The sequence below is a fragment of the Maridesulfovibrio pacificus (SeqCode) genome, from assembly GCF_048612815.1.
GTDB lineage: Bacteria > Desulfobacterota > Desulfovibrionia > Desulfovibrionales > Desulfovibrionaceae > Maridesulfovibrio > Maridesulfovibrio pacificus.
The window spans coordinates 1317128-1374798 of the sequence record NZ_JBLZNE010000001.1; the positions used below are offsets into that span (position 1 = coordinate 1317128).

Sequence of the window (57671 nt, forward strand, 5' to 3'; positions counted from 1 at the left end):
GAACGAGGAAAGCATTTCGACCCACAACTGGTAGATGCATTCAAAGATAGTTTAGATGCCATCCTTATCGTCAAGGAACGCTATTCAGAAGAAGATTAGTCTTCGGAGAAAAATAGAAAGCCGGACAACAACAATCAGTTCGTTACCAACTAATCGCCGATCATTTCGATCTAATAATTACGGACACCGACTTTACAAAATATAATGGAGATCCAAGACATAATCACGCACACTAGATTTTATTCATAGTTTGCTGGCATCTATTCACTATTAGGCTTACTATGAAATAAACATGTAATTTCCCATTCATTGAACATAAAACTCATGGAGTGCGTATGTCTATCATCACTATTTCAAGAGGGTCTTACAGTCGAGGAAAGGAAATCGCTGAGAAAGTGGCTGAGAAAATGCAGTATAAATGCATATCACGAGACATTCTTTTAGAATCGTCAAAAGAATTTGATATTCCTGAAGTTAAACTTGTCCGGGCACTCCACGACTCACCTTCGGTGCTTGAACGTTTTATGCACGGTAAAGAGAGATATCTTGCCCATATCCGCAACTCACTCTTGCAGCACGCTCAGAAGGACAACCTTGTTTATCATGGTTTGGCCGGACAATATTTTTTATTGGATATCCCGCATGTATTTAAAGTAAGAATTACCGCTGACATGGAAGACAGGGTCCGCGAAGAATGCAAAAGAGAAAACATTTGCGACGACGAAGCAAGATATATCTTACAAAAGGACGATGAAGAACGCAGAAAATGGGGACTTCAGATATATGGAATAGATACTTGGGATAGCAGACTTTATGATATGGTTATTCATATTGGAGCTCTGTCAGTTGATGATGCTGTAGAATTTATCTGCAATGCTGTTCAAAAAGAAGCATTTAAGACAACAGCTGAATCACAACAGATAATTGATGACATAGCCACTGCTGCACACGTAAGAGTTGAGCTTATTGGAATTGCACCGCATGCTAATATCGTATGTGATGACGGTCATATAACAGTACAGTTTTCAAAGCCGATAAGCAGCCTCAAAACAAAACTCGTTGATCAGGTTAAAAGCATTGCAAAGAATGTAGACGGAGTTAAGGACGTAACCATTTTGGGTGTTGCTGAAAGCTCCTACGGCAAGGTCAACCCTTTTCATAATATTGAATAGCCAATGTCCATAAAAAACACCCTCAAGCCGTTAACAGCTTGAGGGTGTTTTACTGTTTTATATAAAAGACTAAACCAACTCAGACTTCCTGAACTTCAAAGCCAACCCGGCAATCACCAGCAGCACCACATCCCGGATGATAGTCATCTGCATATCAGAAGCTGTGGAGACATCGGTGGAAAAGCAGCCGCAGGCAACGTCTATACCACGATAGAGATTAGCTGAAAGAGCTGCGATAAAAACAAACAGCATGGCCACCAAAATAGCTACTGCAGTATCTATAAACACACCGCAGACCAACATGGCTCCGCAAACGAATTCCAGCCACGGCAAGAAGAAAGCCACCGGGCCGATCATTATTTCCGGCAGGATCTGATAATTTTTAATGATCTCAGCGAAAGCAAGCGGATCAACAATCTTATCCAGACTGGCGACGATAAAAACGATCCCGAGAATTATGCGGGGTAATGATCTGAATTCCATTAGTTTGCCTCCAAATCCATTCCGGCTCCGATCCAGCCGTCTATGCCTTCAGTGTATACGCTCACATCCTTAAAACCATGCTCCACCAGTTTCTTGGCTACAATGAGGCTCTTACCGCAGGAAAGACCGTCACAATAAACAATGACAGGACGATCTGGGTCAACCAAAGCTACGAGCCCCGCCAATTCATCCCCTACTGCCCATGAAGGGATATTAACCGCTCCGGGGATATGGGCCATGGCGTATTCCATGTCGCTACGAGCATCTACAAAAGAATATTCTCCGGAAGAAAAATCCTTCACCAACGCATCAGTAGTTATTTCCAGAATTTCGGGCGGCTGCGGATGGCTTAACTCCGCAAATGTATATGGTTTGGGGCGTGCAGTATTAAACGCTACTGCCAGTCCGCCGGAAAGGACACATATTAATATTACTTTAACTAGAAATGCGGCAACTTTACCAAACTTCATTAGATTCGCCTGATTTTGAATTAATGATTATCCCGCAGGATTTCGTAAAAACAACTTTAAAAGATTGCCCCGATTCATTCAGGAATGCAAGTGCACCTCAAGAATTGAGCAATAAAAAAGGGTGTGTTCATGATGAACACACCCTTCTTTCAGCGAGACCGGACACCCGGGATAAACCGTTACCGCTGCTTCCTTTCGGACCTGACGGGGTTCACAGCGCACCCGCCATCCGGCCTCTCTGTCAAAAAACTTTTTCGTCGTTGCGACGAGATGAAATACCTATTGATTCCGGCTGAAACTGTCAAGCCTTATTACTGAAAATTCTAATTTATTTTTAAAATTACTTAAAAAATAGTTCGTTATGGCTATTACGAATTTTTAAAATTGAGCAACAACACTTTATCTCAGCCCTTGTTTCTGCTTAAATATACCTACTCAACCGCAATGAACAAATCCTAATCCCGGAGAATAATATGGACGCGAAAAACGTTAAAGACGTTGAAGGTATCAAAGTTCAACAGATCGGCTACAAAGGCGAAAACCATGAAGTGAAAGGCGTAACCATCCGCTGGCTATCCAAGTCCGGTCAGGATGAAAACGGACAGCCAGAATACGGCCTGCGTCACTTCACAGTTGAACCGGGGGGAGAAATTCCGGCTCATAACCATTTCTATCTTCAGACTGTATATGTGGAAAAAGGCCAGTTCGAATGCTTCGCTTACGACCCGGAAACAGATGAAGTGGTTGATAGCAAAATCTGCGGCCCCGGAGACTTCGTTTTTTCCGACTGCATGGAACCGCACGGCATGCGCAACATCAGCGACACCGAAGAAGCAACCTTCCTCTGCTGCATCGGCTGTGTTTACCAGAAATAATCTATCTCCCTCAAAAAAGAACTGATAAGAAGATGTTACGTTAGATCAGTTTAAATAAGAAAAGGCCCGCTCAGTATCAGGACGGGCCTTTTCTATTAAATGTCGGTGTTGATCCAAATTGCCGGTTTGAATCAGGAGTTAGAGTGTCAATTCTGGAAAACTGCTTGCCTTAATTATACATTATGATGCTTTTTTAGCAAGCTGAATTCTATAATTAATTATGTCATCTACGGTCAGCACGGGCAGGTCATGTTTCTGTCCGAATTCAACAATCTCCGGCAGTCTAGCCATAGTCCCGTCAGGATTAGTCAGCTCACATAGAACTCCACAGGGATTGAGGCCCGCAAGGGTCATCATGTCCACAGTGGCTTCGGTGTGCCCTTCTCTTTCCAGAACACCACCCTCTCGCGCACGCAAGGGGAAAACATGTCCGGGTCTGTGCAGATCAGCAGGCTGAGCGCCATCGGCAATAGCAGCCTTGACAGTGGTTACACGGTCAGCGGCGGAAACACCGGTGGTTACGCCCTCAGCGGCTTCGATAGTTACGGTGAATCCAGTCTGATACCGACTGGAGTTAGACTCAACCATCATGGGCAGGCCAAGCTGCCGGGTCTTTTCATCGGTCAGGCACAGGCAGACGATACCGCTGCATTCGCGGATCATCATAGCCATCTGCTCATCACTGAGCTTTTCCGCAGAAAAGATAAGATCGCCTTCATTCTCGCGACTTTCATTATCAGTAACAAGAATTCCACGACCTTCACGCAATGCCTGAAGACCTTTCTCTACCCTCTCAACAGGGGAACCATACTGGGATAACAGATTCTGATTCATGGTAAAACTCCATATTTCAGTTACCAGAATCAGGGCGATAGAATAGACAGCTATTCACAAAGGAACAGCGCGCAAGTGTAGGGAAGAACACTTGCGGTAAGACTGTCTCACTCTCTTTCATCCGGACTTTAACCGTCGGCTCCGGAGTCTCACCGGATCTGCTGACCCTTTTCACCGATTGAAAAGGCGCTCGCGGGCTGTCTTTAAATCTTAAAGAATCACCGCCGGTGGGGAATTTCACCCCGCCCTGAGAATTAAGATGACTTTTTTCTACTGAGAAACCTACCCCTTAGTCAAGGGTAAAAATAAAACCCCGCTCCAATTGGAACGGGGTTTTAAATTCTCTATGTCTGAAAGCTATTCTATTTGAAGCTGTCTTCAAAAAGCTTTTCAATAGCTTTTCTACCGTTATCCTCAAGAAAGCGGGTACCGGTAGCGGTAAAGTGACGATGGGTGATTTTAGGATCAGCACACGCAACCCATTTTTCTTTTTCCCAGCAGAACCAGCAGTTCTTATCCTGAGAAAAGACAAACAGAGGCTTGTTGCAGATTTTTGCGAACTCAGCACCCCAGCCGGTTCCGCCTTTTACGGTACCGTCTTCAAGGATATTACCGATGATGAAAATCTCATGGCCGCTGTTAACCTGCCAGCAGATGGATTGCAGGACTTTGCGGAAAATTGGAGCGCGGGTAAAGCTGCGGTTCATCAGCTTGGAGACATAAGTCAGGCTGACATCCTTGCTTTCAAGCTCTTTCTCAGTGAGAACACGCAGACCACGCTGACGAGCGTTCTGGTGACCTTCAAAACTGTAGTTAACTTCCTGCAGGCCGTACTTTTCAGCATTCACTCCGAACTCGCTTTCTGTGCCGGAAGCACCGCCACTATATAAAATGAACTCTTTAGGATTACTCATTTCTTCCTCCAGTGTTGGCTTGTCTAGATTCGTGAAAACGACTGATACATAAAAATGTTCAAGTCCACAATCAGGATTTTCGGTTGAACTACAATTTGCACCTAACTCGTTGCATACGATAAAATTTAGAACTTATCTACATAAAACAATGATTTTCACGGATTAAGAATTTCTAATCTTACTTAAAAGCAATAATTTTACTTAAAATTGATGTAGAGAAAGAAATTTACTTTTAGGTCATGTTTAAACAATATAATTCTGCAATTTTCAATTTAGTATAGAAGTAAATGCATTAAATCTTAATGTATAAACATAAAACATAACCTTGTTACAAAAATCACAGACTCCAAACAAACTATTATACACCTACAAAAACAGTACAAAAATTACGGTCATCACATATGTCCTATCACGTGATTTTTTTTCTCAGCAATGTGGTCTGGACAAAGAGTAAAAATAGTGTATTATGCGCTTGTTGATTCGGGCTGGAAAATCTCAAGACGAACGTAGCTACGGCTAAACCGTATAGGAGGTTTTTATGAACAAACACAGCACTATAGAAGAGACTCCAGAAGCTTTGAAAAAATTGGAAAAGAACAACCCTCAAAAGTATCGTTCTGTAAGCAAGCACATTGCTGCCATGGTCAAATCGCTGGATGAACAGGAAAAAAGCAGCTCTTCCAACCCTAAAACGGAAGACGATCAGGACTAAGTCCTGCACCTCAATCTCTGACTCTATCTCTTAATTAAGTTGTCAACAAATCCGCAAACACACTAAAGCGTCTGACTAGTTTGAATCAAGCCAGGCGGAAATGCTGTTGACAAAATCGCCGGATAAGCAATCGATCCAATCTTGGTCTGTCCCCATTCCTTCCACACTGGAAGGGGTATCATCAATCATGATAATTTGATGGGGGGCAGACTGGAATCCGGTCAACATTACCGGCACCACCTTCTTCCAGTCTGCGCTGACTCCCCTGAAGCCGAAAAAAGTCGGCAGACCGTCAGCAAAAGCAGACGCAAGCCTTTCTGGGAATAGACATTCGTCAGGATGATCTATGGTCAGGATGACAAATTTAAAAAGCCCCGCAGACACATTCATGCGGGGCATTTTTTTTGCCCCGTATCCTCTGAACCAGACCCCTATGCGACCGGGATCAACTTTCGGGTGACTGCGCAACTCTGCGCAAGCCTTTCTCAAACTTACACCGTCAAGGCTGTCTAACCGCATCACGACCACATCACGCCCGCAAAGATGCCTAGCCACTTCATTAAATTGCTCACTAGGAATATCTATACCGAAGCTGCCGAGCACGACAGCAGGAAACTTACCTTCAGCAGCCGGGACAAAAAGACTTTGCATTCCTGCCTCATTACCGGATGAAACTGCATCTACGCGTCCTTTTACTGGATATTCAGCTGCCCCACCTTCCGGCAGCCACATGAACCTGTGAATCCAATGCTCATCTCCGGGCAAAAAAACCACTGAACCTTGAACAGGCTCATCCTCATTAAATGAAGGACCATAAGTGTATATAAAGTCTCCGCGCTCATATTTTTTGAGCTTTCGGATCAATCCACTCTTGCGATCATGCAAAATCAGCCGCCCATGCTCTGCGCGAGCATCAATAACAACAACCTGCCGTCCGGTAGAAGTTTCGTAGTGTCCGCGGAAATCATCCTCATTAAACGAATAAGCGGCTAAAGCCGAAAGAGACCGGGCCTCAGACCCACGTTTGAGCACCATGGTTGAGTTACCCACTGTAATCCCCTTACCCTGCCGCAAAATCACAGCATCAGGATTCTCAGAAGTTCCGGTTTCAATATGAGGATATGATTTTCGGGTACTAGGAACGGGTTCCGACACAGGCTTCGGTGCCGACTTTGGAGCGGGCTTATGATCTGAAGGAACAGTTTTGCGCTCTGCCCGCTCAACTTTTCTTTCTGAAGCATGCCCCTTAGACTGATCAGTGCGAATGTTTTCCTTAAATTGATCAGGCTTAGCTTTAACCTTTTTCTTAAGCACCGGCTCCACTCTCTGAACCGGCTCATGCACAGCAACCGCCTTCTTCTCAACAAGAGAAACAAGCTCAATACCAAAACCATTGCTAACCTGATCGTGAGTCAACTCTACAAAATCAAACACAAAAATCACGATAAGAATATGCATTGAAATAGAAAGCAAAGCGGCAAGGTATCGCAAATCTCCTCCAGAGGCTTAAAACAACTTTATTCCTGAATAATTATTTTTTCAACACCTTAAGCATTTTTTTATTTTATTCCAAGATGATACAAATTGATTCCTTCTATTACTGAATAGTCAACCAAAGGATATTAAAACAATAATTTAAATTTATGGTTGACACTTCCGGGGATTCCACATAGACCTCTCTTCACTTGAGTCGGGATGTAGCGCAGCCTGGGAGCGCACTTGAATGGGGTTCAAGGGGTCGGAGGTTCAAATCCTCTCATCCCGACCACAAGAAGGAACCCCGAAAGGCCACTGAGAAATCAGTGGCTTTTTTCTTTTGCATCAGCAAAACAAAAAGCCGTGGACGAATCCACGGCTTTTTTGCGTTTAAATATACCGCCCTAACTTATTCAGGCACAGCTACCTTACGCACGGTAATCTGGTAATTTTCGGGAATACCGTCCCCTGCATGGTTGAACATAGGATCAAGCACAAGATATGCTTCCTGCTCACCATCCGCACACTGCTTGATCATCATATCCTTCGGTTCAATCTCAACTTCAGTATGAAAAGTCACAATCCTGCGCATGGAGACAACCGCTTTCAATCCTTCGATACGTTTTCCGTCCGCCTTAACAAGAACCACATCATCTTTAGCCATTCCGGGTAAAATCACTATATTTTCCTCATTTTTGATAAGTATAAGAACCGCGCTATCATAGACTTGTGGGGTGGAATGTCAAATTGCTCTCACCACCAAGCAACGCCAATACAACAATCCTTTGCTCAAAAGACTTCTTCATAATATAATTAAGTATTGCCCTTTAATCAGGCACACCACAAACAAGGAGAAAGCCATGACCCCCAGAGCATTACTTCCCTTATTGATCCTGATCGCAACCATACTTAGTACAGGCTGCGGAACAGCCTACAAAGCAGCGCTGGACGAACGCAGCCTGAGCCAACAAACTGCCGATGCAAAAATTTCTGCCGCCATAATGAAAGCCTATCTGGATGACGACGATGTATCGGTAATGGGCATTGAGCCCTACACCTTCGTAGGGCGTGTGTATCTGGTCGGCGAATATGAGAACTACGCCCAAAGATCAAAGGCCATATCCATCGCCAGAAGCGTTGAAGGCGTTACAGATATCACCACCTACCTGCTGCCCAAAAAGGAAGACCCAACCTGCGACACAACTGAAAACCTTTCGATTTTAGCAGCAGTAAAATCAGCATTAATCGGAGACGGAGACATCTGGTCTACTAATATTGAAGTAAAAGTAGTGCAATGCCAGGTGGTATTACTGGGACTGGTAAAGACTCAAGCCGAAATCGACAAATCAATAGCTCATGCCAAGGCAGTGGAAGGAGTACGCAAGGTAAAATCATATCTGCGTATTTCGAATAAGCCCTAAAAAGCCTACCTACAGCTCTTTCAGACACAGAAAAAGCCCCTTGCAACATCGTTGCAAGGGGCTTTGTAAATTCAAGCTGGCGGAGAGGAGAGGATTTGAACCTCCGATAGCGTTAACTATACACGCTTTCCAGGCGTGCTCCTTAAGCCGGACTCGGACACCTCTCCGCTTGGGTGAAAAAGGATTTAGCTAAATCAGACTTGCTTGGCAAGCACTTTTTTCAGTTATTTTGAATTAAACTTAAATTTCGCTGATTTATTAATTATCAAACAAAAAACATATATCTGCACCACTTAAAAAAGCCCCTCGCAACATCGCTGCAAGGGGCTTTGTAAATTCAAGCTGGCGGAGAGGAGAGGATTTGAACCTCCGATAGCGTTAACTATACACGCTTTCCAGGCGTGCTCCTTAAGCCGGACTCGGACACCTCTCCGCTTGGGAGAGATGTGTTTAGCTAAATCAGAACTCCTTGGCAAGCACTTTTTTCAATTATTTGAAATTAAATCAAAATTTTAATTGGTTATAAATAATCCAGCTTATTTTCAGACTTTTTCACGAAGCAGAATCCCCTACTTCTCTCTACAACAACCCCGGCAATCAACAGAAAAACGCCGCACTGTGGAATTATCCTCCACAATAAGTTAACATACTCCTAAACTCATAGGAGTATGCAATGAAACATATCAGTAAAATATTATTCCTACTTATCGCCATTTTCTTATTTTCAGCATCCACCCTATTCGCAACAGACATGTCCCAAGGTCTTCAATGTCCACCAGGCTGGAATGACAACAGAGCCGCAAGAGGTAACGACCTTATAAAACAATGCATCTCCCCTGCTCAGGATGCTGCCATTGAGCTATACGCAGCCCCCGGACAAGAAGTCCCTCTTGGCGCTCTTCTTGATATGTGGGCTAAAGAAATGACCCAGAGCGGACTCCCCTTCCAGAACAGAGTCTCCGAGGTCCCCGGTCAGGTTTCCGGCTATCCTGCTGTAACCCGCACATATTCCGGCCAGACCCGTGACGGCAACCAATTCGATTCGCACCTAGTCGCTTCCAGATATAATGGAGTAAATTATGTTTTTCAGGGATTTGCACTAAAAGGCCACAGTCAGGCATGGCATCAGCTCAGGCATTCCATGAACACATGGTACTATCCCGGCACAGGTCAGCAAAGCTACAATTATCAGCAAGGCGGACTCCCGCTGGGAGCAGGAAATTCTGGCAATACTCCCTATGGAAACCAGCAGGCAAGCTCAAACAACGATCCTTACGCAAACACACCTTACAGCACTCAGCAGCATACAAGCGGAAAGTCTCTACCCACAATATCCGGGACATTCATAACAGACCAGAAAGATTACTGGAGTGGCCAGTACTACTACCGCATCTACCGTTTCAATGGTGATGGCACACTGACAACCGGAACCAAAAATGCAGCCAACGGCAACGTTCAGATGGACAAAAAAAATAAACGCTACAAAATTTCAAAATCAGGAAATAATATTGTTTTAAGCAGCGGTGGATCCTGCACAGACGACTATGTAACCGACACCGAGAACAATCAAATCAGAAGATTCAAAAGTGGATGTTACAGCCCCGGCGGGAAAGCAATGTACTTCAAAAAAATACCGGATAATTCTTTAAGCATGGGCCAATCCGGCACTTCTGCCAGACCGTATCCGAAAATAGCAGGAACCTTCATCGCCGACAAAAAAGATTACTGGGGCGGCAGCTATCATTACCGCATGTACCTGTTCAATGGAGATGGAACCTTCACTTCAGGCGAGAAGAACGCAGCTTCTGGGAAAGTTAAAATGAGCGGAGGACCAAGACGGTATAAAGTAAAAAAATCAGGAAAAAGCTATGTTGTTACCAGTGGCGGATCTTGTACGGAAGGATTCGTGACAGATCTTGATCGCAATATGATTATTCGATTTAAGAGTGGATGCTATACTTCAGGCGGAAAGGCCATGTATTTTGATCTGGTGCAGTAAGGGATTAGGTAAACACACGAAAAAAGTCCCTTGCAACATAGTTGCAAGGGACTTTCTTATATCCATAACTTTATAGCCCTCAATCCAAACCTACCTACCAAACACCTGATTTAATCCATATTAAATCTTTTATATTACAAACCATTATGTTTTCGCGAACAAACACTAGGAAACAATATTACGCATTGCCTATGGAGCAAACACCGAAAACATGTTATAGAAAAAATAATCATATTTATTAACTTAGTCCGGGAGGTCAAAATGGCTAAATTCATCGACACCCACTGTCATTTGTTTAATCTCGTGGATGTTCCGTTATACGAGACTCTTGACGGAAAAATTGAAATGAATACGGTGATCAAGCTTCTTGGAGCAATTTCCGCAAGCAGCGCTTTGCTTACAGGATTCTTGCAACACAAAATACAAGACTATAAAGAATTCATACAGTTCTTCGAACGACCACAGGAAGAGAATATTCGAGCTTTAGCCGATGAAATCCTCAAATCAACCAAGGCCGGACAGATAATCCTCACCCCGCTGGTCATGGACTTCGATTGCACAAGGCACCCTTGCGGAGAGAAAAATAATCTTTGCTTCCAACGCAGCTGTCCACTTGACCAGCCTCGCCAGACAAACGTCTCATACGACCCCACCGCAGCAGGCCAGTACTACAGACTTCAAAAATCGATTAAATCAGCTCACGCCAACAATCCAGGGTGGAATCAAAAAGTAAAAATCCTTCCATTCTTAGGTTTTGACCTGCGCAAACTGACTTCCCAATCAAATAAAGCATTCAGCCAATTGCAAGCCCTATGGAACTCTGTCGGAACCACAAAAGATGAAAGAGGAAACGGGTTCAACAGCATTACCAGTGGCAAGGCCTTGGGCATTAAGCTTTACCCACCTATAGGATTTAACCCGTATCCTGAGCAAAGGAGCGCCTTAACCCCTTACAAAGAATTTTATGAATGGTGTATTAAGGAACAAATCCCAATCACTGTACATTGCCAAACCGGATCATTCAGCACCACAAAGAAAAAAAGAACCATCAAGAAAAACACTCATGCTTCCAACTGGTACAGACTCTTTCAGGATTGGGATTCAGGAAGAATTAACTCCAGTTATGATATAAACGATTTGAGGATTAACTTTGCCCATTTCGGCGGCGAAAACGGCCTTGAAGATATGATTGACTACTGGCGTGCCAACAACATCGACCAAGACTCTTGGACCTACATTCTGGTCAAGCTTTTACAAAATTACGACAACACCTACGCAGATTTATCCGCTTTCGACTGGGCTGATTCCGGCGATTCCAAAAACTTTGCCACGCTATTAAAAATGGATCGCAACGGCAAACTTCCAGCCACAAAACCGGGCAAAACACCATACAAATTAACTGATAAACTTCTTTGGGGCTCTGACGTACCTATGGTTGTCAGCGATAAGTCATACAAAAAGGACAAAAGACATAACGGCAAAAGCGGATACGAGCACCTCTTGAACAACTTCCAGAACGCTGTTCAAGACGGTCAGTTAATTCAAAATATGACGGAATTTAATCCGGAGAAGTTTTTACTGTCCTGAGACATAACACACGCCCAACACAACACGAAAAAGCCCCCCTCACACATAGTTGCAGGGAAACAAGGAGATCGGAATGAAATTTAGCAAACAACTTATACTTGCAGCATGTATATGTGCTGCAATCATGTTACTATCTGCATGCCCCCGACAAGACACTGATATTCAGGTCAAACAATCAACATACAGATTCCCCATTCCAGCCAAAGGAATATGCTACGAAGCCTTTGGACCTGGCTACAATCCCTCAACAGCAAACCTTTCCGCCATATATTTTGGGAGTGATATTGCACGAAGCCAGACAGAGGCATTATGGGGTAACCAGACCCTTTTAACAAACGGCACCAATGACATGTGCCGTAATGACCTTCTAACAATACAAAATATACTTGAAGCAAACTTAGTACGCCTGTACGACTGGGACCCTAGAAATGACCACAGCCAATTTCTGAACTATTGCAACGCGTTGGGATTAAAAGCTGTTGTTCCTATATCCAACTGGCTGGCAACACAGAATGCAACTGTCTGGCAGGCACAACTTCCTAACTACTTCTCGTCTAAAAACTTCGGCAACGCGAATGGAACTAACTGGCATCCTGCCATCGCTGGCGTAGTCATCACAAATGAACCACTTATAAACAACGTTAACTATGACAATGTAATAGCTTTAGTTGGAGCATTTTTGAAAATGGCAAAACAAAAAGGCTTCTCCCAAGACGTTCTTGTCGGTGTCCCGGTTGCTTTCACCAAGGCAGGACCTCCATATGGTCCACAACAAACATTAATGCCGTGCTGGAATCAATTCGACAGACTTCTTAACAATCCACAGACAAAACCATTTAAAAATCAACTGATGCTTTGCGCGAACACATATAATGGAGCTGATTATCTGTACAAAAACGCTGAGGCGACACAGCAAGGCTGGGTCCCGCTGACTTATAATCAATTCAATACTCCAATTTTGTTTACTGAAATAGGTAGAAGTAGAATGAACGGCGGAAGCAACTTCATATATAATCAGCTTACTTCAACTATTAAATATCAAACAAAACATCCGGAGCAAATTCTCGGGCCATGCTTATTTATGTTTTCAGATAAAGTATGGAAAGAAGGTACTAGCGAAGGCAGCTTTGGGGTTTATTCTCACGGATCAATCAAATATCAAATACCAACCATCCAAAAAGATTACTCCTATTGGCCCGGACCTCCATGTAAAAAATATGGAACTCTAACAATCGACAAACTAATTAGAACCAGCATCTATAGTCAGGTTACCATGGCCTACACATATAATTAACTCCAATCTCTAGTCCACTACCCACTAGGGTATACATTTACAACATCCCAAACATACACAGAAAAAGCCCCTCGCAACATCGTTGCAAGGGGCTTTGTAAATTCAAGCTGGCGGAGAGGAGAGGATTTGAACCTCCGATAGCGTTAACTATACACGCTTTCCAGGCGTGCTCCTTAAGCCGGACTCGGACACCTCTCCGCTTGGGTGAAAAAGGGTTTAGCTAAATCAGACCTGCTTGGCAAGCACTTTTTTAAACTTTTCCCAATTATTCTAACTTAAATTAAAAATGAACCTATTTAGGCAGCTTCAGACTTCCGATAAACTCATCAAGAGACTCGGCTTTTACCCTTTCCAGAACTTTGGGCAGCTCTTCAGCAATCTTGAAGGCAGTATCCGGGCTGAGGAAGTTTCCGGTACCGATCTGTACAGCCTTGGCACCAACAAGCAGGAATTCCGCAGCATCTTCAGCGGTGGTAATGCCGCCAAGCCCCATTACCGGAATTTTTACCGCATTTACAGTCTGATAAACGCATCTAAGCGCAACAGGCTTAACTGCCGGACCGGACAAACCGCCGATTACGTTGGCAAGACGCGGAGTTCTGTGCTCAATATCAACGGCCATACCGGACAAGGTATTGATCAATGAAAGAGCATCCGCTCCACCATCTTCAGCTGCTTTTGCGCAGACGGTGATATCGGTAACATTGGGAGAAAGCTTGATGATAACCGGTTTGTTACCGGCGTTCTTCTTTACAGCCTCTGCAACCTTGGTGATCTGCTTGGGGTCCTGACCGAAGGCAATACCACCTTCTTTAACGTTAGGACAGGAAACATTGACCTCAAGGGCTGCAACGCCCTCTTCTCCGGCAAGAACGCCAGCCAGCTCACCGAACTCTTCAGCATCAGTCGCGTAAAGGTTTGCCAGAACGGGCAGGGTCTTCCAAGGAAGCTTGGGCAGCTTTTTATTGATGAATTCCTCTACACCGGGGTTCTGAATGCCGATGGCATTAAGCATACCGCAGGGAGTTTCCGCAATACGGGGCATTGGGTTCCCTTCCCTAGGCTTGAGAGAAAGTCCTTTAACCACGATGCCGCCAAGAGATTCCAGATCGCCGTAACGCTGAAACTCGAGGCCGAAACCGAAAGTACCGGAAGCGGTGAGGATGGGGTTTTTGAGCTTCAGTCCGGCAAAATCTATTGATACATCCATTTCCTAATCCTCCAGACTGAGATTATTGGCTTTGAAAACAGGACCGGTGGTACAGACCTGTGTATGATGGTCATCGCCGTCCTTACAGACACAGCCAAGACAGGCACCAACGCCGCAAGCCATGCGGTTTTCGAGGGAAAGTTCCGCATCAGCGCCGTATTTGTTGGCAGCATTCCAGATGGTTTTCAGGAACGGATGAGGTCCACAGGCCACGATAAGGCCGTCTTTCTCTGCGTATTCCTTTACCAGTTCCTCCACCCTTGCAATAATAGTGGGGATGTCTGAGGGCTTGGTTTCACGAATATCTTCTACATCGACTTTGCCCGCCATACCTTTATAAGGGTAATTTTCCAGCGGCGGACGATGTGCGAAAAACAGTTTCAGATTTTCAGGCTGCGGATGGGTATCGACATATCCGCAAAAGGGGGCTAAACCCATCCCTCCGGCGAGCATGAGTACGGGACGGTTCTGCGGTTTGCTGAAGAAGTTGCCCAGCGGTCCCCAGATATTCACTTCATCGCCCTCTTTCAGCTCCAGCAGACGCGCAGTACCACGACCGACAACCTGAAAAAGAATAGTCAGACTGGTCTCATCTGCGTTACAAATGGAGAAAGGACGACCCCAAACGAGGTCCAAAGGCCATGAAACCGGCCTGATCATGACGAACTGTCCGGCCCGCCAACCCGGCTTCCAGTCCGGATATTCGAGTTTGAGTTCGACTATTTCCTCACCGGGTGAGGATAATCCGAGGGGCTTGTTGCTGATGACTTTAACAGCCCTGCAATTGTTTGCACTCATGATTTAATCCTGTAGATTTTTGCTGACCGCACATTGCGGCGTAAGCGTGATACATTATGAATGAACATAAACCAGAAATTCTTGCTCCGGCAGGCGATAAAACCTCTTTTCTTGCAGCCATAGCCGCAGGTGCGGACGCCGTATATGCCGGACTTAAACATTTTTCCGCTCGCATGGAAGCTTATAATTTCGCTACTAGTGAGCTTGCAGCCCTTGCCGAACTGGGCCGGGAAAACGGGGTTCGCACCCACATCCCCATGAATACCCTCATCAAACCTGATGATATCAACTCCGCAGCCCGCCTTGTAGAGCGCATCTCCCGTTCGGTCAAACCGGATGCCCTGATCATTCAGGATATCGCCATGGTCGAGATAGCCCGTCAGGCCGGTTTTGAAGGAGAACTGCATCTTTCCACCCTCGCCAACGTCAGCCACCCTGCGGCACTCAAGACCGCGGAGGAACTGGGCGTGGATCGCGTTGTTGTTCCCCGTGAGCTGAACCTTGATGAAATCAGGATGATGGCCGAAGCCTGCCCTGATTCCATGACCCTTGAGATGTTCGTCCACGGAGCACTCTGCTATTCCGTTTCCGGCCGCTGCTACTGGAGCTCCTTTTTCGGTGGCAAGAGCAGCCTGCGCGGACGTTGCGTACAGCCCTGCCGCAGACTTTACGGCGGAGCAAAACGTAAGGATCAGCCCAAGCGCCTTTTCTCCTGTCTCGATCTCAGCCTCGATGTGCTGACCAAGCCGACACTAGCAATTCCCAAGGTAAGCTCATGGAAAATCGAAGGCCGCAAAAAAGGGCCCCACTACGTCTACTACACAGTAGCTGCTTACAAAATGCTGCGCGACAATCCCAATGACGCAAAGGTCAAAAAGGATGCCGTGGAGCTTCTCGAACTCGCACTGGGCAGACCGTCTTCACATTCCGTGTTCCTGCCGCAGCGCCCGTTCACCCCGCTTGATCCGTCCAACGAAACCGGTTCCGGTTTCCTCATCGGCATCACCAAGCAGGAGAAAGACGGCAAGCCCTACTTTAACTGTAGACAGGAACTCCTTGCCGGAGACTTCCTGCGCATCGGTTATCAGGACCAGCCCGGACACCAGACCATGAAGATCCGCAAGTTCATCCCCAAAAGGGGTAAGATCTCCATTCCGGTCAAAGGAAAGACGCGCCTTAAATCCGGCACCCGTGTTTTCCTTATTGACCGCCGCGAAGAAGGTCTGACTAAGGCTCTCAAAAGACTCGATTCAAAACTTTCAAAGATCAAAGTTGCGGACAACGTAGCCAGCGACATGATTATTGATCTGCCGCAGCCTTGTCCGCTTCCGGAACGTACTGCGCGCCATACTTTGCAGCGCAATCCGCCCAAGGGAAAAACCAAATTCGGTACCGATGTATGGCTTTCCATGAACGCCCTTAAACGCACCCCGCGTCCGGCAGTTTCCAAAATCTGGTGGCATCTGCCCCCGGTGGTCTGGCCTGACGAAGAAAAGGAAGTCCAGAAGCTCATCGACATCTGCCTCAGCGGCGGCGGACGCGATTTCGTGCTTAACGCGCCGTGGCAGAAGGCATTCTTCCCGAAAGATGCAAAAGTCCGCTTTCATGCCGGCCCCTTCTGCAACGTATCCAACCCGGTGACTATTGAGATGCTGGCCGACATGGGCTTTTCATCCGCATATGTCAGCCCGGAACTGGCCCGCGATGACTTCCTCGCCCTGCCGCAGAACAGCCCGCTTCCCCTTGGCTTTGTCCTTTCCGGCATGTGGCCGCTCGGACTTTCAAGGATCATGGCTGACGAGACCGAACTTATGAGTCCCATTTACAGCCAGAAAAAAGAAATCTGCTGGGCCCGCAAATACGGACAGACCTATTGGATCTATCCCGGCTGGCCGCTCGATTTCGGCGCAGAACGCAAGGTGCTGGAAAACTCCGGCTATACCATGTTCCTTAACATTGAGGAGCCATGGCCTCGCGCTGTGCCTGAACCGCACCGCACAAGTAATTTCAACTGGGATTTAAGTTTATTGTAAAAATCCCAAAACTTTTACTAGACTTCATTACGGGCTTCGCACATCAGTGCGGGGCCCTTTTTTATTTGCAGTCTTCGATCATCTTACGAAGATAATCAGCAGCTCTGCGCCCTTTGAGCGCAGGCCCCCAGAGTTCGGTGACCATCTTCTGATGCAGCTCAAGCGCTTCGGGTGCTGAAGTTAACATCCCCACCCCCAGACGGACATTGGGGAAATGACACAATTTGTAAGGACTCAGACATAAAGTTGAGCGTTCGGACTGACGGAAAATCTGAAAATGTGTGCTGGGGACAGAATCAATAAGTAAACCGATCTGTACGCCGATAGGCTGCTCTTCAAGCAGACTGATCACATTTTCCACTTCACGCCGCGCTACTTCACGCCGTTTCTGCAATTCCTCTTCAGGAAGATCAAATGTTCCGACAAACCCACTACGCAAAAACTGCTCAAGATTGGTTGCTGAGGCGAGGTTAACCATACTCGGCCTGCGCTGATAGTACCCTTTTTTGCGTTCCCGCAGCACGGATAAAATTTCAGAAACACGGCCCAAGATATCAGGATCATCCTGCAACTCTTTAGGCAAACCTTCTTTAATGGAAATCTCGAGATATTCGTCAAATTCATCTGTAGTCAGCAGATAAGAAACCAGCCCGAACATAACTGCAAGCTGTTCCGACTCAGCTTCGTTCTGACGCATTCGCTCGAAAAAACTTATCGCCGAAGAAATATACTCTACTCCGACCCCCATCAATGAGGTAAGTGAAACTCCAAACAAGTCGGCTATGGATTCTAACGTTTCCAGCTTAGGCGGATCGCCTTTTTCATACCTGTACAGAGCAGCCCGGGAAATACCGATCTTAGCGGCAATTTCCTCAGTGCTGTATTTACTGCCCAGCCTGAACGCTTTCAAACGCTGGCCTATCTCCTTGGGACTAAGTTCATTCATTCGCCCGTCTCCATGAAAGCTAAAATTCAACTGTCCATCCTATTTAATATGTATAAATTCCTTAACTGACAGTCTCTTTTACCATTATAGTTATCAATTATGACTCAAAATCTCATTTTTGTGAATATTTTTTTGAATTGTTTCAAAAATGAGATTTATCTTGACAAAAATCTATTTTTTGATTGAAATCCACCAAATCAAATCATAACTGCAAGCTAAAAAGAATTTCCTTTTAATTCATTTTGCTGGCTGTTAAATTTGCAAGCAAACCCGATTGCCAGTCGGGAACACGCCGGAATCTTTGATTTCGGTTCGACTTGATCTTGTGATTCTGCCTGCCAGTTTCACGCTCACACTTTCAGGAGGCTTCCAGAATGAAATTTTTCGGACGAATTGTTACAGTAGCTCTTGCTTTGTGCATGGTTATGGGCGGGGTTATTTCCGCTAATGCCGCTAAATACGAAGCACGCATCGGTCACCTTGAATCCCCCCTGCAGCCCCGCCATCAGGGTCTGGAAAAAGTCGCCAAGCTCGTTAAAGAGCGCACCAACGGCGAAGTTGAATTCAAAATTTTCCCTTCTTCTCAGCTTGGCAACCAGCGCCAAATGAACGAAGGCGTACAGTTCGGAACCATTGAAGGTACTGTTTCCGCTGCAGCTTTCCTCGGCGGATTCAACCCTGTAGTTTCCATCATGGACATTCCTTTCCTGCTTCCTGTTGACCGCGCAAAAGCACAGGAACTGCGTCAGGGTAAATTTGGTAAAGCACTGCTCAAATCCTTTGAATCCAGAGGCTTCAAAGCAATCGCAACATGGCCCAACGGTCGTAAGAACTTCACCTCCAACAAGCCTATCACCACTATCGCAGACTACAAAGGCCAGTCCTTCCGCGTAATGGATTCCAAAATCCTCATCGAACAGTTCGCAGCTATCGGCGCATCTGCAATCGCTCTGCCTTTCGGTGAACTCTACACTGCTCTCCAGAACGGTGTTGTAGACGGCGAAGAAAACCCCCTCGACACCATCCAGCGCATGAAGTTCTACGAAGTACAGAAATACCTCGTAACTTCCGAGCACGGTGCAATGGAAGACTACGTTCTCTTCAACCCCTCCTACTGGGAATCCCTTCCTGAAAATTACCAGAAGATCATCGTGGATGCTTTCATGGAAGTAATGCCCGGTGTTGAAGCCCACAAAGAACAGGCTCAGAAAGACGCTCTTGAAGTTATCAAGAAAGCAGGCGTGCAGGTTACTCCCCTGCAGGCTGCAGACCGCGCTGCCATGCGTGAACTCATGTACCCCAGAACCAAAGCTGCTTACCTTGCACGCGCAGGTGCTCAGGGTCAGGAGCTGATCAAGCTTTACGAAGAAGAATACGCACGTATTGTAAAATAGTAAGACGTTTATCTCGGCAGGAGAGGATGTCCTCTCCTGCCTTTTTTTAAATATATTCATAGATTAGAATTTGGTGAAAGAGAAACCTAAACAATGTTTTAGGTAGTTACACCAGGAGTTTTCAGGATGCGTGAGTTGCTTGGTTCCCTGCTGAACGGGATACGTTTAATCGAAAGAGTGCTGATCATTTCCATTAACCTGATCATGGTCGGCTTATATACTTTTAATGTTCTGGTAAGGGAGATAATGCCCCAATACGCCAGCACTTTCGCATGGATTGATGAAGCCACTCGCTTACTCATGGTCTGGGCGGTATTTCTCGCTCTCGGCCTCGCCCTTGAAAGAGGACGTCAGGTGGCTGTAACCACACTTTTCGAAAAAATGCCCGACCTGCCCCGCAAGGCGGTCAGCATCCTGATCAACCTGACCGGAACTGTCTTCAGCTGCTATCTGGTCTGGCTGGGTATCGCCCTTGTTAAATTCGTAATGCGCACCGGACAGCTCAGCCCCACATTGGGACTGCCCATGTACTGGCTCTACATTGCGCCTACTGTTGGATTCGGACTGCTGGCCCTGCGCTACCTGCTCGAACTCTTAAGTATTAACGACCGTCACACCCGGCCCATCACCACCCTGACCAAGTAATTAATATAAGGTAGCAGAAAATGACTCCTGTAATTATTATCATCGCTCTTTTGATGCTCGTCTGCGGTTTTGAAATGCTGCTGGTACTCGGCGTACCCGCATTCCTGACCAAGACCTTCATGTTTCCCCGTATTCCCGATCCGGTACTGATCCAGAAACTGGTCGGCGGAATCAACTTTTCCACTCTGCTGGCAATCCCTTTCTTCATCTTTGCCGCAGAACTCATGGCGTCAGGCCAGATTGCCAAACGCCTCACAGATCTTATTAAATTTTTTACCGGACACCGTCTCGGCGGTATCGGACACACCACAATTTTCGGTTCCATGGCTTTCGGTTCCGTATCCGGTTCAGCACCGGCAACCGTTGCTGCTATGGGTAAACTCATGTACCCGGAGCTGCGCAAAACCGGATTCAGCGAGAAATTCAGCCTCGGCCTGATTGTTTCCAGTGCTGAAACCGCCCTGCTCATTCCGCCCAGTATTACCCTTATTATTTACGGCTGGATGACCGGAACCTCCATCACAGGTCTGTTCATCGGCGGTCTTGGCGTAGGCTTGGCCCTCGGACTTGCCTTTGCAGGACTGGTTGTATTTGAATCCCTGCGCAAAGGTGTCGGCCGTGGCGAAAAAACCACTGAACCTTTCTTCTCTGTTTTCAGATCAGCTGCATGGGCACTGGGCCTGCCGATCATTATTCTCGGCGGTATCTACTCCGGACTGTTCACTCCCACAGAGGCTGCAGCTATATCAGTAGTCTACGCCATCCTTATTGAAGCATTCGTATACAAGAACCTGTCTTTCTCCCGGTTAATCAGCATCACCGAGAGAGCTGCTATCTCCACAACTATTATTTTTATCCTGCTGGCAATGGGAAGCGTGCTTTCCTACTTTGTAACGCTGGCTCAGGTTCCGGTACTGATCACCAATTTCCTTAATGACATTCAGGCCGGTCCGATCACCTTCCTGATGATCGTTAACGTGGCATTTTTCCTTGCAGGGATGTTCATCGATCCCAACTCAGCTTTGCTGATCCTTGTGCCGCCGCTTTATCCGGTAGCACTTTCCATGGGTGTTGACCCCATTCACTTCGGTCAGATCGTCTGCCTGAACATCTGCATCGGCATGATCACCCCCCCCTTTGGGCTGGATATCTTCGTGGCTTCCTCCACTTTGGAAAAGCCTGTTATGTCCATCATCAACGGGGTCTGGCCATTCCTGTTCATTAACATTCTGGTCCTTATTCTGGTAACCTACGTTCCCGGCGTGGCAACTTTCCTGCCCAGCCTTGTTGCCCCCTAAAAAGGTAATCTAAAATGATGAACGCAATGACCGGAAATATGAGCGGCACTGGTAACAGTAACAGCCCGCACCCGATTCCACAGAATCGGGCTTCCCTTGAGCATCTTACCGCAGAAGCGGAAAAGCTCTTCAGTGATCTGGAAGACCTGTCCCGTGATGTGGCTGGGGTCTCCCGTCCTTCATACGGAGAAGCGGAAACCCGTGCCTTTGAAATGATTGAAAAGTTCGCACACAAGGAAGGTTTAATCACCTACCGCGACAATGCCGCAAACCTTGTAGTTGAACTGGAAAAGATACCCGAAGACGAAGAATACATCCTTATAGGATCGCACCTTGATTCTGTGCCCCAAGGCGGAAACTATGACGGTGCTGCAGGAGTAATTGCCGGCCTGCTGTGCCTTGCAGAAATCAAGCGCAGCGGCAAGACTCCTGAAGTTCCGGTAAAAGTTATCGCCCTGCGCGGTGAAGAGAGCGCGTGGTTCGGAGCCTGTTATCTCGGTTCCAAAGCTTTGCTTGGTAAGCTGGAAGAATCCGAACAGGAACTGCTCCAGCGTGATGACAGTCGACCCTTGAAAGATCATATGATCGATTGCGGTGCTGATGTAGAACGAATTGCCAAAGGTGAAGTGCTCATCGACACTTCAAAGATTAAAGCTTTTTTTGAACTGCACATCGAGCAGGGTCCGGTCATGATCGCCCGTAACCTGCCTGTTGCTGCAGTAACCGGAATCCGTGGCAATATCCGTCACCGCAAGATTAAATGCATCGGTGAGGCAGGACATTCCGGGGCCGTTCCCCGCTGGTTGCGCAAGGATGCGGTATTTGCCACCGCTGAACTGATAACACGTATTGATGACCACTGGACTACCATCCTTCAGCATGGTGGCGATCTGGTGGCAACCTGTGGTATCCTCTGTACCGATCCGCAGCACCATGCCATGTCGCGCATTCCCGGTGAAGTGACCTTCAGTTTTGAAGCCCGCAGCCAGTATGAGCATACTCTTGCGGCTATTGAAGCCCTGCTCCACTCCGAATGCGCTACGATTACTTATGAGCGCAGGGTTAAGTTTGAATTCGACAAACCAGTTAAGACTCCGCCCGCTGTAATTAATCAGGAAATCGTGGATAGTATAAACAATGCTTGCATTGCGGAAGGCTTACCTGTAGAAGCTATTCCCAGTGGAGCTGGGCACGATGCCTCGCTCTTCGCCAACGCGGGTGTCCCCACAGGCATGATATTCGTGCGCAACCGCAACGGCTCACACAACCCGGAAGAGGAAATGGACATGGAAGACTTCATCCGGGGCCTTTCAGTACTGCACCGCACAATCACGGAGTTCAACTTATGAACAACGAAATAACCATCATACGCCCTGATGATTGGCATCTTCACCTGCGCGAAGGTGAAATGCTTGCGGCAGTGCTTCCTTCCAGTGCTAATATTTACGGTCGGGCCATTGTCATGCCCAATCTCACTGTTCCGGTGACTACCGCAAAGCAGGCCGAAGAATACCGTAAAAGCATCATTGCTGCCCGCCCTGAAGGTTCGAATTTCGAACCGCTCATGACCTGCTACCTTACGGATTCGACCTCTGCGGAAGACATTCACACAGCCTACGCTGTCAAAGCATTTCATGCAGTAAAACTTTTCCCGGCCGGTGCGACCACCAACTCCGACAACGGCGTTACAGACATCAAAAATGTCTATTCCGTGCTGGAAGCCATGCAGGAAATCGGAATGCCCCTTTCCGTACACGGCGAAGTCACCGACCAGGAAGTGGACGTATTCGACCGTGAAGCAGTATTTATCGAACGGGTGCTTGAACCGGTACGCAAAAATTTCCCTGAACTCAAAATAGTATTCGAACATCTGACCAGTAAGGCCGGAGTTGATTACGTGCTTGAGCAGGATGAAAACTTGGTCGCAACCATCACCCCGCATCATCTGCTGCTGACCCGCAATGATCTTTTCAAAGGCGGCATGAATCCTTACATGTACTGTCTGCCCGTAGCCAAGACCTTTGAAGACCGCGAGGCAGTGCGCAGAGCCGCCGTATCCGGTGATGAAAGATTTTTCCTCGGCACTGATTCAGCCCCCCATCCGGCCCGAGCTAAAGAAAAGGCCGGAGCAGCGGCGGGTATTTTCAATGCCCCCACATCAATTGGATATGTAACTCAAGTGTTTGACGAGCTGAACGCTCTGGACAAACTCGAAGGGTTTACTTCAATATACGGAGCCAGATTTTACGGATTTTCTCCTAATGGCAGCGCGATTACTTTGGCCAAACGAGAAAACCCCGTTGAAATGGACTGGCAAATCAAAGTCGGAGGAGATATCGTAAAGATATTCAAACCCGATACTCCCTTATTTTGGGATTTGGTTGATTGATACCAGCTGAACCGATATATTTCGGTTCAGCTTTTTTTTCGCTATAAAATAACACAAGGAGAAAAAATGGTTCCTACCAGCTTTCCTGACAAAGAAACCATCGCTGAAATCACAGCGAAAATGCTCATTGAAGTGGAAGCAGTTCACTTCCGGGCAGATGAACCCTTCAAGTTCACCTCCGGCTGGGCTAGCCCGGTTTACATTGACTGCCGCAAGCTCATTTCCTTCCCCCGCGTTCGTAACACCCTGATGGATTTCGGTGCTTCCGTAATCCTGCGCGAAGTTGGATTCGAATCCATCGACTGCGTTGCAGGTGGTGAAACCGCAGGTATTCCTTTCGCCGCATGGCTTTCCGACCGCCTCATGCTGCCCATGCAGTACGTACGCAAAAAACCCAAAGGATTCGGCCGTGACGCTCAGATCGAAGGTGATTTTGCAGAAGGTTCAAAAGTCCTGCTGGTTGAAGACCTGACTACCGATGGTCGCAGCAAGATCAACTTCGCACAGGCCCTGCGTAAAGCTGGTGCTGAAGTAACTCACACCTTCGTGCTCTTCCATTACGGCATCTTCCCCAAAGCAAAGGAAACCCTTGCTGAAGCAGGACTCGAAATGCTTTCTCTTGCAAACTGGTGGGATATCCTCAACGTTGCCAAGAAAGAAAAGTACTTCGACAACAAATCACTCGAAGAAGTAGAAAAATTCCTCAACAACCCCGTTGACTGGTCTGCCGCTCACGGTGGCATCTCTACCTACCCCGAGTAAGCTATTCTAATAAAAATGGGGGATATCGTTTGATATCCCCCATTTTTTAAAACCTATCCATTCCATCATAGTCGTCAGCAGAAGCAAGAGCCTTTGGTTCATCCAAATCGGTTACTTCGCGAGGCCCATCTGAATCAGACTTAAAATAGCCCATCATTCTACGCAGACTCTCTGCCTGTCCAGCCAGTTCCTGCGATGTTGCCGAGACCTCCTCTGCCGCAGAAGCAGAGGTCTGAGTTGCCACCTCTACCTGCGAGACCGCCACGCCAATCTGCTTAATCGTTTCATCCTGTTCCGCACAGGTGGCGTTAATTTCTTCAACCAGATCGGAAGTCCTTCCAATTTCCGGTACCAGCTCATTAAGCATCTGAATTGCCCTGTCTGCCACGTTGAGTGTGCTGGTAGAAAGCTCACTTATTTCACCGGCAGCGACTCCACTTCGCTCAGCCAGCTTTCGAACCTCTGCGGCGACAACAGCGAATCCCTTACCGTGCTCCCCGGCTCTGGCAGCTTCGATTGCAGCATTAAGTGCCAGCAAATTTGTCTGGCGTGCGATATCTTCAATGATGGTAATCCTCTCTGCGATATCTTTCATCGCCACGACAGCACCTGAGACGACCTTTCCGCTTTCATCTGCTTTTGCTGCTGCCTGAGATGCAATTCTGGATGTTGCCTGAGAGTTATGAACGTTTTTTTCTATGGATCTGGTGACCGAATGAATTGAAGCAGAAAGTTCCTCGACACTCGCTGCCTGCTCGGATGACCCCTGAGACATTGATTCAGCTGTTGCAGCCAGTTCTTCACTGCCAGCCGCAATATTCGATACAGCAGAATTGACTCCGCCAACAACATCACGAAGCTTATAAATCATATTGCCCATAGCATTAAGCATTACTCCGGTTTCATCACGGCTGGAAGATTGCACGTTCTGGTTAAGATCACCATCAGCCATCTTCATGACAGTACTCTCAGCGGTACGTAACGGGCGGGCAATAGAATTCGTAACCAACAAAGAAATCACAATACCGATGAATAGTGCAGCGCCCCCAATACTCATTGCCGTCTTTGAAAATACGCCCGCTTCAACTTCAAGAGCTACCGTGCGTTGCCCCATGCGCTCAGACGCCATTTCTCTAATCTTTATCAATTCAGGTTCAATGGCATGTACTGCGTCCCGCATTGCGTTGTTCTGTTCAGCGATACGGTCATTTTCATCAACAAGAGCCATAAAGGCAGCGCGATAGCTTTCGATCCCTTTTTCAATCTCAAGTCTATCTTTCTTCAGTATAGAAGAACTGACAAAAGCAAGCTTCAGATTTTCAAGGCTGGAGAGGGTTTTCTTCATATATTTTTCGCTTCCACGGAGCAGATAATCCTTTTCATGCCTGCGTACTGAGAGGATTAAAGATTGAACCTGCGGAACAAATACGGACAGCAAGGCTTTTTCCATATTCCCTGCTGAAGTGCGTGCCTGCAAATAGAGTGAAGCCTTAACATCTGCAGGCACTCCCTGCATAATACTTTTCATGGCTTGAGTGTATGCTTTCAGTTCATCAAGCTGTGCTTCCTTAGCATTCGCAGCGCATGCACTGTTATTCAATCCTTCTTTGTAGTCATTCACCGCTGCCAGAAAACGGGTACGGTATTTAGCAACTCCGGTTCTCATAAAATCTTTTTCGTACCTGCGCATCTGCAACCATTGCAAATATAAATCATCTACCGCAAATTCCGGCACACGGTTCATTATCATATGGGCAGCAGCTCTGAATTCCCCCTGTACACCCTCTTCAGAGGTTAGCCCTTTTGTCACATAACTTTGGACAACTTCCTTAAAAAGGTTCGAATATTGAAGTGCATAATTCTTAATTTCAGATGCAAGATTTGCAATCTCATCAACCCCGGTATTATGCCCAACTCTGGAAACACTATCCATTGCTGCAACTATCTCGTCTACACTCTTTTCAACTCGCGGTGGATATTTCATATCCTTACGCAACATAAAATCCTTTTCGGACCTGCGAGCTTCAAGCATGGCTATTTCTGCTTTTTGGACCTGCTGTGAAATATAAACCTCTTTGCTGAGAACATCAGTATAACCGTTTCCAGATCTAGTGAGGGCAAACTGGTACATGCCCAGTGCAGAGGCGCACAAACTGAGGACAATTATGATGTTGCCTAAAAACTTGGTCTTAATTTTAAAATTATCCAATAAACTCATATTTCCCCCATTCTAAAGGACTAATACGAAATTCGCTGTAACTGTATCAGTGCCGCCATTACACCCAATACAGCTTTGTAACGGTAATGTAACACAAGAGCTTATTTTTATACTAATCAAAAAAAATCCCCCTCATACTTATTCAGTATAAGGGGGATTAATATTTAATTACTGGAATCGGCTAGAAGGTCTGCTTAAACAAATCCTCACTGGAGCCTACTCCGCCGGAGTCTCCATCCTCACCTGAACCGGATGCGGTCCTTGTAGGCTGTGTTCCTTCTTTAAACGGCAGAAAGTAGGTTTCCTTGGAATTAGGTCCGGCAAGCAAGCCGGAAGCAGCATCAATCTTGGCCATGACCACACCATCGGGCTGAGGGAAGTCCTCATAAGGGTAATCGTTTTCCACTTGTTTACGGTAAGCAACCCAGAGCGGACTTGCGGCACGTGAACCGGTTTCCCACTTACCCATAGGTGTAAGCTGGTCAAAACCTACAAATACACCGGTTACGAGATAGGGAGAAAATCCCATGTACCATGCATCCTGCTCGTTGTTAGTGGTTCCGGTTTTACCGGCAACCGGACGGCGCAGAACTTTAGCCCTCCAGCCTGTTCCATGCTGGACAACCTCTTTCATCAGGTCACACATAATGTAGGCAGTCTGCGGGCTGATGGCATCGGTAAATTCCGGCTTGGAGTCGTAAAGGAGTTCGCCCCAGGCACTGTTAACCGAAAGAACCAGACGGGCTTTTACGCGTGAGCCACCCCTGGCGAAGGCTGAATAAGCTTCAACCATATTAAGCAGGGTGACGGAGCCGGAACCAAGTGCCACAGAAAGGTCTCTGGGGTAGTCTGCTTCAAGGCCAAGATCTTTGGCGCGCTGGATGATCTTATCGATGCTCATCTTACGGGCCAGCCTGATAGTCACAAGGTTTCTGGATTTAACCAGAGCTGTGCGCAGCAGGGTCGGTCCGTAGAAAACACCCTCAAAGTTCTGGGGTTTCCACAGCTTACCGGCTTCCATATCGGTGTACACAAAAGGTGCATCCATCATAATTGAGGCCGTGGTAAAACCATTATCCATAGCAGTGGAATAAACAATAGGCTTGAAAGCAGAACCGGGCTGACGTTTAGCCTGAGTGGCACGGTTGAACTGGCTGCCGTGAGCACCGCCAAAAGTATAACCACCGACCATAGCCAAAACATCACCTGTTTTGGGGTCCATGGAAACAAGCGCGCCCTGCACAACTGGCTTCTGCATCAGAGAAACCAACCAGCTTACATCGCCCAAGGTGTCTTTTTCAGGATCAACCTGATTAAAATTAACTTCGCTGCCGTCTTTGAAGAAAGCCTTATCGAGCCTTGCCCAGACAACATCACCTTTCTTGAGAATCTTGGTAGCGTCCTTCTGGGGACGGACATCTTCAGGAGCTTTCTTCACATCAGGAGTACGGCACCATTTCATGCTCGTAACCGGCATGGTTGCGGCATAAGTGCCGAACTTAACCAAAGCTTCTTTTTTGGAAACCTTGGTCACCAGAACCTTAACCCATTCTCCGGGGCGCAGTTCCGATTCGGGAATAATCTCAGAAGCAAGGAATCCGGCATATTCAGCCGGCTTAAGTTCCAACAAAGGCCCTCTCCAGCCACGGCGTCTGGTGGAGGCTTCAAGCCCCTGCTTAACGGCTACATCAGCTGCATCCTGATGCTTGATATCGCAGGAAGTGTAGACATTAAGCCCACCTTTGTAGACAGTCTCCTCACCATATTTATCAATCAGCCAGCGGCGAACCTCTTCAAGAAAATACGGTCCGTGCTTCCATGAAGGATCTTCCATGCTCTTGTAAACAAGCGGCTGTTCCACAGCCTTGTTGTACTCGTCGCGGGAAATCCAATTATGCTCATACATCTGTCCAAGTACGTAAAGCTGACGCGCCTTAGCCCGTTCAGGGTGACGCAGGGGATCATAGCGGCTGGGAGCCTGCGGCAATCCGGCCAGCAACGCACATTCAGCAACGGTAAGTTCATTTACATGCTTACCAAAATAGGTACGCGCTGCAGCTTCAACACCATAAGCACCTGCGCCGAGATAAATCTGGTTCAGATAAATGGTAAGGATTTCATCTTTCTCAAGATAATGCTCCAGACGGAAAGCAAGAATAGCTTCCTTAAGCTTACGCTTGTAGCTCTTCTCTGGAGTCAGCAGCAAACGTTTAATGATCTGCTGGGTGATGGTACTCCCGCCCTGAGTTTTTGCGCCGCTCTTCATGTTGGCAACAAAAGCACGGGAAATAGCGGTAAAATCAACACCGTCGTGCTGATAAAAAGAAGCGTCTTCCGCAGCCAGAAAAGCCTTGGGCAATAACGGAGTCATCTCATCCATGCGGACCAGAAAACGCTTTTCCTTATAAAAATATCCGAGAACCTTGTGGTTGCGGGAATAAACAGTTGTAACCAGAGGAGGATTATAATCGGTAATATTTTTAAATCCGGGCAGATCGCTGGCAGCCCAGAAATAAAGTCCGGCCATGGACCCTACGCCGAGGATTCCCATCGCCAACGTCACTATCAGTAGGATTTTATATACTTTTTTCATCTGTGATTCTCATCAGTCATCTGCATGTGGAGCAAAACCCCAAGCTATTCTCAGCCTGCTGTGCAATTCACGCACATCGGCCTGGGTAAGTCCAAGAGCTTTAAAAAGCCTGCCCGGAGTCTTATTTTCTTGCTGGGCAAGGCATTTTTCAACTTCAAGAAGTGTAATTCTGCCGTTTTCATCTGTCCAAAAAGGAAAAAGCCGGCAATACAAGGGCCGGACTTCTTTAGGGATAATACAGCCCTCGCTGCCAAGAAACAAACATTTTCCATTGGAATCAACTTCCAATCGATAATGCATTCCACCGGGAGGAAAAAGTTCTTTTACTTTTTTGCGTTGTCCCGGAAAAAGTCTAAATAAATTTTCAATAAAAACCGGGGTGTTCACTTGCAAAGCAAACCCACCGGAATCGGGAACGCATTCAATGATGCGTTCCCGTTCATATTCAGAGACAGGGAAACAAACTTCCTCTGCACCCGGAGTCAGTTCACAACATGTCGGCCCCTTGGCGGCACATCTCGCGCATACAAAAGGATCGCTCATGATAATCTAAGACTCCCGATTCTATTAACCTTCATTCTCAAGGCACATTTTTCCGTATCCCTTGCAAGGAGCAATGGGATAATCGCCATTGAAACAAGCAAGGCAGTAGGAGTCCTTGTCTTCCACTGAACTTAACAATCCGTCAATGGACAGATAGTGCAGGGAATCAAGGCCGAGGAAACGTGCGATTTCCTCTTCAGTGCTGTTAGCGGCAATGAGTTCTCCTTTGGAAGAGAAATCAATACCGTAGTAGCAAGGGAAACGAATCGGCGGGCAGCTGACCCGCATATGAATCTCACGGGCACCGAGTTCGCGCAGCTTCTTGATTCTGGTCCGGGTGGTAGTACCGCGGACAATGGAATCTTCCACGATCATAATTTTCTTGCCCTTGATCATGGATTTAACCGGGTTGAGTTTAACCCGAACGCTGAAATCACGCATATCCTGAGAAGGCTGAATAAAAGTACGGCCCACGTAATGGTTACGAATCATAGCCAGCTCAAGCGGCAGACCGGACTGCTGGGAAAAACCTACAGCAGCATAGTTACCGGAGTCAGGAAAAGGCATGACGAAATCAACATCAACCGGCTGTTCCTCAGCCAGAACCGCACCCATTTTCTTACGTCTTTCATAAACGACTTCACCGAAAACAGTAGAGTCAGGACGTGCAAAATAAATAAGCTCGAAAATACACTGACGTTTGGGAGCGCTTTCGCAATAGGTGTAGGAAGTCAGTTTTCCGCCTTCCACTACAACCATTTCACCGGCATTAAGAGGACGAATTTCCTCAGCATCAATCAAGTCAAATGCGCAGGTCTCGGAAGCAAAAACATAATTATCACCAACACGACCGATAGCCAGCGGACGGAACCCGTTAGGATCCTTAACCGCTATAAGCTTATCATTAGCCATGATCAGCAGGGAGAAAGCTCCTTTACACTTCCGGCAGGCCTTCATAACAGCATCTTCAATGGTATTGCCGTTAAGATTCTTAGCAATCAGGTGAACAAAGACCTCGGAATCCATGGTAGTCTGGAAAATAGATCCCTGTGCCTCAAGTTCCTGACGCAGCTCAAGGGTGTTTACGAGGTTTCCGTTATGGGCGATAGCCAGATGCAGATCACCAAACTTAACGAGAAAAGGCTGCGCGTTCCTGATCAGAGAAGCCCCGGTTGTGGAATAACGGATATGTCCGACACCAATGTCGCCTTTAAGTTCTTTGCCCAAATGACGCTCATTGAAAACATCTGCAACAAGGCCCATGCCCTTTTGCTCACGGATGCTAATACCGTCCCATGTAACGATCCCGGCAGATTCCTGTCCGCGATGCTGCATAGCGTAAAGGCCAAAGTATGTCATTCTTGCTGCTTCAGGATGTCCATAAATCCCGAACAGTCCGCAATATTCTTTTTTCATCTTTCCTGCTCTTGCAATGTAAGCTTTAAAATTACGGCTACGTTTTTTGCAAAACAATCCAATACAAATGGGAGTTCCGGGGCCGGTAAGCCTCACTGGAACCACCCTAAAAAGGAAAAGGACCGCGCGTTAAGCCCGGTCCGTTTTCCTGTTTATATACTTTTACATATCATGATAGTGCTGTAAGCACTGCACATCAAGCCCTTTACCGCGGTGTTCTTCAATTGCCAGGCTCATGGCATGAGCTCCCGCGACAGTGGTTGTATATGCCAGTCCGTGAAGCAACGTTGTCTGTCTGATCTCCTTGGAGTCAGAAACAGTCTGCTTACCGGACGGGGTGTTGATCAAAAGGTCGATGTCTCCGTTCTTGATATAGTCAACAACGTGAGGACGACCTTCGTTAACCTTAAGAATCTTCTTCGTAGCGATTCCGTTTTCAAACAGATAATCAGCAGTTCCGCCAGTAGCCAGAATCTTAAATCCAAGATTTTCAAAGTTTCTGGCTGTGGGCAGGATAGCCTCCTTATCTCTGTCTTTCACAGAAATAAAGACTGTTCCTTCCAACGGAAGTTTGATTCCCGCACCAAGCTGAGCTTTCATAAAAGCGAGGCCGGGAGTGTAATCCATGCCCATAACCTCACCTGTAGAACGCATTTCAGGTCCGAGCATTACGTCTACGTTGGGGAATCTGTTGAAGGGGAATACCGCCTCTTTGACGGAGTAGAACCCTTCTTTACGCTTAGACCAAGGATCGAGATCCTTGAGCTTTTCACCGAGCATTACTTTGGTCGCCATCTTTGCCAGCTGGATACCGGTAGCCTTACTTACGAAAGGCACGGTTCTGGATGCACGGGGGTTAACCTCGATGATGTAGATATCGCCGTCTTTGACTGCGAACTGAATATTCATGAGGCCAACAACTTCCAGCTCTTCAGCAAGTGCTACCGTCTGACGCTCAATTTCCTTGACGATTTCATCGCTAAGGGTATGCGGAGGCAGAACACAGGCAGAGTCACCGGAGTGAATCCCGGCTTCCTCGATGTGCTCCATAACCCCTGCAACATAGGTCTGTTCGCCGTCAGCGAGAGCATCTACATCGACTTCAACCGCATTCTCAAGGAACTTGTCAATGAGAATCGGATGTTCCGGTGAAAGAACCGCTGCTTCACGGAAGTAGGAATCGAATTCCTCGTCACTGTATACGATATCCATTCCACGTCCGCCGAGGACGTAGGAAGGACGAAGAACAAGAGGATAGTCAAGACGCTCAGCAATGGCTTTAGCGTCTTCGAGGGACATAGCGGTTCCGTTCGGCGGCTGCTTAAGATCAAGTTTCTTGAGCAGAGCCTGGAATCTTTCCCTGTCTTCAGCGCGGTCAATTGCATCCGGGGAAGTACCCAGGATATTAACACCGGCCTTAAGCAGCGGAATCGCAAGGTTCAGAGGAGTCTGACCACCAAACTGGACGATTACGCCTTCAGGTTTTTCAAACTCAATGATGTTGAGCACATCTTCATAAGTAAGCGGCTCAAAATAAAGTCTGTCAGAAGTATCGTAGTCAGTGGATACGGTCTCAGGGTTGGAGTTGACCATAATCGACTTCACGCCCATGTCTTCCAGCGCGAAAGCGGAGTGACAGCAGCAATAGTCAAACTCAATTCCCTGCCCGATCCTGTTTGGTCCACCGCCGAGAATCATAACCTTGCGTTCAGGCATGGATTCAGCTTCCTGACCGGACTCATAAGTGGAGTAGAAATAAGGGGTGTAAGCCTCAAATTCCGCTGCACAGGTATCAACCAGATAATATGTGGGAACCAGACCGAGTTTTTTCCTGAAATTACGGACGTTCTCTTCAGTCTCTCTCCACATGGTTGCCAGCTGCGGATCGGAGTACCCGTATTCCTTGGCTTGCTTGAACATGACCGGAACCCGCTTGTCACCGGAATAAAGTCCGGTTTCAAGGGAGAACTGACGGAGTTCTTTTTCAAAGGTCACCAGATCTTCGAACTGGTGCAGATACCAGGGATCAATCTTGGTGATATCGAAAATTTCCTCAAGGGTCATACCGGCGAGAAAAGCTTCACGCAGGTAAAACATACGCTTGGAGTTGGGCTTGCGGATAAGACCAATCAATTTATCACGGTCTATATCGCTGGGTTCAAAGACCTTACCGAAACCGGGCATACCGACTTCAAGAGAGCGCAAACCTTTCTGCAGGCATTCCTTAAAAGTTCTGCCGATCGCCATGGTCTCACCGACACTCTTCATGGCGGTGGTCAGGTAATCTTCGGAACCGGGGAATTTCTCGAAAGTAAATCTGGGAATCTTAATTACGCAATAGTCAATGGTCGGCTCAAAAGAGGCCATTGTCTCGCGGGTAATATCGTTGGGAATTTCATCAAGGGTGTAACCCACTGCAAGCTTCGCTGCGATCTTGGCAATGGGGAATCCGGTTGCTTTGGAAGCAAGTGCGGAAGAACGGGATACACGCGGGTTCATCTCGATGATAGCCAGCTCGCCGTTCTCCGGGTTGATTGCAAACTGTACGTTTGAACCACCGGTTTCAACACCGATTTCGCGCATAATGGCGAGAGAAGCATCTCTCAGCATCTGGTATTCAACATCAGTCAGAGTCTGTGCAGGAGCAACGGTGATGGAGTCACCGGTATGCACGCCCATGGGATCAATGTTTTCAATGGAACAGATGATTACGCAGTTATCCTTGCGGTCACGCATGACCTCCAGCTCATATTCCTTCCAGCCGAGGATGGATTCCTCAAGCATTACCTCGTTCTGGAGGCTGGCAGAAATACCCTGCATCGCGATATCTTCAAGATCTTCCATGTTGTAAGCAACACCGCCACCGGTACCACCAAGGGTAAAGGCAGGACGGATGATGATGGGAAAACTGATCTCCTTACCGCAGCGGCGGACATCGTCAAGGTTGCGGGCAATACGGCTGGTAGGAACCTTGAGGCCGATTTTTTCCATGGCTGCACGGAAAAGCTCGCGACTCTCGGCTTTTTCAATTACATCAACAGATGCACCGATCAATTCCACACCGAATTTTTCGAGCACTCCCATTTCTGCAACGGCAAGTGCGGTATTCAGTGCGGTCTGTCCACCAAGGGTAGGCAGCAATGCATCCGGTCGTTCTTTTTCTATGATTTTGGCAATGGTGCCGGGTTCGATGGGTTCAATATAGGTTCGATCCGCTAAGACGGGATCGGTCATGATGGTTGCGGGGTTAGAGTTAACGAGAATAACTTCGTACCCCTCTTCTTTAAGGGCTTTGAGAGCCTGAGTACCGGAATAGTCAAACTCGCAGGCCTGACCAATGACGATCGGCCCGGAGCCGATGAGCATAATTTTCTTGATATCAGTGCGTTTAGGCATGAACTCCATCCAATAATGGTTTTGAAATATTGGCGTTAGGACTTGTGGTGAGACAGAAAGACATAAATCATAACTCGCAGATGGGCAAGCATAGAGTTGCCTACCTTATTTGTATGTTAATTCCATCACACCATTGACAAAGTTCACAACTGACTTTAAATTTCAATTGCAATGAACGTAATGGCAAAAACAGCAGATACAAGACCGCTATCCAGCTACAAAAGCGGAATGTCGGTCAGAGTAACCGGGTTTGATGCAGGAAAGTGCTGCCGCGGCAGACTTCTTTCCATGGGCATAATACCCGGAACAATAGTTGACATCGTTAGCAATAATGGTCGCATGAGTATACGAGTGCGCAACTCCCAGTATGCCATTGGTTGCGAAATGGCCAAAAAGATCATGGCAATCCCCGTCTGTGACTGCAATAAGTGCAGTGCGTTTTAATATACACGCAACAACAATTTTCTCCAAATCAAGAGTATTACTTCATGGGTTCAGACGCAAAATGGCAATCCCTTGAAATTCTTGCCACCGATGGGTCATGGTGGTCACTGACTATTCTGGAAATGAAAAAAGTGCATGACCGGATCAAGGCTACATACGGAGTCTGGGGCAGCACCGAAGACTCCATCGAGACCATGATTTCGCTCAAGAATTACAAAGACTTCGTTGAACGCACCGAAGGCCGGGTTGTCGACCTTGTCATTAATGGTGTGGATATTCCTTACGACCTGCCTAAAAAGACAAAAGCTTAATTCCTATCTGCTCGTTTCATTTGCCTTCCCGCGGCTCTTCTGGCATTTTTCAGCCATGAGCAATATAAAATCTACCGAAGAAAGAATAGAACGTCTTGAGACAGCCCTTGCACTCCAAGATCAAACAGTTGAAGAGCTGAACAAGTTCATCATCGCCCAACAAAAACAGATATCTGAGCTTGAAAAAAAGCTGCAGTTCATGGTCAGTCAGATGAAAGACCTGAAAAATGCTGTTGCCCATGCTTCACCGCAAGATGACGTTCCCCCGCCCCACTACGGCCAGCTTTAAATTTCCAAGTATCAGCACAATCCACATAACTGTCAGCCTTGGACTCCAATATGAAAAAAATTGACGTTCTCATTAATGCTTACGGCAAACCTTTTCAAACGGCCCTTTCCCTGCTTTCACTAATGAAACACAGCGGACAATGGATTGACCGCATATGGTTTGTGCAGGATCGTCCGAAGGAAACAGAAGCTTTAGGCAGGCAGTTAATTCTGGATCTGCTGGATAACATAACCCTTTACAAACCTTCAGGCTGGCGCTGGATAAATCACATTGAAGAAGATCTGCTTACCGACGACGACTACCGTCACTCAGTCCGCTATCAATACGGATGGGAGCACACAGATAAAGATTATGTGCTGACCGTCCACAACGATGTATACTTCACTGCTGATCCGGTAAATCTCCTTATGGAATCGATCGGGGACAATATTGCAGCAGGGGAAATCGGTTTATGCTGCCAATGCCCGGCATTTCACCATAAATTATGTTCTCCGGAAACATATCAGAATTACCGCCCGACCCTGAAAGAATTCATAACCATAGCCAGTGACCCCAAAGGTTATATTCCAACAGATGTATCAAATTACATGGTATGTCCGTCGCTGCGCAAAAAGCCTTGGCCGCTGCCCTCATGCCGCGTCAACGAATGGTGCGCATTAATCAACATGAAGCAAGCCCGGCCTGCGACTGTCCCCTTCGGTCCGGCGAGACCTTTCGGGGCACACGTATTTGAAGGCGTTAAGCGCGAATTAAAAGAAGGTGAAGAATGGCGGGAATTCCAGAATAATCTGGGAATCGTGTATGACACGGCAATGGCATGGTTCAGAGATGTCCATCATCAAGGACACACATGCGCCCATCAGGATTTATCAAAAGTTGCAAAACATTGGAGCGGACACCAAGCTCTTTTCGATACAAATCTTTATGCGGAGAACGAAAATCGCGCCAAGAAAATTCTAGAACAAGAATTCAAGCTTAAATTTTCAAATTGATCCACCCAACTCAGGACCCAAAAAAGCCCCGCACTCATAAGAGTACGGGGCTTTTTTTGATAGTCTATTTGCTGGCTTAAGAAACCTTGCAACCATTCGCAACAGGTGCGGAAACACTTAGCAGCTGCATCCCTTCACCGTTACGAACAGCGAGGATCATGCCCTGAGACACTTCACCGCGAAGCTTGCGGGGCTGGAGGTTAACAACAACGACAACCTGACGACCTTCCAGTTCTTCGGGCTTGAAGAACTCAGCAAGCCCGGCCACAACCTGACGCGGCTCATCATCGCCGGTATCGATCTTAACCAGCAGCAGCTTGTCTGCATCGGGATGCTTGGTTACGGAAAGTACAGTTCCAACACGCATATCCACTTTCTGGAAATCGGGGAACTCAATTACTCCGGGAATTTCTTCCTTAACCTGTTTGGACTGCTTCTTGGCTTTCTTTGCTTCTTTTTTCTTAGGAGCAGGCTCTTCCTTGGGCAGTTCCACTCTCGGGAAGAGATTGGATTTCTTGGCAACTTCGGAGCCCGGATCAAGAAGACCCCAAACATCGATTTCGCCCTGCAGGTTTACCTTTTCAGGAGCAAACTTGATACCCAGCTGTTCAAGCATCATCTCACTGGCTTCAGGCATGACAGGCCAGAGGTGAACTGCAATCTTACGCATGTTCTCAAGCAGAACATACATCACAGTTCCGAGGCGGGACATATTTTCTTCTTTATAAAGAGTCCACGGCTGGGTGGTATCAATATATTTGTTCAAGCCACGAACAAGCTCCCAAAGACCTTCGAGGCCACGGGAAAATTTGGCGTCCATGAAATTATTCTGAAATTCGGCCATAGCTTTGCGGCCAAGACTCTTAATTTCGCAATCTTCATCCGCCTCATCACCCTGAGCAGGAACCTTACCCTCAAAATACTTATGGGTCATAGACAGGGTACGGCTGAAGAGGTTGCCGAGGTCGTTGGCAAGATCAGCATTGAGACGACCGACAAGAGCCTCCTCAGAAAAGCTGGAATCATTGCCGAAAACCATTTCACGCAGCAGAAAATAACGAAAAGCATTAACACCATACTTCTCTGCCATTTCCAGCGGAGAAACAACGTTGCCCAATGACTTGGACATCTTGGTGTCTTTGATCAGCCAATAACCATGCACATTGAGGTGCTGGTAAGGCTCAATTTCAGCGGCCTTGAGCATTGTAGGCCAGAAGATTGCGTGAGGCTTGAGAATATCCTTGGCAACAAGGTGGTTGGCTTTAGGCCAGAATTTCTCGTACTTTTCTCCGTCAGGATATTCAAGCGCAGTAATGTAGTTGATAAGAGCATCAAACCACACATAAGTCACAAATTTATCGTCAAACGGCAGCTCGATGCCCCACTCCAAACGACTTTTGGGGCGGGAAATACACAGATCTTCCAATTCGCCGGACTTGAGAAGGCTCAGCACTTCATTGCGATACCTTTCCGGACGGATAAATTCGGGATTGTCATTGATGTGACCAATGAGCCAGTCCTGATACTTGGACATCTTGAAGAAGTAGTTCTTCTCAGCAATATATTCGGGAACTGTTTCGTGCTGAGGACATTTTCCGTCAACCAGTTCCTTCTCGGTATAGAAACGTTCACATCCAAAGCAGTAATGACCGCCGTATTCACCGAAATAAATATCACCTTTATCATAAACTTTCTGCAGAACTTCCTGAACGCACTTGATGTGCCTTTCCTGAGTAGTCCTGATGAAGTCGTCGTTTTCAATCTGCAGACCGGGCCACAGGCCACTGAACAGAGAGCTTATTTCATCGACGTATTCACGGGGGGTCTGGCCACCTTTTTCCGCGGCCTGAACAATCTTGTCACCGTGCTCGTCTGTTCCGGTGAGAAAGAAAGTTTCATCTCCCAGCAGCTTGTGAAACCTATTCATGGAATCAGCAAGGATTGTTGTGTAGGCATGGCCGAGATGCGGCTTTGCATTAACATAATAGATGGGAGTTGTAATAAAAAACGAATCCAAAATCAGTCACTCCTGTTAAGGTGATAACAATCGGATTTAATAAAGGTTATATAAAACGGCCATAGCCGCATGCAAAATCCGAAATGAATACAGCGTAAAAAATCTCAACAGCCGGGTGAGAACATTAACATTTTCAACCGGCCGCAAGATCGCTTACTGCTCACGGGCAGAACGCATATAGCGAAGAACCCGAATATAAGCAAATATTTCTATTCTTAAAATTAATTGCTTTTATTCTTCCGCTGACCGGAAGGTTTGCGCTTACGCCTGCGCCTTGCAGGGCGACGACGCGAAGACTTTTTAGGTTTAGCAGACTCATCATTTTCACCGGATTGAACAGGTGCCGCAGGCTGCTTCTCCTGCTCCGGCTTTTGTTGTTCCGGCTTCTGCTGCTCCGGTTTCTGTGGAGGACGATCCTTCCTTGCCGGACGCTTACGGCGATCCTGCTGCTGAGAATCATCCTTTCGGCGCTCCTCTTTAGCTTCCGGTTTCTCAGCTGAAACTTTTGTCTGATCAGCTTTTTCCCGTTCAAGGTTCTCTCGCACAGGCTTACGTTCCGGTCTGGGGCGATCAGAATTTGATCTATCGCTTCTTGAGCGATCAGGACGGGAACGGTCAGAACGCGACCTTTGAGGTCTTGAACTGCTACCGTCGCGGTCATCCCTGCCTTCAGAGCGTCCTCTACGAGGTTCATCAGAACGGGAATCAGATTCACCGCCACGATCAGAACCGGAAGACTTAATCATATCCGGCCAATCATCCAAGGGAATCTCAATTTCATCCCCCTGCTCCGGCAAAACGGTCAGAGTGTTTCTGAAAAAGTTGGTCCGTGTAACCCTTACAGTACCGTGAACAGTATTGTATTTCTTTCCGGTCTTAGGACTTTTACGGTGGAAATCTTCGTAATTTTCCTGTTCGAAAGACAAACAGCAGAGCAGTCTGCCGCAAATACCGGAAATTTTAGTCGGGTTAAGGAAAAGATTCTGTTCCTTGGCCATACGGATGGTTACCGGCATAAACTTTCGCATAAAGCGTCGGCAGCAACAAATTTGACCGCAGTTACCGATGGCACCCAACATCTGGGTTTCATGGCGTACGCCGATCTGACGCAGCTCGATGCGGGTCCTGTATTCCTTAACCAGATCCTTGACCAGCTCACGGAAATCAATCCTACCCGGAGCGGTAAAATAAAAAATCATCTTGCTGCGATCGAAAAATACCTCAACGTCCACCAGCTTCATTTCGAGCTTCTGACGATCGATACAATTCTTGCAGAACCTGTGTGCTGTACGGGCGAGTTCTTTGTTCTCAACCTCAGCTTCAAGGTCTTCTTCGCCGGCAAGGCGGTAGATAGTTTTAATTGAGTCCTCGGATACATCCTCGGGCAAATCCTGTTGCACGACAAAAACTTTACCGAGCCCCATGCCCTGTTCGGTCTTCACGATGACCGAATGTCCTTCCCGGACAACGAAAGGACCGGACGAAAAATAATATATCTGTCCGAAATCGTTAAATTTAACGCCTAAAATCTGTGACATTGCTAAAAAACCTTATATAAAACCGCAACTCGTGGCGGATAAAACTTGATATGAAGGAGTCACAATAGACCACTTCCTAAGGAACTTCAATTCTGTTTTCCATTCCTAATATCCCTGAATATAACATTTTTTAATATTTAGCAAAAAAAATCCGCAGCAATAGCCGCGGATTCCTCCCTGATTTCAGGGCAAAAATATAAAAAACAGGACTCTATTAACAGCCTGAAATTTGCTTAAAAAGATTAAACTGAAAAGCCGAGATTTTTAAGCTCCTTTACAAGCTTGCTTTCTTCAATTGGCTTAACAAGGTATGAGGTCGCTCCGCCAAGGAAGAATGCATCATGTGTTTCCTTGCGGTCATCAAGCATGGTCGTAACGATAACCTTAACCGCGCCATCTTCCTCAACCTTGAAATCTTTCTCAATGGACCTGATCTCACGCAAAGCCTGCTGTCCGTCCATTTCCGGCATCACAAGATCCAGACATACCAGGTCATACGCATTGCCAGATTCAAGGCCCTTCTTAAACGCAAAGACAGCCTCTTCACCGTTAACGGCAATATCGCACTGTGCATATGGCTTCATGATCTCATGCAACATATTGCGGCAATAAAAATCATCATCAACTATCAGCACCCGCATGCAGACAAACCTCCATTCATCATAGGCTTCACATATAGACTTCGGTCAATGGGTAGACATTGGCACTTTTGCACATGAAAATCAAGTTTCCAGAACAACATTAATCAGAAAAATGCATTTTAAATCAGGGAACAGTTATCACCGTCCCGTCACCATTCCATTCCACGGTAATTATTCCGTGCGCTGAAGTCGTGTACAAACATACATGTCTTTTATCCAGCTCCCTTACAACCTTTTTTGCGACAAATTTAAAACGATTTAGAAAACCGCATGCAGCAACAGCCAATTCAGGATCAACACGTTCATATAATTCAGGCGAATAAGATCCGGCACTGCCATGATGCGGGAGGACAAGAACACGGGAAGAAAGATCCTGCGAACGCCTTAAAACTGTCCGTATCCCCTTACGATCAAGATCACCTGAGATGGACAACAACGGATGACCGTTCCAGAGCAACCTAAGATATAAAGAACGATCGTTACGGCTACCTTCAAAATCAGAAGAAGGATGCAGTACCTCCATGATCAATCCCGGCTCAAGAACAACCTTCTCCCCGCTTACGAGAGCTTGAGGAGTTAATCCCTTATCCTCAAAAGCAGCTTTAAAGCGCTCACCGATCCGGCCACTGGGGATATCTCCGTTGGAATACAAACGCCCCACCGCGAACTTCTCCAGAAGAAAGGCCAATCCTCCGGCATGATCCCTATCCCCGTGGGTCATGAAGATATTATCCACCCTCGGCAAATGCCCATAAGTCAACCATGGGCCGACTATGGACCGCCCCATATCAAAGGTCCTACCGAAACCACCGCCGCCATCCACAACTGTGCGTGTACCTTCCGGCCCCGTAATTACAACGCACTGAGATTGTCCGGTATCAAGCACATCCATGCGCACCCTCTCCGGCCCGAATTCACCGGAAAGACGCACCCCAAGTAACAAAACAGCAGGCAAAAGCAGCAATTGTGCCCGTCGTGATTTTCCGTAAATCAATAGAAGAGCCGCACTCAGCACGAGGTAATAAATCAGCAGCCCTTCCCAGTGTGGACGGTAAAATGCAAATTCCGGCAGCAAGCCAGCGCTTACGGCTTCCCGCACCAGCTGCATAAGCCACTCGAATACATTTGCCCCGAACACAAATAATGAATGCGAAAGTTCCGGGCTGAAATAGGAAACAAATAAACCGCCCACACCGCAAATAGGCATTACAATTGACCCGATTATGGGCACGAAAAGTATGTTGAAAAGAAAATTTGGAGTGAGCACCCCGAAATTCCAGATAATGATAGGTAGTAAAGCAATATTGGCTGACAAACTGACATAAAAAACTGCCAGCACGAAACGGGCTGCTTTAACCGGTAGACTGTGACCAGCAGGCATCAGACGCGCGAAAACCGGATAAAACAAAGCAATTCCGGTTACAGCCAACACCGAAAGCTGAAATCCCAGATCAAAGACACTGAGCGGAGCAAAGCCCAAAATCACAACAACCGCCAGAAAAAGACCGTCCAGAAGCACCCTGCCCCGGTTAAAAAACATGAGCAGGCCCCAGAAGCCGAACATGCACACCGCACGCATGAGTGAAGGACTGAACTGCCCCAGCCAGAGATAAAATAAAACCGGAACAGCAGATAAAAGCACCCCCAAACGCATTTGGGGAATCCGCAAATAAATACGTGGAAAAATCAGGCCGATCAGCCAAGCCAACGCGAAACCTATTGCCACGATGAACCCGACATGCAGCCCGGATAAAGCCAGAATATGCGAGACACCGGCCCTGCGAATAAGTTCCACACTGTCCTGTGAAAGATAAAAACGATCCCCGACCAGCAATGCCGGAAAAATTGCCCCTCCGTCAGTTGGGGGAGCATTCTTCAGAATATGTTCACGCAGGGAAGCCCGTAATTTCTGCAAGCCCTGCGGATAATACGGCTTTAACCCGCCGTTTTTGATCTTTCCCTGAGTGTACGTCCGGTACCGAATATCCTTGGTGCGGCAATAAAAATCGTAATCCCAGAGGCCGCTGTTGCGAAAACCGTGAATCGGCTTAACCCGCGCGACAAAGGACACCTGCTGTCCAACAAAAGGTAACCGGTCCGGCTTGTCCCATGTCCAATTCAGATATCCACCGAGATCGGTGACAGCTGAATTGCTCTGGCAACTGACATTTTCAAGCAGTATTTTAAGACGATTTCCCGGAGCTCCCTTGATACTGTGGACTGTTCCGCTGAGCTGTACCTTTTCACGGGCAGCCATCCAATCCGGCATAACTCCGAGACCGGGAGGAAGGACAAAATTGCCGTACCAATGCCCAATACCGAACAGTACCAGCATCAAAAAAGCCGCACCTTTTTCAGGTCGGAAGAAGAAAACAAGGAAGAGATAGACCAGCAAAGCGGTCAAAGAAGGAAGCATCCATTGAATGGAAAGGATGCCGAAAACAAATGCAGGAACAAGAACCTGCCATAAAAACAGGCCCGGAATCCCGGGCCTGCTCTTTTTAATCAAATTATCCGCAACCTGTTTCATGAAGCGGCAGATCGGTTACTCTTGCTCGCGCCAGACCCTCGCGCCTACAGCGGAAAGCTTATCTTCAAGCTTCTCGTATCCTCTATCGAGGTGGTAGATACGCTGGACATCTGTACGCCCATGAGCTGCCAATCCTGCAACAACAAGAGAAGCACTGGCCCGCAGATCGGAAGCCATAACCGGAGCTCCGGTCATTTTCTCGACTCCGCGAATCATGGCGGTACGGCCCTTGAGCTTAATGTTCGCCCCCATACGCACAAGTTCCTGCACATGCATGAAACGGTTCTCGAAAATCTTTTCTTCGATGGTTCCGGCACCGTTGGACAGACACATCAGGGTCATAAGCTGAGCCTGCATGTCAGTGGGAAAGCCGGGATAAGGCTGCGTGGTGATATCAACACCGGAAATAAGACCGTTTGCACGACGCACGCGTACACCGCCCTCCTCTTCCTCAAGGGAAACGCCCATTTTGCGCAGCTTGTAAACAACAGACTCAAGTTCCTGAAAGGGGCAATCCTGAATAAGCAGTTCACCATCAGTCATTGCCGCAGCAACCATGTAGGTTCCGGCTTCAATGCGGTCGGGCATGATTTTGTAGTCACACCCTTTAAGCGAGGGAACACCCTGAATAGTGATGATGCTTGTTCCATGACCGGAAATTTTTGCGCCGCAAGCAATAAGGAATTTTGCAAGGTCGACAACTTCCGGCTCACGGGCAGCGTTTTCAATAATGGTTTCCCCTTCGGCAATTGCAGCAGCCATGAGCACGTTCTCAGTTCCGCCCACAGTGGGGAAATCAAAGTTGATGTGCGCACCTTTAAGCTTGTCGCATTTACCATGAATGTAACCGGAGTCGAGATCAAAGGTAGCACCCATCTGCTCAAATGCGGTCAGGTGCAGATCCACAGGACGTGCGCCGATAGCACAGCCGCCGGGAAGCGCAACTTTGGCTTCGCCTTTCAGGGCCAGCAAGGGACCGAGGCAGAGCACGGAAGCACGCATGGTTTTAACCAGATCGTACGGGGCTTCTATTTTAAGATCCTTAACCTCGCTGCATACCGTATTACCATCAAAAGAGGTCTCACAGCCAAGAATATCAAGCAGCTTAAGAGTAGTATGAATATCCCTCAAACGGGGAACATTGCTGAGGCAGACCGGGCCTTCCGGTAAAATGCAAGCCAGCAGAATGGGCAGCGCTGCGTTTTTAGAACCGCTGACCCTGATAGGGCCGTTAAGAGAGACTCCACCTTCAATAACTAATTTATCCATCGAAAAATCCTTATAATTATCAGGTAATAAGCTACTGTCGATAATAACTGAAGATTAACTTACAGCAGCTAAATGAAAAGACTTTACCTTTCCGCGACCCCTGATTGCTTTCAGTATCAAAATAACAAGTTGTTTGTGGCACAAAATAACCCTTTAGTGAAGAGTGTGCACAACCTATTTTTCTATTAAGATAAAAACATCGTTTTATAAACAAGTTAATCATCTCTTTTACTTGCAAGATTTGATGATTACAAAAAAAACGACCTTTTTTTCAAAAACTTCTTGACCATAACACCCAGCTTAGTTAAACACCTCCTCACAGACGCGGTGGGTGTAGCTCAGTTGGTAGAGCACTTGGTTGTGGCCCAAGTGGCCGGGGGTTCAAGTCCCCTCACTCACCCCATTTGACATCTCTAGGGATCAGGAATCCCTGACCCCTTTTTTAAGGTGGGTGTAGCTCAGTTGGTAGAGCACTTGGTTGTGGCCCAAGTGGCCGGGGGTTCAAGTCCCCTCACTCACCCCATATTTTCAGGACCGGATTTATCCGGTCCTTTTTTTTTGCCTACTGCTCAACACTATCTCCGGCAATACTTGGGAATTAAAGCACAAAGTTTTCTTTCAAAACCCCATTGACATGAAATTTCTGCGGCATTATCAGGGTCTTTTTTCCGCGCGAGTTCCAGCCTCTGGCCAATTCATTTCAAAAATATGACCACCGACTGAGCCCCACGGAGACACCACCAAAATAAGGAGGTTTCTCAATGGACACTTACGTCTGTTCAAAACTGAACCGTTTCATCCCGACCAGCTTCAAATTCATTAAATCAGGCTGCTCTCCGGCCACATTAAGGCAGGATATTGCCGCCGGAATTACCGTCGGTATTGTTGCACTTCCTCTGGCTATGGCATTTGCAATAGCTTCCGGGGCAAGCCCGGCTACAGGCCTTTTTACTGCCATCATCGCCGGATTCATTATTTCATCATTTGGCGGAACGCGCTTTCAGATCGGTGGACCTACCGGAGCTTTTGTCATTATCATATCCGGAATCATTGCCCGCCACGGTTACGATGGGCTCATTCTCGCCACTATCATGGCTGGAGTCATCCTTTTGGTAATGGGTTGCCTCGGGCTTGGTAAACTCCTGCAATACATTCCTTACCCTGTGACCACCGGATTTACTTCCGGCATCGGCATCCTGATCTTCTCCACTCAGATCAAGGATTTCCTCGGGCTGCAAATTGATCAAATGCCTGCTGATTTCCTGCCCCGGCTCAAAGCGTGTGCAGTCTCACTTCCAAGCACCGACCCAACAACTCTCGCCTTGGGCATGCTTACCGTAGTTTCAATGCTGCTGGTCAGGAGATTTATCCCCCGCATCCCCGCTCCTTTTGTTGGTATTGCCTTAGCAAGCGTAATAACATGGGGCTTGGGACTTCAGACAAAAACCATCGGCAGCAGATTCGGTGGAATTCCCACCATCCTGCCTGATGCAGTTTCTTTTTCCGGTCTCGATCTGATGCAGTTGAAAACCCTGATCCCTGAAGCTTTCACTATCGCGATCCTTGCCGGAATCGAATCACTGCTAAGTGCCACAGTTGCGGACGGCATGAGCGGTGACCGCCATAACTCATCCAATGAACTCATTGCTCAAGGATTGGCAAACATCGGCTCAGCTCTTTTCGGGGGATTGCCTGCAACCGGAGCGATTGCCCGCACTGCAACCAACATCCGCGCCGGAGCGCATTCACCTGTAGCAGGCATAGTCCACGCTCTGACCTTAATCATGTTCATCAAGGTCTGCGCTCCGCTAGCTTCAATGATTCCACTTGCCAGCCTTGCCGGGGTTCTCATGCTGGTCGCATGGGACATGAGTGAAGTTCACCGCATTAAACGTTTGCTCTTCGCTCCCAAATCAGACTCATTGGTTATGCTCATAGCCCTGCTGCTGACTGTATTTGTAGACCTGACCGTAGCTGTTGAAGTTGGCGTGGTTATGGCTGCAATGCTCTTCATGAAGCGCATGAGCCAATTGACTGACGTGCACAGTCTGGATACCGGACTGCCCGAAGAAGAGATCATCGACCGCAAGAACGGACATGAAAAAGTAGTGGTTTATGAAATCAACGGCCCCATGTTCTTCGGAATGGCCCAAAGGTTTGTGGATGTAATGAGCTTCACCCGCAAAAAACCGGAAGTGATTGTTTTCTGCATGCGCCTTGTTCCGACCATGGACGCAACAGGTATTGAAGCTCTTGAGACAGTAATCCGCAGGGCTCATGCTCAAAACGTTAAGATACTTCTTTCCGGCGTAAATCCGCGAATCCGAAAAATCATGGCCCGTCTGGGAACAGATGAACTTGTCGGCCCTGATAACATATTCCCTGATTTTTCCACTGCAGTCGCCAAAACGATTCTCCATGTGGATAAAGACTCAGGGCTGCCCCGCTGCACTTCACCAAAACAATTTACCGCAACAACAGCGTAAAGAAAAAGTCCGGGACCAATACGGCCCCGGACTTTTTCACTTTATTCCACAATTTCAAAATCAATCCCTTTCCTAAATTCCTGCCCGCTGATCATGTCATGCAGAACTATAAAGTATCGATACTTCCCGGCCGGCAAGCTGCCCAGATTAAAATCATTGGTCATGTATATATCAAGAATTGGCTTGCCGGTATTGTATTGCATGCTCAAAAGTTTTTCACGGTCAAAAAGGACTTCCCCGGCTGCTGATTCAAGCTTCACATCCTGAGTAAGGTAAAACTCATACCTGCCCTGCTGCACAGACGTGAACCAGTTAATGGGCTCATAATATAAAAGTAAACTTGAACCGCGTTGGATCTTGTTTTCCGGCAGAGCGTAATAGGATGCGTAGTTAAGAACTTTCTTGCATAAAACAAATTCCTGCACCCCGAGTTTTCCCTTATTCTGCTTCTCGATAATTTCATTCTTCAGTTTCAGGATGGCTTCCGCGTCTCCTGAACGGGCAGGAGAAACAAAAATAATACTCAAAAGAACAACACAGAAAATCGCAATCAACAACGGATAAAACTTTCTAACCATCCCCATGCTCCTCAGTTTGGAATTTATACACTACAGACCAAACCGACTATAACACTCCGAGATAATCACAGCTAGAAAAAGACGCAAAAAAAAAGACCCGGACTCTCACGAATCCGGGCTTTCAAATTTATTTAACTCTGCTTGCGCAACCTGCGCTTATCACCAACTCGAATGGTGACCTTTTCCTTATCCATGTATTCAAGCAATGGAATGGAAAACTTACGCGACAGACCGACCAAAGCCTTGAAATCCTGCGGGCCAAGCTCTTCATTTTCAGCAAAATAACCCTCAAGAGTCTTCTGCAAGCCATCCACTGCGGACTTGGCGAAATACATGTCATCCTTGATCCTGACCAGCAGCCCTTCATCCTGCAAAAGCTTGTAAACTGGTGCTGCTTCCTTGAAGACCAGATCAAGCGGATCAAGCACATCTTTCAAATTCGGAGGAGTCAATCCGCCCTTCTCATAATTATCCATCAAGGTATCACGCAGCTTCTGCTGATCCGAGGCAAGGGAGACCTTATGCCCGGGCAAATGCAAAATCTCCTGAACCGCCACAATTTCATTTTTCTTGAGCAGACGTTCCACAATGGAATGAAACAATTTCTCCGGCAATCCCTTGCCGTAAGTTGAACCTATTTCTCCGCGGGATACCCCCGGTTTCATGGGTTCTTTTTTATGAAATTCCGCAAGGTGGGTAAGCAGCCCCTGCACTAGATTCTCATAATGGGTACCGGAAACATAGCTGCGGGTTTCCTTGTCATATAAGAAAACTTTCTGCTGACCGCCCATGGTCTGGAGCATTTTCTCCAGCGGCTTGGAGGCAACATTGCTCAAAATGGAAAGTTCCTGAAAAGTAAGGCCAGCCCTGCCTGCCAGATCAAGTTGAGTCAAGACCAGCTCTTCCGGTTCTGCTGCTATAAGCGCTTCAAGACGTTTCACATCATCTGAAAAACGTTTAACCTTACGACCCAACGGGTTGATGATGCTTCCCCCGGCAATGGTGCGTAGCGGAGAGAATGATCGAAGAACAACGCGATCTCCATAAACCCCGGTCATGGGCTTATCAAAACGGATCTGACAAACGGCCCGTTCTCCCTTTTCCAGCTTCTCGCGATCAAGGAAGTAAACTTTAGCCATCACTTCCTTGGAACCGTGATGGAAATGGATTTCCTTACGATGCTTCAAACTTTTCGGGGAAGACGGCAGACAGGTTAGTTCCACGTCCCATACTTTGGACGGGAAAAGCGTTCCAGGACGTCCCAGCACCTCACCGCGCTCAATGTCCTCTACTTCCAGACCGTGCAGGTTAATAGCGGTCCTGCGTCCAGCAGGGGCAGTCTCAACAGATGAACCGTGCGATTGCAGGCTGCGCACCTTGGTCGCAGTCATTTTCGGATAAAGGACCACATCGTCACCAACGGAAAGCTGACCGGAAATCAATGTCCCGGTTACAACGGTGCCGTGTCCTTTCATGGTGAACACACGGTCCACAGGCAGACGCGCCAGATCGGTCCTGCGTTTTGGCGAAAAACCTTTCATGAAATTCGCAATCTCGCCACGCAGTTCATCCAACCCCTGACCCGTATGCGAAGAAACAGCATGAATCGGGGCGTCAGCCAGAAAACTCGGCGCAAGGAATTCACGCACGTCTTCCTGAACCATCTCCATCCAGTCTTCATCAACCATGTCCGCCTTGGTTAGGACCACGAAGCCCTTTTCAATGCCCAACAAGGTGCAGATTTCCAGATGTTCACGAGTCTGAGGCATTACGCCCTCATCAGCGGCAATGACCAGCAGCACGAAATCTATACCCGCTGCCCCGGCAACCATGTTCTTCACAAATTTCTCATGGCCCGGAACATCGATGATACTCAGATGTTCATCACCGCCAAGATCAAGACTGGCAAAGCCTAATTCAATAGTGATGCCGCGTTTCTTTTCCTCGGCCAGACGGTCACAGTCTGTTCCGGTCAAAGCCTTAATCAAGCTGGTCTTGCCGTGGTCAATATGACCCGCAGTACCCATTACAACAGGCATAGTTCTCCTTTTGCCTCCGGCAGGGCTGCCGGAGGCTTCATCAAATTAATTCTTTAAAAAAGTACGAAATGCCAGTTCAGTTGCATACAGGTCAGCCTTGCTGGTCAGCTCGAACGGGCTGTGCATGGAAAGCACCGGAGGTCCGAAATCGATAACATCCATGCCGTAGAGCGCGAGGAATTTGGCTACTGTTCCACCTCCGCCAAGATCGACCTTGCCAAGCTCGGCCATCTGCCACGGAGCTCCGGCCTCACTCAGGATATTACGCAGCCATGCCACAAACTCAGGATGAGCATCGTTAGCACCGACCTTACCGCGATGTCCGGTAAATTTGCAGAAGCAGGGACCATAACCGAGATATGCGGAGTTGAGCTTCTCGTGCACATCCTGATAGTCGGGGTCGATTGCCGCATGCACATCGGTGGAAAGCGCCTTACCAGCCATCATCACCCGGGACATCTTTGCATTGGGTTCCCATGCATCAATCAGATCTTCAAGGCAGTATTCGAAAAAGAGAGACTTTGCACCGGTAGACCCTTCTGAACCGACCTCTTCTTTGTCGTAGAAAAGTACTATCTGGGCATGCTCAGGCTCGGGAGCATTGAGGAATGCTTCGAGAGCGAGAAATACGCAGGAGCGGTCATCCTGTCCGTAACCGCCCACAACAGACTTATCCAAACCAACGTAACGGGCAGGACCGGCGGGAACAATGTGCATTTCCGCACTGAAAAGGTCTTCTTCAACGATATCATATTTCTCGTTCAACAGCTCAAGAACCTTACGTTTTACAGAAGGCTTGCCGTTGCTTTTTTCCTCATCTTCTTCGTCCTTAGAAAAAGACAGGGAATGCCCCATAAGGATATTCAGTTTTTCGGCTTCAAAAGCATCGCTGACCTTCTGCTCCACCTGCTTGTAAGCAAGATGAGGAAGCAGATCGAGAATGGTAAGAACCGGATCATTAACATCCTCGCCGATCACAACATCAACCTTGGTGCCGTCCGCTTTAACGACCACCCCGTGCAGGGCAAGAGGCCGTGCCAGCCACTGGTATTTACGGATCCCGCCATAGTAGTGAGTCTTAGCCATGGACATGCCAAGGTCTTCGTACAGAGGATGCTGCTTCAGGTCGAGACGCGGAGTATCTGCGTGTGCACCGACCAGACGGAAGCCCTGAGAAAGCGGATTTTTACCCTTGCGGGCGATGAAAATAGTCTTATCGCGGAAGGAACGGAAGCACTGATCAGCTCCGAGATAATCTTCGAAACCAGCATCCTTAAGTTTTTCCTCGACGTATTTGATGGTCTCACGCTCGGTTTTGCAGCGGGTCAGAAAATCAATGTAACGGGCTGCGAGATCGTCCATACCCTGCTGATGTTCTTCGTCTTTAAAGATTTCCCAGCAGCTTTTCGGTTCATGTTCTAATTGTTTATTCATGTATAATTATCCTTTTAAAATCTGAGATATTGCTTCAGCGCAGAGTTTATATTCTTCACGGCTTAATGTTCGTGGGTCAAGACAGAATGCGTCTTCTTCTATTCGTCCCACCAGAGGAGGTTCAGTTGAAAGAAGTCCTTCCTTTAATTCTTCTATAGTCACATTAACACTCGGAACTACAGTGACCAGAAAAGTCTTTAGGTCCTGCTCCGGGAATGCCCCGCCACCTACGCGGGAAACACCTTCACGCACGCTGATATCAACAGTTTCACCCAACTCACGACGCAATGTGCGAGCGAGAGCTTGAGCCTGTTTTTTAAGATTCTCAGGTTTCTCGGTAATCATGCGTACAGTGGGAACTTCGCGCTTGGCTGTCTCTGGATCAAGATACAGACGCAGGGTAGCTTCAAGGGCAGCGAGAGTCATTTTGTCAATACGAACCGCACGGTTGAGCGGATTCTTCTTGATTGCATCAATATATTTCTTCTTACCTACGATAATCCCCGCCTGCGGTCCGCCGAGCACTTTGTCGCCGGAAAATGAAACTACGTCCACATCCTCGGCTACAACTTCTTGCACCGTAGGTTCGCGCATCAGGCCGAGACCGGAGAAATTGGTCAGGTTACCGCTGCCGAGGTCTTCATAAACCGGGAGGCCGTGCTTGCGTCCCAGTTCAGCCAACTCGCCACCGGAGACTTCCTTGGTGAATCCGATCACCCGAAAATTGGAGGTATGCACTTTCATAAGAAGTGCTGTTTCCTCATTAATGGCATTTTCATAATCGTGCAGGTGAGTGCGGTTAGTAGCACCGACTTCACGCAAAAACGCTCCGCTCTTAGTCATGACATCAGGGATGCGGAAAGATCCGCCAATCTCTACCAACTGCCCACGGGAAACAATTGCCTCGCGCCCTTTGGCAAGGGTTTCAAGGGTAATCAATACCGCCGAAGCATTGTTGTTAACCACCAGAGCAGCTTCGGCCCCGGTAATCTCGCAGATCAGCTTTTCCACGTGACTGTAGCGGCTGCCGCGCTCCCCGGTCTTAAGATCAAACTCAAGGTTGGAATAGCAGGCACAAGCCTCAGTCACCGCTTTAACTGCAGATTCAGCCAGCAGAGAACGACCTAGATTGGTATGCACCACCACCCCGGTTCCGTTAAGCACCCGCCGGAAATGAGGTTTGGCACCTGCCCGAACATGGCAGGTCAAACGCGGGAAAAGCACATCCGAGGAAAGCTGTTTTTCTTCAGTGATAATCCCGCCTTTGATTTCTTCACGGCAGACATCAAGAAAGCCGTTAACGAGATCACGGGAAAGGGTCCTCGGCAGTCCATCAATGACACCCTCTTCTTCAAGACGGGTCAGTACAGAATCAACCGAGGGCAGATATTTAAAAAGATTGGACAATTTTTTCTCCGTAACGTTCATCCAATTAAAAAATCATTTTTCCAGAAATTCTGGGTATCTTGTATAAAAAGCTGCCAGCAAATACAAGGACCCGCAGATTAGAACTGTTTTCTCACCGGAATTAAGCATTGAGATGGCTTCGTCAATAGTTTTAGCAGGTTTTGCCCTCTCTCCAAGGACCGCAGCCAAATCTTTATATGGATACGCCCGTTCATTATTCTCAATTCCACTGGCGATGATCGGGCCGTCAGTCAAACGAAAAAGAGTCTCCTTCACCGGAGCTAGATCCTTGTCCTTCATACAGGCAAAGATAATCGCATCCGGCCTAATTCCAGACCGTGCCAGCTCGGCTTCCAGTGCGGCAAAAGCGTGAGTGTTGTGCGCGCCATCAAGGATGTAAGTCCTATCCGACTTGATAATCTGCAACCTTCCGGCAATGAATGCCTTTTCCACCCCGCTGCGTACCTTATCTGCGTCAAAATCAATACCTGATTTCCCGCAGAACAAACGCCAAGCACAAGCCGCAAGCCCTGCATTCTGCTCCTGGTGCTCCCCGGCAAGAGAAGGATTAAGGCCCGCAACAATCTCCTGATCATTAATATGATGAAGTTCGCAACCTAATTCCTTAGCACGTGCCTCAAGCACCGTCTTAGCTTCGGCAACCTGCACGGCAGTAATGGCGGTTCCGTTCTCACGCATGGCATCAGCCTTATCTGCTGCGATCAGATCAATCGTCGATCCAAGCACCTTCTCATGGTCCAGCCCAATAGGAGTGAACACGGTCAGATCGGGATCAACCGTATTGGTGGCATCATAACGACCGCCAAGCCCGGCCTCCATCACCGCCAGATCAACGCCATTGTTCTTGAACGCAACAAGAGCCATACAGGTTAACAACTCAAAATAAGTTAAACCCGCATCCGGGGCGATGTCCATGACCTGATTCGCCAATTCACACCACTCCTCTTCAGAAAGCATGGAGCCGTTAATCGTGATCCGCTCACGAGGGGTCACAAAATGAGGAGAAGTAAAGGTCCCGACCTTAAGTCCATGTTCACAACCCATAGATGTAAGGTATGATGAAGTTGACCCTTTTCCATTGGTTCCGACAACATGTATTACCGGAAAGCTGGACTTTCCGCCCCAGTTACGGACAAACTCTTCCATTCTACCAAGGCTCAAATCCATATGGAAAAGGCCAAGGTCATCCAGATAACCACTGAATTCTACAAAATTTTTAAATTTCAAAACTTTTTTCCATTTTTTGCTTGACCGCCAAGTGCGGTTTGTATAAATAAGCATCTCTCGCGGGGCAGTAGCTCAGTTGGATAGAGCAACGGCCTTCTAAGCCGTTGGCCGAGGGTTCGAATCCTTCCTGCCCCGCCATGATATTTCAAGGGTTTATCTTCTTCGGAAGGTAAACCCTTTTCTTTTTGGTTTACCGTCCCCCACACTATCCCCCACAGCTGGGATGAAAATTGATGCAAAGGCATGAAAAAGCCCTCGTTAGTTTGAGGGCTGGGAATACACTTCTACCTAGCAGAGTTCAAGGGTAAAACTTTTCCGTGTTCTATGCACTTCTTAGCCAACTTGTAATGATTACGATACCTTCCAACGACGTCTTTTTTATCTTCCCAACAAACATTTTCCCCCAGCACGCTTCTATCAACCTTACTTATTTCTAATTTTAAATACCATTCTTCTTGTGGCAACTTTTTTAGAAGTCGCATAAAATTATCATCAGCTTTTTGTTCATTCTTTGAGAAATCTTTAGCTAACTTGTCCCAATCTCCACTTTGATACGCTATTTTAGGAAAGTATAAATTATCCCAGAACCACATTCCAACAATTCTATATTCATTCAAATCATGATAATTTGCTTTTTTACCGTTCTCATGCTGATAAAATTCGTGTTTTATAGTTTCCAATCTTGTGGAGACAGCCTTCACAACCGTCATGGATTTTGCCTTTCCTGTGGGGACTAAATTTGAAAAGAGACTTCGTTTAGGCAATCCTTCATCAGAATTTAATGCATCAACTATTTGCTCTGAAGTTGGAATATTAAATAATTCATACGGGTAAACACCATACTTAGCCACTAAATCTAAACCAAAGGTCAAAGTTGAAAAATATCCTCCAAAAACCGAACGCAGTGCCCCGACACTAGACTCTCTCATAACACCTGAAAATATCACAATTATTGTAGGAGACCAGGATGGCGGAAAAAGTTTGTACGCCCTAACTCTCGCCCTTGCCATGAGTAACAAGTTTAACGTTTTCACCTTTAACGTTCTACATCCCCGCGATGTTTTTTATTTGGATGCTGAGAACCCAATGAGTCGGTTCGAAGAACGCAAAGTACAAATTATGCGCGCTTATAAGGGTGACTTTAAGTCGATAACCAGACTCCAAGTTTATTCTGGAATTGATGATCCCGGACAATGCGAAGAAGGCAAACTGAACTTATTCTCTGCATACTGGCAAAATCAGTTACTTGAAGACTTGACAGAAGGGTCTGTTTTAGTCGTCGACAACTTGCTTACTCTGGCAGAGGAAGCTTCCAATCACCAGAATAAATTCAAAGAACTTATCGATTTTTGTCGGAAGCTTGGTGAGAAAAAAATTAGTACCATTCTTATTCATCATCTTGGAAAATCAGGACAGGCCATAGGAACTAAAGCAGTAGAAGCAATCTGTCAGAATGTTATCGAGATCAAAGATTGCAGCGAACCTCAAAAAAAGCCTGGAGCCAATATGATAGTAACCTTTTCGAAGTGTAAAACATATCCTGCCTTGAAAGGACAGCCCTTCAAAGCGCACCTGCCGTATGACAAAGACAATCCCCTTTATGGCAGACCTTGGGAATACGATCCTGCTGAAGCTAAGTCCCAAGCAGAAGTTGAAGTTAAAACGACACATAGAATTCCTGAACTATCTGACTTGGAAAACCAGATTATAGAAATCTTAATAAAGAGTCCTAAACCTATCAAAAGAGCAGCCATTGCAAAAACAATTGGTTGTAAAAATGACAAGCTCAAGAGTCCCCTGAAAAAGCTGGTTGAGTCTGAGCATATAAAAATGCACGGCTTCAGGCAGAGTGCTAAATATTCGGCACAAGATAGCTTTAATTGCCACTTCGAATGACAAAGGATATGTTTTTTGGAACAGTTTTGGGTGAAAACAGCTATAATCTTAGGTTAAAACCAAGCTGTAAACAAAAAAAGATCAATAATATCATGAAACTGAACTAGTGACGTTTTACTATATATCCAAAACTCTGCACGTCAAAGTAGGAAAAGAAACCGGATAAATATACGTTTACCACTTAGCCGGTTTGCCCTTAAAAACCGACCAATAGATTTAGCGGACACTGGAGACGACTCAGTGTCCGCTCTTTTTGCTGATAGACACAAAACAAAAAAAACACACTTCAGTTAAACGAATATATATCTCATAAGAGAATACCCCAGACTCTACCACGATAAGGACTCCGAGTTCAGCCCAGAGTCCTTCTTGTCAATCACACATCCCCAACCATCTCAAACCGAACTGAAGGTTTAACTTTACGCCGTGAGGCAATGGTCATCTGTGTAATTACGTCCGTAATACGTCGCCCGTTCCGTCTCAGGTTTTCCATATACGGCACCAAATCACGCCAAGCTGTCTCAGAATGAATAGTCAGTCTATAAGTTCGTCCCTGAAGATTTATATCAAAATCAAGAGCAGGTTCCCAGCCTTCAGGGACTTGATCTTTTGGATCCCAGTTCTTTTCCTCCTCAAGTGTCCATTTATTCCACCGGAAGATTCTAAAATTAACAGGAATAAGCCTTGCCTGAATAATGCTACCGAATGATTCATCGAAGCACATGAAATCTTTTTTAAAAATTTTAAGATATAACATATTTTCCTCTTTGTTTAAAAATAAAAAAAGCCTCAATACAAACGTACCAAGGCCTAGGATGGGCGTGGGCTAAATGACCTATTCTAGCCATTAAAAACGGATATAAAGAACAACTATAACACCCGTTTTCATTTTTTAATAAAAGCTCGTTGGAATCCTCGAAAAGCTGAATTCTCTATGTCGTTTTGGTGCATATCCTTTGGTATTTTCCTTCGCTAAGTAACTACACCGTTTATGACACTCATCGTAAACATGGTGAAAGTCAGGGGAATTTCTCCGCAACATGTAAATATTGGGCTGAAGCTCCCCTCTACGAGACCTGTTGCAGTGGTCCACAAGCCCACTCTGATAAGAGTTAATAGCTGATGCCCATACTTCTTCTGCCTTGTGTAAAAGTTTGTAGGGTGATTGCATTTTGTTTCCATCCACAGTCACAATCAGGTGATAGTGCTGGTGCTTTTCAGAGCTCTGTTCACGAACCCAGAGATAGTGAGGGTCATAACCATTCCTCTTGAAATACTTTATAAATCCAGACATAAAAAACTGAATGTGTTTATTGTCTTTAGATGCAAAGTAACCTTGCGGGTATCTTAAATCAAACCTTACACATAAAACTTTGTTATGCTTTTGTATTGAATAACCAAGGACAGACCTTATTGCATCTAGTATTTCTGTCTTACAACCATATCCCTTCTCTTTATTCGTTAAAATTGAATTGCCTTTGTAAATAGGATTATAAGTAACAGCCATATTAATCTCCATAAGTTTCCAAGACTAAATTTGATTCTAAATTATGATCTTGTAATTTTATTTTTCATAATATGACTGAATTGTTTTTAAAAAATTAAAATATTTTTATATTGTTTTTGAATACAGGTTTCTTTGCAGAAACCATTTTAATATTTTCATATATATAC

General features: G+C 46.9%; 48 protein-coding genes, 7 tRNA genes, 1 other RNA gene and 1 riboswitch (1 of these 57 cut by a window edge). Of the genes, 25 read left to right on the forward strand and 31 right to left on the reverse strand.

What is annotated here, in order from left to right:
- Both ACNI23_RS06165 and ACNI23_RS06170 read left to right on the forward strand, forming a co-directional pair.
- Nucleotides 1–99 carry the 3' portion of an HD domain-containing phosphohydrolase gene (locus ACNI23_RS06165; protein ID WP_420247332.1) on the forward strand. The gene continues 933 nt to the left of window position 1, outside the view, so 99 of the gene's 1032 nt are visible here — the last part of the coding sequence; its start codon lies beyond the left edge, outside the window; the stop codon is at nt 97–99.
- A gap of 236 nt (nt 100–335) precedes the next feature.
- Nucleotides 336–1172 (forward strand): cytidylate kinase-like family protein, encoded by an 837-nt coding sequence (locus ACNI23_RS06170; RefSeq protein ID WP_420247333.1) that lies wholly within the window; start codon nt 336–338, stop codon nt 1170–1172.
- Nucleotides 1173–1241: 69 nt separating this feature from the next.
- Here ACNI23_RS06170 and ACNI23_RS06175 read toward each other — a convergent pair whose 3' ends face one another.
- The 3 genes from ACNI23_RS06175 to ffs all read right to left on the reverse strand — a co-directional run bounded on the left by ACNI23_RS06175 (nt 1242) and on the right by ffs (nt 2367).
- On the reverse strand, nt 1242–1655 hold the full coding sequence (locus ACNI23_RS06175; RefSeq protein ID WP_420247334.1) for a MauE/DoxX family redox-associated membrane protein: 414 nt from the start codon (nt 1653–1655) through the stop codon (nt 1242–1244).
- A complete protein-coding gene (locus tag ACNI23_RS06180; RefSeq protein ID WP_420247335.1) occupies nt 1655–2125 on the reverse strand; it encodes a rhodanese-like domain-containing protein in 471 nt (156 codons plus the stop codon). Before ACNI23_RS06180 ends, ACNI23_RS06175 begins: the two co-directional genes overlap by 1 nt.
- Before the next feature lie 146 nt (nt 2126–2271).
- Nucleotides 2272–2367: signal recognition particle sRNA small type (gene ffs, locus ACNI23_RS06185), an RNA gene on the reverse strand.
- Between the two features lie 231 nt (nt 2368–2598).
- Here ffs and ACNI23_RS06190 point away from each other — a divergent pair.
- Nucleotides 2599–3000, forward strand: coding sequence for a cupin domain-containing protein (locus ACNI23_RS06190; RefSeq protein WP_420247336.1), 402 nt, complete (start codon nt 2599–2601; stop codon nt 2998–3000).
- 180 nt (nt 3001–3180) lie between these two features.
- On the opposite strand, the gene ribB is transcribed toward ACNI23_RS06190, so the two are convergent.
- Entirely contained in the window at nt 3181–3834 is a 654-nt protein-coding gene (gene ribB / locus ACNI23_RS06195) for a 3,4-dihydroxy-2-butanone-4-phosphate synthase (RefSeq protein ID WP_420247337.1), read from the reverse strand.
- A gap of 105 nt (nt 3835–3939) precedes the next feature.
- Nucleotides 3940–4093: riboswitch (FMN riboswitch) on the reverse strand.
- Between the two features lie 103 nt (nt 4094–4196).
- Nucleotides 4197–4748, reverse strand: a complete 552-nt coding sequence (locus ACNI23_RS06200) for a hypothetical protein (RefSeq protein ID WP_420247338.1) — start codon at nt 4746–4748, stop codon at nt 4197–4199.
- Between the two features lie 538 nt (nt 4749–5286).
- Here ACNI23_RS06200 and ACNI23_RS06205 point away from each other — a divergent pair.
- Nucleotides 5287–5460 (forward strand): hypothetical protein, encoded by a 174-nt coding sequence (locus ACNI23_RS06205; RefSeq protein WP_420247339.1) that lies wholly within the window; start codon nt 5287–5289, stop codon nt 5458–5460.
- A 75-nt stretch (nt 5461–5535) separates the two neighbouring features.
- Here ACNI23_RS06205 and ACNI23_RS06210 read toward each other — a convergent pair whose 3' ends face one another.
- Nucleotides 5536–6951 (reverse strand): dienelactone hydrolase family protein, encoded by a 1416-nt coding sequence (locus tag ACNI23_RS06210; protein ID WP_420247340.1) that lies wholly within the window; start codon nt 6949–6951, stop codon nt 5536–5538.
- Between the two features lie 200 nt (nt 6952–7151).
- Between ACNI23_RS06210 and ACNI23_RS06215 the strand changes: the two genes are divergently transcribed.
- Nucleotides 7152–7228 (forward strand) — tRNA-Pro (locus tag ACNI23_RS06215).
- Nucleotides 7229–7345: 117 nt separating this feature from the next.
- On the opposite strand, the gene ACNI23_RS06220 is transcribed toward ACNI23_RS06215, so the two are convergent.
- Complete coding sequence (locus ACNI23_RS06220; RefSeq protein ID WP_420247341.1) at nt 7346–7615, reverse strand: hypothetical protein; 270 nt, start codon at nt 7613–7615, stop codon at nt 7346–7348.
- 181 nt (nt 7616–7796) lie between these two features.
- Here ACNI23_RS06220 and ACNI23_RS06225 point away from each other — a divergent pair, with 181 nt between their 5' ends.
- Nucleotides 7797–8357 (forward strand): BON domain-containing protein, encoded by a 561-nt coding sequence (locus ACNI23_RS06225; protein WP_420247342.1) that lies wholly within the window; start codon nt 7797–7799, stop codon nt 8355–8357.
- A gap of 77 nt (nt 8358–8434) precedes the next feature.
- On the opposite strand, the gene ACNI23_RS06230 is transcribed toward ACNI23_RS06225, so the two are convergent.
- Nucleotides 8435–8524: transfer RNA gene (locus ACNI23_RS06230), tRNA-Ser, on the reverse strand.
- A 176-nt stretch (nt 8525–8700) separates the two neighbouring features.
- Nucleotides 8701–8790, reverse strand: a tRNA-Ser gene (locus ACNI23_RS06235).
- A gap of 240 nt (nt 8791–9030) precedes the next feature.
- Between ACNI23_RS06235 and ACNI23_RS06240 the strand changes: the two genes are divergently transcribed.
- From ACNI23_RS06240 to ACNI23_RS06250, 3 genes are all read left to right on the forward strand, one after another.
- On the forward strand, nt 9031–10356 hold the full coding sequence (locus tag ACNI23_RS06240) for a hypothetical protein (RefSeq protein ID WP_420247343.1): 1326 nt from the start codon (nt 9031–9033) through the stop codon (nt 10354–10356).
- 261 nt (nt 10357–10617) lie between these two features.
- On the forward strand, nt 10618–11943 hold the full coding sequence (locus ACNI23_RS06245) for an amidohydrolase family protein (RefSeq protein ID WP_420247344.1): 1326 nt from the start codon (nt 10618–10620) through the stop codon (nt 11941–11943).
- Between the two features lie 73 nt (nt 11944–12016).
- Nucleotides 12017–13237, forward strand: coding sequence for a hypothetical protein (locus ACNI23_RS06250; protein ID WP_420247345.1), 1221 nt, complete (start codon nt 12017–12019; stop codon nt 13235–13237).
- Between the two features lie 108 nt (nt 13238–13345).
- Here the strand turns inward: ACNI23_RS06250 and ACNI23_RS06255 are convergent.
- The 3 genes from ACNI23_RS06255 to ACNI23_RS06265 all read right to left on the reverse strand — a co-directional run bounded on the left by ACNI23_RS06255 (nt 13346) and on the right by ACNI23_RS06265 (nt 15245).
- Nucleotides 13346–13435: transfer RNA gene (locus ACNI23_RS06255), tRNA-Ser, on the reverse strand.
- 94 nt (nt 13436–13529) lie between these two features.
- A complete protein-coding gene (locus ACNI23_RS06260) occupies nt 13530–14447 on the reverse strand; it encodes a dihydroorotate dehydrogenase (RefSeq protein WP_420247346.1) in 918 nt (305 codons plus the stop codon).
- A gap of 3 nt (nt 14448–14450) precedes the next feature.
- Entirely contained in the window at nt 14451–15245 is a 795-nt protein-coding gene (locus tag ACNI23_RS06265; RefSeq protein ID WP_420247347.1) for an iron-sulfur cluster-binding protein, read from the reverse strand.
- A 56-nt stretch (nt 15246–15301) separates the two neighbouring features.
- On the opposite strand from ACNI23_RS06265, the gene ACNI23_RS06270 reads away from it, so the two are divergent.
- Nucleotides 15302–17278, forward strand: a complete 1977-nt coding sequence (locus tag ACNI23_RS06270; RefSeq protein WP_420247348.1) for a peptidase U32 family protein — start codon at nt 15302–15304, stop codon at nt 17276–17278.
- Nucleotides 17279–17339: 61 nt separating this feature from the next.
- On the opposite strand, the gene ACNI23_RS06275 is transcribed toward ACNI23_RS06270, so the two are convergent.
- On the reverse strand, nt 17340–18224 hold the full coding sequence (locus ACNI23_RS06275) for a helix-turn-helix domain-containing protein (protein WP_420247349.1): 885 nt from the start codon (nt 18222–18224) through the stop codon (nt 17340–17342).
- A 374-nt stretch (nt 18225–18598) separates the two neighbouring features.
- Between ACNI23_RS06275 and ACNI23_RS06280 the strand changes: the two genes are divergently transcribed.
- The 6 genes from ACNI23_RS06280 to ACNI23_RS06305 all read left to right on the forward strand — a co-directional run bounded on the left by ACNI23_RS06280 (nt 18599) and on the right by ACNI23_RS06305 (nt 24712).
- Nucleotides 18599–19618 (forward strand): TRAP transporter substrate-binding protein, encoded by a 1020-nt coding sequence (locus ACNI23_RS06280; RefSeq protein WP_420247350.1) that lies wholly within the window; start codon nt 18599–18601, stop codon nt 19616–19618.
- Between the two features lie 126 nt (nt 19619–19744).
- A complete protein-coding gene (locus tag ACNI23_RS06285) occupies nt 19745–20263 on the forward strand; it encodes a TRAP transporter small permease (protein WP_420247351.1) in 519 nt (172 codons plus the stop codon).
- Nucleotides 20264–20283: 20 nt separating this feature from the next.
- Nucleotides 20284–21561, forward strand: a complete 1278-nt coding sequence (locus ACNI23_RS06290; protein WP_420247352.1) for a TRAP transporter large permease — start codon at nt 20284–20286, stop codon at nt 21559–21561.
- Nucleotides 21562–21575: 14 nt separating this feature from the next.
- Nucleotides 21576–22910: a Zn-dependent hydrolase gene (locus tag ACNI23_RS06295; RefSeq protein WP_420247353.1), complete on the forward strand. Its 1335-nt coding sequence runs from the start codon at nt 21576–21578 to the stop codon at nt 22908–22910.
- Nucleotides 22907–23950, forward strand: coding sequence for a dihydroorotase (gene pyrC, locus ACNI23_RS06300; protein ID WP_420247354.1), 1044 nt, complete (start codon nt 22907–22909; stop codon nt 23948–23950). The genes ACNI23_RS06295 and pyrC overlap by 4 nt, the downstream gene beginning before the upstream one ends.
- A gap of 66 nt (nt 23951–24016) precedes the next feature.
- Nucleotides 24017–24712, forward strand: coding sequence for an orotate phosphoribosyltransferase (locus tag ACNI23_RS06305; protein WP_015852040.1), 696 nt, complete (start codon nt 24017–24019; stop codon nt 24710–24712).
- Nucleotides 24713–24758: 46 nt separating this feature from the next.
- Here ACNI23_RS06305 and ACNI23_RS06310 read toward each other — a convergent pair whose 3' ends face one another.
- From ACNI23_RS06310 to carB, 5 genes are all read right to left on the reverse strand, one after another.
- A complete protein-coding gene (locus ACNI23_RS06310) occupies nt 24759–26930 on the reverse strand; it encodes a methyl-accepting chemotaxis protein (RefSeq protein WP_420247355.1) in 2172 nt (723 codons plus the stop codon).
- 181 nt (nt 26931–27111) lie between these two features.
- Nucleotides 27112–29523, reverse strand: coding sequence for a penicillin-binding protein 1A (locus ACNI23_RS06315; RefSeq protein WP_420247356.1), 2412 nt, complete (start codon nt 29521–29523; stop codon nt 27112–27114).
- A 12-nt stretch (nt 29524–29535) separates the two neighbouring features.
- Nucleotides 29536–30066: a YkgJ family cysteine cluster protein gene (locus tag ACNI23_RS06320; protein ID WP_420247357.1), complete on the reverse strand. Its 531-nt coding sequence runs from the start codon at nt 30064–30066 to the stop codon at nt 29536–29538.
- Nucleotides 30067–30090: 24 nt separating this feature from the next.
- Nucleotides 30091–31482, reverse strand: coding sequence for an amidophosphoribosyltransferase (purF, locus tag ACNI23_RS06325; RefSeq protein WP_420247358.1), 1392 nt, complete (start codon nt 31480–31482; stop codon nt 30091–30093).
- Nucleotides 31483–31644: 162 nt separating this feature from the next.
- Entirely contained in the window at nt 31645–34878 is a 3234-nt protein-coding gene (gene carB, locus ACNI23_RS06330) for a carbamoyl-phosphate synthase large subunit (protein ID WP_420247359.1), read from the reverse strand.
- Nucleotides 34879–35058: 180 nt separating this feature from the next.
- On the opposite strand from carB, the gene ACNI23_RS06335 reads away from it, so the two are divergent.
- From ACNI23_RS06335 to ACNI23_RS06350, 4 genes are read left to right on the forward strand one after another with little or no spacing between them, the layout of a single operon-like run.
- On the forward strand, nt 35059–35322 hold the full coding sequence (locus ACNI23_RS06335) for a FeoA family protein (RefSeq protein WP_420247360.1): 264 nt from the start codon (nt 35059–35061) through the stop codon (nt 35320–35322).
- Between the two features lie 44 nt (nt 35323–35366).
- Complete coding sequence (locus tag ACNI23_RS06340) at nt 35367–35633, forward strand: hypothetical protein (protein WP_420247361.1); 267 nt, start codon at nt 35367–35369, stop codon at nt 35631–35633.
- Between the two features lie 55 nt (nt 35634–35688).
- The gene (locus tag ACNI23_RS06345) at nt 35689–35922 is read left to right on the forward strand and encodes a SlyX family protein (RefSeq protein WP_420247362.1); all 234 of its coding nucleotides are present in this window, start codon (nt 35689–35691) and stop codon (nt 35920–35922) included.
- Nucleotides 35923–35972: 50 nt separating this feature from the next.
- Nucleotides 35973–36914: a hypothetical protein gene (locus tag ACNI23_RS06350; RefSeq protein ID WP_420247363.1), complete on the forward strand. Its 942-nt coding sequence runs from the start codon at nt 35973–35975 to the stop codon at nt 36912–36914.
- Between the two features lie 76 nt (nt 36915–36990).
- On the opposite strand, the gene metG is transcribed toward ACNI23_RS06350, so the two are convergent.
- From metG to murA, 5 genes are all read right to left on the reverse strand, one after another.
- A complete protein-coding gene (gene metG / locus ACNI23_RS06355; protein WP_420247364.1) occupies nt 36991–38931 on the reverse strand; it encodes a methionine--tRNA ligase in 1941 nt (646 codons plus the stop codon).
- A 221-nt stretch (nt 38932–39152) separates the two neighbouring features.
- On the reverse strand, nt 39153–40469 hold the full coding sequence (locus ACNI23_RS06360) for a PSP1 domain-containing protein (RefSeq protein WP_420247365.1): 1317 nt from the start codon (nt 40467–40469) through the stop codon (nt 39153–39155).
- 242 nt (nt 40470–40711) lie between these two features.
- Entirely contained in the window at nt 40712–41110 is a 399-nt protein-coding gene (locus ACNI23_RS06365; RefSeq protein ID WP_015852052.1) for a response regulator, read from the reverse strand.
- Nucleotides 41111–41234: 124 nt separating this feature from the next.
- Nucleotides 41235–43640 carry a DNA internalization-related competence protein ComEC/Rec2 gene (locus ACNI23_RS06370; protein ID WP_420247366.1) on the reverse strand — a complete coding sequence of 802 codons (2406 nt, stop codon included), beginning with the start codon at nt 43638–43640 and terminating at the stop codon, nt 41235–41237.
- 15 nt (nt 43641–43655) lie between these two features.
- Complete coding sequence (gene murA / locus ACNI23_RS06375) at nt 43656–44909, reverse strand: UDP-N-acetylglucosamine 1-carboxyvinyltransferase (protein WP_420247367.1); 1254 nt, start codon at nt 44907–44909, stop codon at nt 43656–43658.
- A gap of 327 nt (nt 44910–45236) precedes the next feature.
- On the opposite strand from murA, the gene ACNI23_RS06380 reads away from it, so the two are divergent.
- From ACNI23_RS06380 to ACNI23_RS06390, 3 genes are all read left to right on the forward strand, one after another.
- Nucleotides 45237–45312 (forward strand) — tRNA-His (locus ACNI23_RS06380).
- A gap of 44 nt (nt 45313–45356) precedes the next feature.
- A tRNA-His gene (locus ACNI23_RS06385) sits at nt 45357–45432 on the forward strand.
- 238 nt (nt 45433–45670) lie between these two features.
- Complete coding sequence (locus ACNI23_RS06390) at nt 45671–47395, forward strand: SulP family inorganic anion transporter (RefSeq protein WP_420247368.1); 1725 nt, start codon at nt 45671–45673, stop codon at nt 47393–47395.
- A gap of 41 nt (nt 47396–47436) precedes the next feature.
- Here the strand turns inward: ACNI23_RS06390 and ACNI23_RS06395 are convergent, their stop codons facing one another.
- From ACNI23_RS06395 to ACNI23_RS06415, 5 genes are all read right to left on the reverse strand, one after another.
- On the reverse strand, nt 47437–47973 hold the full coding sequence (locus tag ACNI23_RS06395) for a hypothetical protein (RefSeq protein WP_420247369.1): 537 nt from the start codon (nt 47971–47973) through the stop codon (nt 47437–47439).
- A 131-nt stretch (nt 47974–48104) separates the two neighbouring features.
- On the reverse strand, nt 48105–50012 hold the full coding sequence (gene selB, locus ACNI23_RS06400) for a selenocysteine-specific translation elongation factor (protein ID WP_420247370.1): 1908 nt from the start codon (nt 50010–50012) through the stop codon (nt 48105–48107).
- 45 nt (nt 50013–50057) lie between these two features.
- The gene (locus tag ACNI23_RS06405; RefSeq protein WP_420247371.1) at nt 50058–51446 is read right to left on the reverse strand and encodes an aminopeptidase; all 1389 of its coding nucleotides are present in this window, start codon (nt 51444–51446) and stop codon (nt 50058–50060) included.
- A 6-nt stretch (nt 51447–51452) separates the two neighbouring features.
- A complete protein-coding gene (gene selA / locus ACNI23_RS06410) occupies nt 51453–52853 on the reverse strand; it encodes an L-seryl-tRNA(Sec) selenium transferase (RefSeq protein WP_420247372.1) in 1401 nt (466 codons plus the stop codon).
- Nucleotides 52854–52886: 33 nt separating this feature from the next.
- Nucleotides 52887–54101 carry a bifunctional folylpolyglutamate synthase/dihydrofolate synthase gene (locus ACNI23_RS06415; protein ID WP_420247373.1) on the reverse strand — a complete coding sequence of 405 codons (1215 nt, stop codon included), beginning with the start codon at nt 54099–54101 and terminating at the stop codon, nt 52887–52889.
- 61 nt (nt 54102–54162) lie between these two features.
- Between ACNI23_RS06415 and ACNI23_RS06420 the strand changes: the two genes are divergently transcribed.
- Nucleotides 54163–54239: transfer RNA gene (locus tag ACNI23_RS06420), tRNA-Arg, on the forward strand.
- A 146-nt stretch (nt 54240–54385) separates the two neighbouring features.
- On the opposite strand, the gene ACNI23_RS06425 is transcribed toward ACNI23_RS06420, so the two are convergent.
- Nucleotides 54386–55030: a hypothetical protein gene (locus ACNI23_RS06425; protein WP_420247374.1), complete on the reverse strand. Its 645-nt coding sequence runs from the start codon at nt 55028–55030 to the stop codon at nt 54386–54388.
- Here ACNI23_RS06425 and ACNI23_RS06430 point away from each other — a divergent pair.
- Entirely contained in the window at nt 55029–55997 is a 969-nt protein-coding gene (locus ACNI23_RS06430) for an AAA family ATPase (protein ID WP_420250557.1), read from the forward strand. The two genes, ACNI23_RS06425 and ACNI23_RS06430, sit on opposite strands and share 2 nt — an antisense overlap.
- Nucleotides 55998–56373: 376 nt before the next feature.
- On the opposite strand, the gene ACNI23_RS06435 is transcribed toward ACNI23_RS06430, so the two are convergent.
- Both ACNI23_RS06435 and ACNI23_RS06440 read right to left on the reverse strand, forming a co-directional pair.
- Nucleotides 56374–56754: a hypothetical protein gene (locus tag ACNI23_RS06435; protein WP_420247375.1), complete on the reverse strand. Its 381-nt coding sequence runs from the start codon at nt 56752–56754 to the stop codon at nt 56374–56376.
- A gap of 135 nt (nt 56755–56889) precedes the next feature.
- Nucleotides 56890–57504, reverse strand: a complete 615-nt coding sequence (locus ACNI23_RS06440) for a YagK/YfjJ domain-containing protein (protein WP_420247376.1) — start codon at nt 57502–57504, stop codon at nt 56890–56892.
- Nucleotides 57505–57671: the final 167 nt, after the last annotated feature.

Coding starts and splice junctions, on each gene's coding strand:
- ACNI23_RS06170 (WP_420247333.1), top strand. CDS start 336: ATGTCTATCATCACTATTTCAAGAGGGTCTTACAGTCGAGGAAAGGAA.
- ACNI23_RS06175 (WP_420247334.1), bottom strand. CDS start 1,655: ATGGAATTCAGATCATTACCCCGCATAATTCTCGGGATCGTTTTTATC.
- ACNI23_RS06180 (WP_420247335.1), bottom strand. CDS start 2,125: ATGAAGTTTGGTAAAGTTGCCGCATTTCTAGTTAAAGTAATATTAATA.
- ACNI23_RS06190 (WP_420247336.1), top strand. CDS start 2,599: ATGGACGCGAAAAACGTTAAAGACGTTGAAGGTATCAAAGTTCAACAG.
- ribB (WP_420247337.1), bottom strand. CDS start 3,834: ATGAATCAGAATCTGTTATCCCAGTATGGTTCCCCTGTTGAGAGGGTA.
- ACNI23_RS06200 (WP_420247338.1), bottom strand. CDS start 4,748: ATGAGTAATCCTAAAGAGTTCATTTTATATAGTGGCGGTGCTTCCGGC.
- ACNI23_RS06205 (WP_420247339.1), top strand. CDS start 5,287: ATGAACAAACACAGCACTATAGAAGAGACTCCAGAAGCTTTGAAAAAA.
- ACNI23_RS06225 (WP_420247342.1), top strand. CDS start 7,797: ATGACCCCCAGAGCATTACTTCCCTTATTGATCCTGATCGCAACCATA.
- ACNI23_RS06240 (WP_420247343.1), top strand. CDS start 9,031: ATGAAACATATCAGTAAAATATTATTCCTACTTATCGCCATTTTCTTA.
- ACNI23_RS06245 (WP_420247344.1), top strand. CDS start 10,618: ATGGCTAAATTCATCGACACCCACTGTCATTTGTTTAATCTCGTGGAT.
- ACNI23_RS06250 (WP_420247345.1), top strand. CDS start 12,017: ATGAAATTTAGCAAACAACTTATACTTGCAGCATGTATATGTGCTGCA.
- ACNI23_RS06260 (WP_420247346.1), bottom strand. CDS start 14,447: ATGGATGTATCAATAGATTTTGCCGGACTGAAGCTCAAAAACCCCATC.
- ACNI23_RS06265 (WP_420247347.1), bottom strand. CDS start 15,245: ATGAGTGCAAACAATTGCAGGGCTGTTAAAGTCATCAGCAACAAGCCC.
- ACNI23_RS06270 (WP_420247348.1), top strand. CDS start 15,302: ATGAATGAACATAAACCAGAAATTCTTGCTCCGGCAGGCGATAAAACC.
- ACNI23_RS06275 (WP_420247349.1), bottom strand. CDS start 18,224: ATGAATGAACTTAGTCCCAAGGAGATAGGCCAGCGTTTGAAAGCGTTC.
- ACNI23_RS06280 (WP_420247350.1), top strand. CDS start 18,599: ATGAAATTTTTCGGACGAATTGTTACAGTAGCTCTTGCTTTGTGCATG.
- ACNI23_RS06285 (WP_420247351.1), top strand. CDS start 19,745: ATGCGTGAGTTGCTTGGTTCCCTGCTGAACGGGATACGTTTAATCGAA.
- ACNI23_RS06290 (WP_420247352.1), top strand. CDS start 20,284: ATGACTCCTGTAATTATTATCATCGCTCTTTTGATGCTCGTCTGCGGT.
- ACNI23_RS06295 (WP_420247353.1), top strand. CDS start 21,576: ATGATGAACGCAATGACCGGAAATATGAGCGGCACTGGTAACAGTAAC.
- pyrC (WP_420247354.1), top strand. CDS start 22,907: ATGAACAACGAAATAACCATCATACGCCCTGATGATTGGCATCTTCAC.
- ACNI23_RS06305 (WP_015852040.1), top strand. CDS start 24,017: ATGGTTCCTACCAGCTTTCCTGACAAAGAAACCATCGCTGAAATCACA.
- ACNI23_RS06310 (WP_420247355.1), bottom strand. CDS start 26,930: ATGAGTTTATTGGATAATTTTAAAATTAAGACCAAGTTTTTAGGCAAC.
- ACNI23_RS06315 (WP_420247356.1), bottom strand. CDS start 29,523: ATGAAAAAAGTATATAAAATCCTACTGATAGTGACGTTGGCGATGGGA.
- ACNI23_RS06320 (WP_420247357.1), bottom strand. CDS start 30,066: ATGAGCGATCCTTTTGTATGCGCGAGATGTGCCGCCAAGGGGCCGACA.
- purF (WP_420247358.1), bottom strand. CDS start 31,482: ATGAAAAAAGAATATTGCGGACTGTTCGGGATTTATGGACATCCTGAA.
- carB (WP_420247359.1), bottom strand. CDS start 34,878: ATGCCTAAACGCACTGATATCAAGAAAATTATGCTCATCGGCTCCGGG.
- ACNI23_RS06335 (WP_420247360.1), top strand. CDS start 35,059: ATGGCAAAAACAGCAGATACAAGACCGCTATCCAGCTACAAAAGCGGA.
- ACNI23_RS06340 (WP_420247361.1), top strand. CDS start 35,367: ATGGGTTCAGACGCAAAATGGCAATCCCTTGAAATTCTTGCCACCGAT.
- ACNI23_RS06345 (WP_420247362.1), top strand. CDS start 35,689: ATGAGCAATATAAAATCTACCGAAGAAAGAATAGAACGTCTTGAGACA.
- ACNI23_RS06350 (WP_420247363.1), top strand. CDS start 35,973: ATGAAAAAAATTGACGTTCTCATTAATGCTTACGGCAAACCTTTTCAA.
- ACNI23_RS06360 (WP_420247365.1), bottom strand. CDS start 40,469: ATGTCACAGATTTTAGGCGTTAAATTTAACGATTTCGGACAGATATAT.
- ACNI23_RS06365 (WP_015852052.1), bottom strand. CDS start 41,110: ATGCGGGTGCTGATAGTTGATGATGATTTTTATTGCCGCAATATGTTG.
- ACNI23_RS06370 (WP_420247366.1), bottom strand. CDS start 43,640: ATGAAACAGGTTGCGGATAATTTGATTAAAAAGAGCAGGCCCGGGATT.
- murA (WP_420247367.1), bottom strand. CDS start 44,909: ATGGATAAATTAGTTATTGAAGGTGGAGTCTCTCTTAACGGCCCTATC.
- ACNI23_RS06390 (WP_420247368.1), top strand. CDS start 45,671: ATGGACACTTACGTCTGTTCAAAACTGAACCGTTTCATCCCGACCAGC.
- ACNI23_RS06395 (WP_420247369.1), bottom strand. CDS start 47,973: ATGGTTAGAAAGTTTTATCCGTTGTTGATTGCGATTTTCTGTGTTGTT.
- selB (WP_420247370.1), bottom strand. CDS start 50,012: ATGCCTGTTGTAATGGGTACTGCGGGTCATATTGACCACGGCAAGACC.
- ACNI23_RS06405 (WP_420247371.1), bottom strand. CDS start 51,446: ATGAATAAACAATTAGAACATGAACCGAAAAGCTGCTGGGAAATCTTT.
- ACNI23_RS06425 (WP_420247374.1), bottom strand. CDS start 55,030: ATGAGAGAGTCTAGTGTCGGGGCACTGCGTTCGGTTTTTGGAGGATAT.
- ACNI23_RS06435 (WP_420247375.1), bottom strand. CDS start 56,754: ATGTTATATCTTAAAATTTTTAAAAAAGATTTCATGTGCTTCGATGAA.
- ACNI23_RS06440 (WP_420247376.1), bottom strand. CDS start 57,504: ATGGCTGTTACTTATAATCCTATTTACAAAGGCAATTCAATTTTAACG.